The following is a 57671-nucleotide window of genomic DNA, read 5'->3' on the forward strand; positions in this document are numbered from 1 at the left end:
ACGCAAGCAAAGTCCAGATTAGCAGCCTATTCTAGAAGCTAGAAGCTAGAAGCTAGAAACTAGAACACTCGTAAACTCGTTGCGAGGACGCTTCGCGGCTAGAGCGGACTTCGTCCTGCTATACAGTCAAAAGATAGCATTGCGTTTTTAATGTAGGTTGGGCTTTAGCCCATCAGCCTTACGATTTAATGTGTCAGTGTTGACGGCATAGATTAAAAGAAGGCTCTAGGAAAAGCGGGTCCTAGGTTAAAGCAAAGAAGTGGACATTACACTGTTTTGCTCTTTGCTTTTCCTAGCAGGGCGTAGCCCGTCCTCGCAGCGAAGCGCCCTAGGATCTAGGCCCTTCTTTTAGAATCCCGATTCTTTTCCAAATCTGCTATCGCTTCTTGCTGCATAGGGATCAGCGACAACTGGGTGTCTGGGGTAAAAAAGCTCTTGCCTACGATGAGGTTAATCTCAGGTGCCTCTTTGTGTACCTGTTTACGTAGCCGTGCGATTAGGCTGTCGAGATTAGACTCATTATCGACGAAGGCGAGGATGATAAATTGCTGATCTTGGAGCCTGGCGGAGATATCCGCTTCCCGCATACTATCGGAAATGATCCTTGCAATAATGCGAATGCGTTGGGACTCAGTATATTTCTGATGGATGTGCGGGGAAGGGCTATCTTCTAATACAATCAGCCCTGCGTGGGAACCGAAGCGACGACTCAAGCTTAGCTGCCTTGGTGCCATCAAGTTAAACCCGTAAGGGTTGAGCATGCAGGTAAAGTCATCCTGAACAGACAATCGATGCAACTGCTCTGTCAGGTACATCTGTTTTAACTCACCTTGAAGCAGCGCCTTAACCGTTTCGCAGACCACTGCAGTGGTGGCATTAACTTTATCCTTGGCGGGATCGCAAATTATCATACAGCCAAAGAGCCGCCCATCGGGCCAAGTGAGCTTGATAGAAAGCAGTCTGTTAAAAGAGGCGAAGCTACCAGCAACTTTAGTGGGGTCGAGATGAACAAGGCCATAGCTTATGGTATCGCAGGTGGCATCGATTACCCCCTCTCTTTGGAGTTCATCGCCAGCAGTAAAAAGCTTATCGTTCGGCTTGTCGCTCTGCTTGCTGCAACATGTGATTTGAGCTTTATTACCGTTAGACTGAATAATTAGAGTGCTCTTAGCCTGATAAAGCTCACTGATTAAGTCGACCTGTTGTTGCCATCTTGCTAGGTTTATCGCGGGATGATCTTGCTCCCTTAGCCAAATATTGTGATTGATTTTTTGGGCTAACATGATTGCTCTCACTTGTCGGTTGGGGCCATCATCTGGCTTTTTCGAGCTAAAATCGTTTAAGAACTATACTTACTTTTTCTGGTTGGATAAATGTTAATTGTGTGAAAACTTGATCTCTATTTGTTTGAATCATCCCCATAGTTAATGCTATAGCCACGCCTATAGGAGCACTTAGGGGGCGCTATCGTCCTTATTCAAAAAATCACGAGTTTGAAGCTTATCTACCTGAAGTCGGTTCGGTTATACTCAAGCGGGAATTATGGGATTAACAGTAATAGAGTTAACAAAATAGCAATGAAGATTAGACGAGCTAAAGCGACCGATATCACGGCATTGGTCGCACTGGAACAAACTCATTTGCAAGATGAATTGGTTGCCGAACAACGTGATAATTCGCTGCAGGGACAGTCTTTCACTCAAGGGGACTTAACCACTCTCGTTAACCAGCATTGGGTTGTGGTGGCCGAAGTTGAAGATACTATCGTGGGTTATGTCATTGCTGGGCGCTGGCCTTTTTTCAAGCAGTGGCCCATTTATCGAAATCTGCTTAACCGTTTACCGAGACTCGATTATGAGCGTGCCAAATTAACCGAAAAAAATTGCTGCCAGTATGGTCCTATTTGGATAGATAGCCGCCATCGTGGCCAAGGTATATTTGAGGCCTTAGTCGCTTTTATTAAGAAGTTGGTTGGCAATGAGCTGCCCTATATGTTGACCTTTATCGCCGAAGATAACGTCGGCTCCTTTGCCGCCCACACGCGCAAAGGGGGGATGCAAGTTGTTGATTACATCAGTTTCGATGAGCGTGATTATTACCTATTAGTGTTACCAACTAGCGAAAGCTTTTTCTAAGGATCTTTATGTTGTCAGAATCAGTAGCCTCAATCTTTGCCCCATATCTAAGCTTAAACCTGTCGGCCTTCGATAACTTAAAATTGGTTGTGGCGGTTTTATCGGAAAAAGCTGAGGAGTGTCATGCCTTAGAAGCCGAGATCTGTATCGATAATCAGCTGCAAATTGCCTATCTGGTACGCTGGAAGAAGCACTTTATCTATTGTGGACGCACTAACTCTTACGGCAATGCCATTGATGAGGTTGCCGACTTAGAGTCGATTAACCCTGAGTCCATTCGGGTGTTACAAATTCCAGTCTTGTCTATGCAACAGCTGGAGTTTATGTGCATGGAAAATGCACACTTTGACCATTGTTAGGAATGTTTTCGGGCTGAAAACGGTGTCGCTTTTTGGTTATTAGGCTGCGCCTGAACTTAATGCAATCAAGCTACGCTCGATGAAGATTGCTGTTCAGACTCGGACAACAAGGGGGCGATCGCCCCCTTGTTAACAGTTCTAAAAGATTCCTTCTATCCCAAGTTAAGCTAGGGAGCCAGCATTATTACAAAGCTGGCATGATTGTTTTCTTAAACCAATTAGTGAGTAGCTCTCGCTCGTGGGGGAAAGGATCGTTGCTTATCGGCTGGATCTCCATGAGAAAAGCCATGTTATTGAGCTTTTCACTACCCGATTTTATGACTTTTCCATTTTGAGTTAAGACATAATCAAAACGTATTTTTGGTGGGTACAGATCGGTAACAATGCGAACATCATCAGGTGCAGCACCAAAAGTGGGCTGTACATCTCCGGCTAAGTCTACGTTTGTGACGGTCAGATCAAGTTGTTGATCTTTAGCTAAGTGTTTATTAGCCAGTTTTCCAAGCTCGTCGGTAAGCTCGGTAAAAAGGTATTCTTCGAATTTTGACTGTACTCCCGTTGTTGCTTCTACATCGCTATAGTCACTAGGGTTTTGCCAAAGAATGTTTACATTCCCATCATTGGTGAGTAGGTCTTGGGGGACTGTATCGTCTTGCTTTTGGGCACAACCACTTATTGTTAATGTAGCGGCAATGATTGCAGTCACTAGTAAGTGTTTCATATCGGCTCCGTTTGATTTTAGGCTTAACTATTTATAACTCAGTTCTGTGATATTGCGAATTTGAGCTTCAATTAGACTACGCCTAACGACTTAGGCAATCAAATTTCCTAGGATCTTAAAGTTAGCTTGCGGCTAATGGTTAACGGTTAACGGCTAATGCTTAATAGCTAGGGCTTAATAGCTAGGACTTAATAGATGGAACTTTATGGATAGAACTTAGTTGTTAAAGTCAGGCGCTTTGTTTGCACAGGGGCAAAAGAGGCTGCAGCTGCCGCCTCTTGACCACTTAGAGTTTGAGTGATTTTTAGGTTTTCTTGCACAGATTATTTATAAGCTTTTATCGAACTCACTGATTAAGGCTTGCTCTTTAGTGGTGACTCCATCAAACAAACTATAGTCGTAGAGCTTATATTCAATGAGTTTTTCATTCGGGTAGTTCTTGAGTTTAATCGTTAGGTTTTCTGCGTCTTTCGACAGTCGATTCAAACTGGCAGAGCGGTGCTCGGAGATATCGCCCCAGACCTCATCAGGATGGTATTTTTTCTCTAAACCTTTTTGAGTTTTAGCGTTCAGCTGAGTAACGTTTTGACGGATTGATAGATTGCCAAGTTTGCCATCATCAGTAAATCTTGCGATAAACCATATAATATTGTTGGCTTTCAAAAATGGCGTATCGCAGGCTTTATCTGAGCAGGAAATCTCTTTAATTTTGTTACTCAGGCGTAGCTGCTGAACTTGCTCAATAAGTTGCTTTCGTTGCTCTGCAGCAATGTGGGGGTATTTCTCTTGGTACTCTTTGGCTATTTTTGTTGCTTCTTCAGTAAAGTCGGTCGGTGTGGGGTTGTTGATGTTACCGACGGTAACCTTAGAATCAGGCTGAATATTTAAACGTTGAACCACCTCATCGGGCGTCATCTTCAGCTGTAAGCCTAAAATATCTGTTGGTTGTTGGGCCTGAGCAATCGGTGCTAAGGCTAGAGGTGTTGTGGCTAAAGGCGCAATGAGTAGCGCCTTAATACATGTCTTCCATTTCATGGTGTGCTTCCCGTTATACTAATTAGTATTAAACTTGTTCCCTGCTGAATACGGATGACACCATAACATAAGTATTAGTTATAAATTAAGTAGCGGTTGCTTATCAAACTGACTACATAGCCGCGAGCATGGTGAGGCGCATGTCGAGATCTTCGGCTGGGGCGAGCATGTCACCAAATTCGTTTGCGCGCTCAGTCATATTGAGCCAGTCCTGACAAATTTTTAATATCGATTGTTGTGCTAGCTCTTCAGAATCTTGTTGCGCCTTAGTAATAGGTTCAAGGTTAGCATTGTAGACCGCCTGAAAGTGCTCAGTAAGCGCCAGCCCATCTTTAAGTTCGCGCAGATACCAATGGTAGTTTTGTTGCAGGCTCTCAATGGTTTGCAGCATTTCTGTGATGTCATCATCTTCAAGCTGGTTAAGGTAACGCTCCGAGTAACCTTTTTGGGTTTGCGCCCAAGTGCTGAAAAACAGCGAGGCAAATTGGCTGGCGCTGCTGATTTGATCGCATTCAAAATACAGGCTGAACTTAGTTTCTGTTTCGCAGCAAACAAGGTACGGCGTATCAGCGCTTTGCTTGATATCAAGTTGCCATTGCATCGGCTCCGTATCCCAATCTGAATCGCTGTCAGCATCTACATTATCCGTAGTTAAGTATTCAGAATCGAGACTGACATCATCATATGTTGCTGGGACGATTTTTATGGATTCACTATCGGCATTTGTAGACAAGAATTCTGCGGCTTTGGCTGTGCAATTTAAAACAATCATTGTTATGTACCATTTATAAAATGGCTTTTAAAATAACTGGTTATGTTTTGGTTCGTCTAATGCTTTTCGCTTTAATGTAATATTGGTCGTAGGGTGTCCACATTAGATAGCCATGACTCCCAGAGCCTGAACCATCATCCACAATGTTCTACGGGACTATTTTAGATAAGACCTCATTTCTGAACTTTGGCAACTTCCAGTCTCAACAATGTTTGAACAAGGGTGACACTTGGGGGAGAACAAGGTATTTTTACGCCGCTATATACTATTCAGGCTCAATATTGGCATCATAGAAGCACTGGGCTAGCATTATAGAACTGGCCTCATAGAAACAATAGCACTGGTTTTTTATCTTTAAATTTTTCGAAGCTTGCATGCTTCGCCTGGAAATCAACACATGAGTAGTACATCGACACATAAACCTCGGCCTATGGTTGACCTGTTAGTGAGCATCGCCATACCCGCTTTTATTCTAATGAAGTTAAGTGGTGACGATCAGCTAGGGGCGAGTGGTGGATTAATGTTGGCGTTAAGCTTTCCGCTGGGGTGGGGCATATTTGAGCTAATAAAGTATAAAAAGTTTAATTTTATTGCCCTGCTTGGCTTAGCCAATGTGTTGTTAACCGGTGGCATTGGTCTGCTGGAGCTTGACCTTAAGTGGTTGGCAATCAAAGAAGCCGCAATTCCAGCGGTTATCGGTATTGCAGTGCTTATTTCGACCTTTACTTCTAAACCATTAATTAAAGCCCTTGTCTTTAATCCAGCGGTGATGGACGTTGATAAGATCATGCAGCGCTTACAACAGAACAATTGTATGGCGGCGTTTGAGCAGCGCTTAATGAAGGCTACTTATTTAGTAGCGGGCTCGTTTGCATTCTCAGCTACCATGAATTACATCTTGGCTAAATGGATTGTCACTAGCCCTACGGGAACGCCTGAGTTTAATGAACAGTTGGGGCAATTGACTTTATACAGTTACCCGATGATCGCCGTGCCATCGATGTTGATGATGATGGGAACATTTTATTATTTATGGCGCACGATTCGTGATTTAACCGGGCTTAAGTTGGAAGAGGTTTTAGCCAATCAATAGGTTTGTCAGGTTGCGTCTGACGTTACGCTTTACTGCGGTAAGCAATCAAACTTCGTTTGACCTTTAAGTTAGACTGCGTCTAACAGTTCACATAGTGGGATTTCATCCCACACCCTAGCGGGTAATCAAGCTGCGCTTGATAAAGGTCGTGGCCTTGACACATATCAGGCTGCGCCTGACTTCTATGTTAGACTGCGTCTAACAACTAACGTCGCGGCGCTTCGCCCGCACCCGAGCCAAGGGGGAAAGCGCTTGTCCCCCTTAGCGAACCCTCAGCGCCCCAGACGAAGTTACATGCATTAGATACGGGCCTCAGCTATCGCCTCATATTCGCCATCCATGGCTCACCTAAGGCTATCTCGGCATCCATGCCTCGCTCACGCGATTGACTTCAATACCTTCGGCAACTCCGATGGGGAACAGGTGTTTCCTGTGAGTCTTGTGGAAAGTTTACTCTGACCCCACTTATTCTTGGCCGAGCTTACAGGGATGTATTTATAGCGTGTCACGGCAGTGTCTGCACATGCGCTGACCGCAGGTCATTGGAACCCGTGTTGCTGAACGTTGCAACTGAGTATTACCGTGGCGGTATAGCAACAGGTTCACTGAGGAGAGGGGGTTAATCCCATTAACACCAACCTTTCACTATCCCCCTGATACTTGAGAAACAACTGCGCAATATCATTGGGCGCATCCGCAATGACACCAAACCCATGTTGAGAATAAAACCCTTCTAGATGCGCTAAGGCGAAAATATAGGTCTTACCGTTATTGATAACGGATGACAGTTCATCCATCAACTGATGCCCAACACCTTGGCCACGAAAATCTGGATGCACCAACATCCCAGTTAAAATGGCTAACTGACCAATAGGCCGAATACGTGCACTAGCGACTATGGTTGAGCAAGTGACGGCAGAGGAAGCAATTTCAACATCGTTAGCCGAAGTCGAGTCAGTTTGTGTTAACACGCAGACAGACTCTTTCTGCAACAATCGTGCATAGGGCATATATTGGCGGTAGAACTTCTTCACCTCGATACGCTCATCAGGCGCTAACCAAGTTAATTGCACTGTGCTGTTTATCCTTACCGACTAAAAGAAAATTATGATGCTAAGCCAAATCCATACTACTTGCGATAGCTCTTGTAGAGCAAACACCAGAGGTTAGGTCATATTGCTTTTCTAACCTAGTGTAGATGCGACTGAGGCCTTCGATGGCATGGTGAAAGATAACGAAGTTATCAGGCTCTTGAACGAGAGGTATGGATACCGAACTGGCCTTTTAACAAGGATGTTTTTTGTTTTCGCAGAGCTTACAGGACCAATTCTGTTCCATACAGAATTTGGCATTCCCTCCGTCCATGGAGGTCAGATGTACTTGCAGCGAGTCTCAGTAGTATCTGCACATACGCCGACCGCAGGTCATTGAAACCACTACAGTTGGAAGTTAACTGTAATACGCTATTTATGGCGTCTTGCGTAATTGTGTCACGTTGATGCAAAACCTAATACTGCAAATTGCAGACATAAAAAAACCGCCAAGTGGCGGTTTTTCATAGCGTTGAACCAGCAACGCCGAATTAATCGATAACGATTATAGACCGGCGTCAGCGCGTAGTGCGTCAACTTTGTCTGTAGCTTCCCACGGGAACTCGTTACGACCAAAGTGACCGTATGCTGCAGTCGCTTGGTAGATTGGGCGAGCTAGGTTCAACATTTCTGTTAGACCGTATGGACGTAGGTCGAAGTGACGACGTACTAGGTCGATCAATAGCTCTTCGCCAACTTTAGCTGTGCCAAATGTTTCGATGCTGATTGAAGTTGGCTCTGCAACACCAATCGCGTAAGAAACTTGAAGCTCACAACGGTCTGCAAGACCAGCTGCAACGATGTTCTTAGCAACGTAACGTGCTGCGTATGCTGCACTACGGTCAACTTTTGATGGGTCTTTACCAGAGAAAGCACCACCACCGTGACGAGCCATGCCGCCGTATGTGTCAACGATGATCTTACGACCCGTTAGACCACAATCACCTACTGGACCACCGATAACGAAACGGCCAGTTGGGTTGATGAAGTATTTAGTGTCTTTAGATAACCACTTAGCCGGTAATACTGGCTTGATGATGGTTTCCATTACACCTTCAATTAGGTCTGCTTGAGTCACATCTTCGCTGTGCTGCGTAGATAGAACAACTGCATCGATACCAGCAATGCTGCCATCACTGTTATAAGCAAAAGTTACCTGGCTCTTCGCATCTGGACGTAACCAAGGCAAAGTCTTGTCTTTACGAACTTCAGACTGACGCTTAACTAGCTTGTGCGAGTAAGTGATAGGCGCAGGCATTAGTACGTCAGTTTCGTTGTTAGCGTAACCAAACATTAGACCTTGGTCACCGGCACCCTGTTCTTTAGGGTCTGCACGATCAACACCTTGGTTGATGTCTGGTGACTGCTTACCAATCACGTTTAGGATGGCGCAAGAGTCAGCATCAAAACCCATGTCTGAGTGAGTGTAGCCAATGTCACGTACAGTCTTACGGGTGATCTCTTCGATATCAACCCAAGCAGAAGTAGTAACTTCGCCGCCAACCATAACCATGCCAGTTTTGACATAAGTTTCGCATGCTACACGAGCTTTTGGATCTTGCTCCAAAATTGCGTCTAATACCGCATCAGAAATCTGATCGGCGATTTTATCTGGATGACCTTCTGAGACCGACTCAGAGGTGAACAAGTGCTTTGCCATGATGGAAAATCTCGTCTTTAAACAATTTGAATGTGTAGAAGTATCTACATCTAGACGGCTATTCTAGTGGAAAACCGAGTTGATGACACCCCCTTCACCAAATTTTGTGCAGTTACTCGCGGTATTTATTTTGTCCATCTTGGTAAAGATGTATTTTATATTTTGTTTATCACACTGTTAATTAAGATTATTTGTGATTTTCACTGGGGAGTGTTCGCGATAAAAAATGATCAAAAAACAGCACTTAAAACTGACGGCGTGGACTTAAACAAACTTGATTGTCGATAAAAACGACTAGTTTGTTAGGCTTAGGTGGCCTAAGCGTTATTTATCTAACTTAAAAGTGCCAATTTTTTTCATTCTGGGTGAATTAAATTTGCGTCCTACAGCCTAGTAGGCGAAAATATGGCTCCAAAATTTGCTGTAGGGAAGGGAAAAGCAAATACAAATTTGCGGCCCTTTTCTTTATCTAAGCCTCAATACCTCAAACGAAGCAGGAGAGAGCATGTCATCTCGTAAAGAACTCGCAAACGCAATCCGCGCATTGACCATGGATGCTGTTCAAAAAGCCAATTCTGGTCACCCAGGTGCTCCAATGGGGATGGCTGATATTGCTGAAGTGCTATGGAACGATTTCCTAAAGCACAACCCAAACAACCCTGAATGGGTTGATCGTGACCGCTTTATCCTTTCTAACGGCCACGGCTCTATGCTCATCTACTCTTTGCTACACCTTACTGGTTACGCACTTCCTATCGAAGAGTTGAAAAACTTCCGACAGCTTCACTCTAAAACACCAGGTCACCCAGAATACGGTTACACACCAGGTGTTGAAACAACAACAGGCCCACTAGGCGCTGGTATTAGTAACGCTGTCGGTATGGCGATTGCTGAGAAGACATTGGCTGCACAGTTCAACCAGCCTGGTCACGACATCGTTGATCACTTCACATACTGCTTCCTTGGTGATGGCTGTTTGATGGAAGGTATCTCTCATGAAGCTTGTTCTCTAGCGGGCACCTTAGGTCTAGGTAAGCTAATCGCATTCTGGGATGACAACGGTATCTCTATCGACGGTCACGTAGAAGGTTGGTTCACTGACGATACACCTAAGCGTTTCGAGTCTTACGGCTGGCACGTCATTGCAAACGTAGATGGCCACGACAGCGACGCAATCCGCGCTGCTATCGAAGAAGCTAAGTCAGTGACTAACAAGCCAACAATGATTTGCTGCAAAACCACAATCGGTTTTGGTTCGCCAAACAAGTCTGGCAGCCACGATTGTCACGGCGCACCACTAGGTGATGCTGAAATCGCAGCAGCACGTGAATTCCTTGGTTGGAACCACGGCGCATTCGAAATTCCTGAAAACGTTTACGCGGGTTGGGATGCTAAAGAGTCTGGTGCTGCAAATGAAGCAAGCTGGAACGATAAGTTCGCTGCTTATGAAGCTGCATTCCCAGAACTGGCTGCAGAATACAAGCGCCGTGTAATCACAGGTGACTTACCAGCAGATTTTGAAGAAAAAGCACAAGCTTTCATTCAAGAGAGCCAAGATAAAGCTGAAGGTATTGCTAGCCGTAAGGCTTCACAAAATGCGATTGGTGCATTTGGTGCAATCCTACCAGAAATGCTAGGTGGTTCAGCAGATCTAGCCGGTTCTAACCTAACGCTTTGGTCGGGTTCTAAAGGCATTCAAGACGATGCTGCTGGTAACTACATCTACTACGGTGTACGTGAATTCGGCATGAGCGGTATCATGAACGGTGCTTCTCTACACGGTGGTTTCATCAACTACGGTGCGACATTCATGATGTTCATGGAATACGCACGTAACGCTGTACGTATGTCAGCACTGATGGGTATTCAGAACATCTTCGTTTACACCCATGACTCTATCGGTCAAGGTGAAGATGGTCCAACTCACCAGCCAGTTGAGCAGCTTGCTAACCTACGTATGACACCAAACATGACTGTATGGCGTCCATGTGATGCGGCTGAAACAGCGGTATCTTGGAAGAATGCAATCGAGCGCCGTAACGCGCCTACATCGCTAATCTTCAGCCGTCAAAACCTACCAGCTCAAGCACGCAGCGCTGAGCAGTTAGCAAACGTTGTTAAAGGTGGTTATGTACTAAGTGATTGCGCTGGCACGCCAGACCTAATCCTTATTGCTACTGGTTCTGAAGTACAACTAGCACTTGATTCTGCTGCAGCATTGACTGAGCAAGGTCAGAAGGTTCGTGTTGTTTCTATGCCATCGACAAATGAGTTCGATAAGCAAGATGCGGCTTATAAAGAGTCTGTGTTGCCACGTAGCGTAACTAAGCGTGTTGCAATTGAAGCGGCTCACGTTGATTTCTGGCACAAGTATGTTGGCTTTGATGGCGCGGTTGTGGGCATGACTACCTTCGGTGAGTCGGCTCCTGGCGGTGACTTGATGAAGCACTTCGGCTTTACTGTTGAGAACGTTGTAGCTACCGTTAACGGGCTATAATCAACAGCAGTGTTATGGCAAATGATGCAATGGGCGATTAACCTAAGGGAACACCCAAGGGTTAATATCTGCATTGCATCGATAAGTTGCTCTATGATACGCAATAACTGTTTAAGTATTTTTTACTCTAAGCATTTATGATACAACGGCTTACCTATTGGGGTAGGCCGTTGTTGTATCAACAAATGGGCTGTTAAAGGGAATAGAAAGCTTTCATGATCAGAGTCGCTATTAATGGCTACGGCCGTATTGGTCGTTCAATTCTTCGGGCACTGTATGAGTCTGCCAAACGCGATCGTATTCAGATTGTGGCAATTAACGAGTTAGCCAAGCCGGAAGCGATGCTTCATCTCACCCAATACGACACCACTCACGGACGTTTTCACACCCAAGTTAAACTCGACAATCAGCATATGATTATTGGCGATGATGCCATTAAGCTGCTGCATGAACCCGATCCTGCTAAATTGCCCTGGAAAGAGATGGATATCGACATCGTTTTCGAGGCCACGGGCGTACTTAACGACAGGCAGGAATGTGAGGCGCATATTCAAGCGGGTGCTAAACAAGTATTAATCAGCCATCCATCGTCAAGCGATGTCGATGCCACCATAGTGTATGGTGTGAATCACGAATTATTAAAAGCCGAACATACGGTTGTGTCTAATGCCTCTTGCACAACAAACTGTATCGTACCGGTTATCGATGTGCTCGACAGGCACTTCGAAGTCAAAAGTGGTGCCATTACCACAATCCACTCGGCGATGAACGATCAGCAAGTTATCGATGCCTATCATGACGATTTGCGAAGAACCCGCGCCGCTGGTCAATCAATTATTCCAGTAGATACTAAACTTGCTCGTGGTATTGAGCGCATCTTGCCGCACATGAAAGACAAGTTTGAAGCGATCTCTGTGCGCGTGCCTACCATCAATGTTACTGCAATCGACCTTTCCGTTACGCTCAATAAGCGCGTCGATATTGCAGAAGTGAACCGAGTGCTTAAGCAAGCTTCTGAAGGATCGTTTTCTGGGGTTGTGGGCTATACCAATGAGCCACTAGTGTCGTGCGACTTTAACCACGATCCGCGTTCAAGCATTGTTGACGGTACGCAGACTCGAGTCAGTGATGGCCACTTAGTTAAGTTATTGCTGTGGTGCGATAACGAGTGGGGCTTTGCTAACCGCATGCTCGATACCAGTTTAGAGATGATAAAGGCTAAAAAGGTTTAAAGAAGGTCTTAGGTTTTAAGAGCAGAGAAGGTCCTAGGGGCTAGGAAATGCAGGTTCTAGGAAAAGCAGGAGCTAGGAAAAGCTAAGACGGTAAAAGCCGGGAAAAGCCGGGAAAGGCCGGGACAAGCTGAGACGGTAAGAGCCGGAAAACTAAGAAACGGCAAAGGTGGGGCTTTTGTTCTTCCTAGTAGGGCGTAGCCCGTCCTCGCAGCGAACGCCCTAAAACCTAAGACCTTGTTCAAAAGTAGGTCGGCATTTATGCCGTCATTGATGATGGGCTAAAGCCTAACCTACATAAAAATACAGTGTTGCTTTTGCTGTTTCTAGCAGGACGTAGTCCGCTCTAGCAGCGAAGCGTCCTAGGCTCTAGAACCTAGAACCTGAGCGTCGGTGTTGTGTCCCGGCGGTCTTGTTGCACAGTTTGATTGAATTTTTAACTTTAATTTTTAACTTTAATTTTTAACTTTAACTTAAATAGTAAGGAAGCATGAAAATGACGATTCTTAATATGAAAGATTTAGACCTTCAAGGTAAGCGTGTGCTTATTCGCGAAGATCTTAACGTACCAGTAAGTGATGGTGTGGTAACAAGTGATGCACGTCTGCGCGCTTCGCTTCCAACGATTAAGCTTGCCCTTGAAAAAGGCGCTGCGGTAATGGTGATGTCGCACCTTGGACGTCCAACGGAAGGTGAATTCAACGCTGAGTTCTCTATGCAGCCTGTGGTTGATTACCTAACAAAGGCGCTAGATTGCCCTGTACGCCTTGCAGCCGAATACCTTGACGGTATCGAAGTTGCTGTCGGTGAAGTGGTTGTGTTCGAAAACGTTCGCTTTAACGTGGGTGAGAAGAAGAACGATGAAGCGCTATCTAAGAAGATGGCGGCACTTTGTGACGTATACGTGATGGATGCATTCGGCACGGCTCACCGCGCACAAGCATCGACTCATGGGGTTGGTTTACATGCACCTATCGCTTGTGCGGGTCCATTACTTGCTGGTGAGCTAGAAGCTTTAGGTAAGGCACTCGATAACCCTGCACGCCCAATGGTAGCAATTGTTGGTGGCTCTAAAGTATCGACAAAACTGACAGTGCTTGAAAGTCTTTCTACTAAAGTTGACCAACTGGTAGTGGGTGGTGGCATCGCCAACACTTTCGTTGCTGCTGCTGGTCACAAAGTGGGTAAGTCACTCTATGAAGCCGATTTGATTGAAGAAGCAAAGCGCTTAGTTGCTAACGCTCAAAGCCGTGGCGGCGACATTCCTGTACCAACGGACGTAGTTGTTGCGGGTGAGTTTAGCCCTACAGCTGCTGCGACGCTGAAAGATGTAAGCGATGTATCTGACACTGATATGATTTTTGATATCGGTCCTGATAGCGCTGAAGCACTTGCTGAAATCATCAAAAATGCCGGTACCGTTGTTTGGAACGGCCCTGTCGGTGTATTTGAATTCGATCAGTTCGGTGAAGGTACTAAGCGTATTGCTCAGGCGATTGCTGAGTCAAATGCCTTTTCTATCGCTGGCGGCGGTGACACATTAGCGGCTGTCGATAAGTACGATATCGCTGACAAAGTCTCTTATATCTCTACGGGTGGCGGCGCTTTTCTTGAGTTCCTAGAAGGTAAAGAGTTGCCTGCTGTTGCCATGCTTGAGAGCCGTGGCCAGTAATCGACACTGATTGGCGGTAACATACAAAATAATTACCAAACTGGTTGTTGGCAGACTTTAAATCGACATTTGTCAGGGTTACACTAGCCGCCAACAAACCAGTGAGCAGTTTTGTATATAAAACAGTCTTAAAAAGCGCTATAGCAATTGGTGATAAGACTGTTTTTTTGCAGCATAGATAACAATAAAAATTAAAAGTAACCGCTTTAGTGTTAACCAGTTTAAAACTGGCAACGTTAGAGCATAAAAATCCATCCAAACGATAGTGACCTTGGTGAGGCGACTCACCCTATTATTGGAGTAAAAAATGGCCTTAATTTCCCTACGTCAAATGTTAGATCACGCTGCAGAGCACGGATATGGCGTTCCAGCGTTTAACGTGAATAACCTTGAGCAGATGCGTGCAATTATGCAGGCTGCTGAAGCGACTGACAGCCCTGTAATCGTTCAGGCATCGGCTGGTGCTCGTAAGTATGCTCGCCCACAGTTTCTAAAGTATCTGATGGCAGCCGCTCTTGAGCAGTACCCAGACATTCCTGTATGTATCCACCAGGACCACGGTACAGATCCTGATATCTGTCAGCGTTCTATTCAGTTGGGTATGTCATCAGTAATGATGGACGGCTCTTTGATGGCTGACGGTAAGACACCAGCATCATACGAGTACAACGTAGACGTGACTCGCCGTACAGTCGCTTTTGCTCACGCTTGTGGTGTGTCTGTTGAAGGCGAAATCGGCTGTCTAGGTAGCCTAGAAACCGGTATGGCAGGTGAAGAAGATGGTGTTGGCGCAGAAGGTGTTCTAAGCCATGACCAACTACTAACGACGCCTGAAGAAGCGGCGCGTTTCGTTGCCGATACTCACGTCGATGCCCTAGCGATTGCTATCGGTACTAGCCACGGTGCTTACAAGTTTAGCCGTAAGCCTACCGGTGACGTGCTACGTATCGACCGTATCAAAGAGATCCACGCACGTATTCCTAACACTCACCTTGTAATGCACGGCTCGTCTTCAGTGCCGCAAGAGTGGCTAGAGATCATCAACCAGTACGGTGGTGCTATCCCTGAAACTTATGGCGTGCCATTAGAAGAGATCGTTGAAGGTATTAAGCATGGTGTGCGTAAGGTGAACATCGATACAGACTTACGTTTAGCATCAACTGGTGCGGTACGTAAGTTCCTTGCTGAAAACCCTGCAGAATTTGATCCACGTAAATTCTTGAAGGCGTCTATGGAAGCGATGGCAGATATCTGTACTACACGCTACGAAGCATTCGGTTGTGCGGGTATGGGGTCTAAGATCAAGCCTAAGTCACTGCAAGCTATGTATAAAGCTTATCAGTCTGGCGAACTAGATCCACAAATCAAGTAACTCAGATTTCAATAGCTGGTTAAATCCAGTTTAGAAAATACCTGCCTATGTGCAGGTATTTTTTTGTCTGTTGTTTGTAATACCAATTAGTATTACAACATTTGAATTTGCGATAACACCAATGGTGTACTACTCATTTTCAATTATTAGAACAAAATGTTAAGATTGCGCCGGTTTTTAGGGAGTTTGGTAAACGGAGTACTGATAATATGAAAAAAATGCTTACGGCTATGGCAGTGGTAATGGCGGCTCCTTTTGCTGCGCACGCAGGGGCAGACTTTGTAGAAGGCGATAAGACCTTTGCTGGTGAAGCAGAGCTCGGTGCGACATTAACCACAGGTAACACTGAAACCTCGTCGGTAAAAGGTCGTTTAAACATGCTACAAGAGCTAGGTAATTGGGAAAACCAATACCTTTTCGAAGGCTTGTATAAAGAAGACACCGGAGAGGTTACCGCTAAGCGTTACTACGGTGGTATTCAAGGTGATTACAAGTTCGATGAGAAGAACTATATGTATATCACTGGTAACTATGAGGTCGATCCCTTTACTGGTTATGATTACAAGGCAGTCGCTTCTGCCGGTTATGGTCACAAGTTTATCGATAGCGGTAACATGTTCCTAAGTGCTGAGGTAGGTCCTGGTTATATCTACAAGAAGCTAGATGATGAGCAGACCGCAATACTCGGTTATGATAACGAAGATAGCGTTGTCGCTCACGGTGCGGTTAACTTCACCTATGAGTTCAGTGAAACCTCTAAGTTTACCCAGCTATTTGTTGCTGACTATGGTGATAGCCTAGAGGGGCGTTCTGAGTCGGCTATTACAGCCAATATCGTGGGTGCACTAGCAATGAAATTTGCAGTTATTGTTCGTTACAACGATAGTCCACTAGATGACAAAGAAAGCACAGATACAGAGACAAACATGACTCTGTTATACGCCTTCTAAATAGATTGACAGCGAGGATATCGACCTAGTCCGATATTTGTCTGTTGCGCTAAGAAGTGTAAATTTTTGTCAGCAAAAGGCGCCGGGAAGGTGCCTTTTTGTTTTTGTTTGGTGTTCTTTTGAACGGTAAGTTTTTCGGTAATTTACAAATATCAACCCGTAATTCATTTGTGTATCTAGATGTATCGCCAGTTGGTTAAATAATAACAAAATTAGTGTGCTAGACCTCACGAAAGCTAAATCCACCCTCGATTTCATGTTAATTAATCACGGACTCTATACGTGATTGCCAGTAAACTATTTGGTAATTATTGAGTCAGAGTTGTAAACGTGTATATAGGCCCATACCGATTTGATGTAGAGCTTAGAGAGCTGATTTTTATTAGCCCAGAAAAAGCCTCTACGTTTAAATTATCTAACATTGAATTTTTAGTTATCGAGCAGTTACTGGCGTCGAGAGGCCAGGTCGTGTCTATAGAATCGATGTGCGATAAGCTTTTACCAGCGGTAGTGAGACATCATGAAATTGCCAACGCCGTAAACAACATTAGGCGTTTTCTTGGCGCTGAACACGCAGCATGGATCGAGGTGATTGCTAAACAGGGATACCTGCTACATGTCAGCGCTAAAGGTAAGTCAAAGCTTAACCGCGCCGTATTGCAGGGAATATCGATAAAAAACTATCTGTTGTGTCTTACTCTTGGGATCTTCTTGCTAACCTTTTTAGCAATGAACCTTACTACTACCTCAGATATTCGTCTTTCGATGCCTGACAAAATTACCATAGCGGGAACTCAATCAAAATTGGTGCCTATTTACGAAAGTGATGAAGATAAGCAAAATTATCAAAGCCGAGTAAAGGAGTTGGCGCAACAACTCGCAAGTTGTGACAAGCTTAAATGGCAGCGCGTTTATGTCGCTCCATCTGATGATGGCGATAGAGTGCAATTTGTGATGAATAATTTTGCCGACGACGGTAAAAATTGTAGAAACTTAAAAGTGCTGAATGTGGCTAACGACTGGCACTTTATAGATGCGACCTGGCTCAAAGAGGCTGGGATCTGTGAATAAACTTATGAAGAAGTGTGCGTTTTCTGGTTTTAAGCCTACGCCGATTTTAGCGACGTTAACCTTTATTTTTGGTTTATGTTTGTTGCTTGAACATACAGTCGACCCCGATGAAAATTCTGTTCTAACTTGTACATCAAGTGTTTATCGTGTGGGGGAAGGTTTTGTTGGACAGCGTGAGCTGTATTTAAAAAATACTAGGCATGGTATTGATGTGGCCTTTAGTTTATTTAAGCAGGGAGTTTTAATCCGTAAGGTGAAGGCTAACGGCACAGTAGAAAAAATTCAGGCTCCGATTTTGACTTATGAGGTTAACTTAGCAAATGGCCAATACCTTAGAGGGCTTTTTGAAAAAGACGAACAGAGATTATCAAAGAGTGCATCTCAGCTGGCTGAAGTGATGTTGGGTGATGCCCAGAAAGAACAGTTTTTGATTAAAGTACTAGAGATGAACAAAGTCGCAGGAGCGGTGACCGTCAAGATTGATCCGGGCAACCATCTGTGGGCCTGCAAACTCATTAAATAGTCATCGCCTTTACAGTGACTCTGCAAAAGTATTGGACATTTAGGCTAAACTGAGTCACTTAGTTCAAATAACTTGTGAAATATCGGTTAGACTAAAAGAGTCAATATGGCTTTTAGGGCATGATTTTTATCAGGACTATTTTCACAATAGCTGTTTCAATAGCGCGATTGTTACAGGGCCTTCTGTCAGTTGTGGCAATTTACTCTAGCAGCAGTAATTTGTCTCAATGATCCACAGTATCTTATAGCCGAGTTCATTGACTAAAATTGCGCTACAACGAGTCGTTCACTCATGATTGTTGGTCCCTCAATAACCTCAAAATTTTAACTAGCTTTACTCCACTTCAACGTGGTCACCTATTACATAAAGAAAGGTAGTCGTGTCTAAAGTCAGAATTAAACAAGAAGAGGCGCTGTCGATTAAGTTTCTTCATCAGATGGAATCCGGTGATAGCCGACGTCTCGATCTGTATTTTTTTCTTCCTAAAGAGATGGGGATCAACCCACAAAGCCTCAATGAGGAGGAGTATTACCACTCCTCGATTACTGGGCGTCGCTCATACTATTCTTCTGGGCTACACCTGCCCCTAGTACAGAGTCGCTTTGTGAGCCAGAAAAAGCGCACCGTCGACGAGTTCAGGCTCTACTTGAACTTGTTTGCCTACCAGTTTTCGGTAGCCATTGAGACCGATAGTAAAGAATTGTCCCAGATTGAAGATCTTGAAAAGTTTTATCACTCACTCGATGAGTTGAGTGAGCAGGTTATTCATCTACTCAAGCGTTTTAGGCGTAACGAGCCTAGCGATGAAAAGTGGAAATCCTATTTTGAAAACGCCGATAACTACCTTTCCTGGTTATGTGAGCAACGCTTACTCAAGTTGCTTGCGCACGCGCCAAGAAGCAGTGACTTTACTGAGATAACCGACAAGGTGGTTACGCTTTGCCGGGCCGAGGCGTTGTACCGACAAGAGCATAATTATAACTCGGCACAAACCGTCAAAGATCCCAATCGAATTGCCAATAAGATGCTGCTTCTGCGCCGCCTCATCCAGCAGGGGGTTGTACTTAAAGAGGAGTTAAAAACCTTAGGGGTAGGGCTTAAGAAGATGACTACAGGTATTGCTACTGGGATGGTGATGTTGGTGGTTTCAGCGTTGATTATCAAGGCTCAGGGCTTTTTTAGTGGCTTGACGATTGCCTTAGTGCTGACGCTGGCTGTGATCTACGGTTTTCGTGAAATCTTTAAAGACGATATTCGTAATGCGATGTGGCGTATTATTCAAAAAGGTAGGCCACGTTGGAGTCGAGTATTAAGCGATACCACCAGTAAAAATACCATAGCTCGCCAATTAGTTTGGCTTGAATTTATGCGTAAAAAAGAGCTACCAGAAGCCGTATCAAAGATCCTGACTAAGCGACATAGTCAGAATAAAATTGATTCAGAGATCTTCCATTACGGTATTCATACTCGGGTTTCTCAGAAGGACTTCTTAGCGGGATATTCGATGATCCAGGAGCAGGTTAACTTTAGTTTTGTGCCTTTTGCTCGTAACTTGGAGCGCGGTAAGGCTAAGATCTATAAGGAACAAGACGGCAAGATAAGTAATGAGTCCGTTGAACGACGCTATCAAGTGAATTTGATTGTTGCGCTGCGTGAAGGTAAGCAAGCTTCTCAATATGCGCGCTACAAAATCACCATGAATCGCTCAGCGATTATTGAGATCACCGAGAGTGACTTGCCTTCTGGAGTCGCTAGTATGGAAGATGCTCCTTTCGAAGAAGAGCTAAAAGGTGCAAGCCCTCTTGTAGAGTGAGGGCTTATCTAATGTTGCGAGACTTACTTTAACTAAGGTAAGTCTAACGAAGTTGAATATAACTAAACTCATTTCAACTAAAAGGAGGCAAGGCCAAGGCTTAGTTAATCGTTTAAGCCCGTCACCTAAGATAATAGTCGGGTGTAGGCTTGGCAGATATTCTGTTCCCCAGTCTGTTTTGCCCGCTTTAGGGCCACTTCGGCATTGGCAATAAACTGCTCAAGATCTTGCCCCGCTTGATAGGAGGCGATGCCGATGCAGATCCCTTCTCCTAGTCCATTGTCTGTGAGCTTATTGAGTGTCTCAATGGCGAAGTAATGTGCCTGATCTGAGTCAGTATCTGGCAATACTACGATAAGCTTACCAAGCTGCCAATGGGACATTTGGTAGCGGTGAGGTAGATCTCGCAGTAAATGGATCTCCACTTCTTTTTGACGGGATTCAAGCTGACCAATATCACTCATATGACTCAACATACCTTCGGCGCTGATATCTATCATCAATAAGCTGGAGAAGTCCTTACAATGCTGGCTTAAATTATTGAAGTATCGCTCTAGATCGCCCTTGTGATTGAAGACCGTGCTTCTGTGTGGTACTAAGCCACTGGCGGCTCCATTGGCCGGGTCGAGTCTTGCTGGCTCAAAAGTACAGAGGATGAACTCTAGTTCACCGCCACTGTCTAGATGGCCTTTCAAGGTTGTTTGTAGGCAAGTATCTTCTTTATGATCAATTAGGGCAAATACCTGTCCCTTCCAGGTACCTTGAATAATCAACTGTTGGGCTATTTGCGGCCAATTTTTGCTAAAATCTTCACTTAATAAGTGGGTAACGTTTAGTGCCTCATCATCTTCAATTTGAAGCAAGATATTGAAAGCGTTGTTTGACTTAACCACAAGACCTTTAGGATCGGTTAATACACAAGCCATGGGGCCGTCGTTAAGTAAGAAGTTTAACATCGCCTCTTTTTGACTCTGTTTTAGCTCGCTTATATCTTCAAAAGTGACCAGCATATAACGACGTTTCTCATCTTTACTGATTTCAAAGCGCACACGAACTTTCAGCCAAGACTCAGGCGTACTATCAATACTGAGCTCACTTTGCCAATGTTGCTCTGCCTCCATGATTTGGAGGAAATCACTATATTGATCGTCATTCAAATTAAGAATACGTTGTAAGCTACGATCTGAGAGTTCATCGAGAGGCAGAGCTAGCAGCTTAGATGAAGCTGGATTGGCCGTTAGCACGCGACCACTATCGTTAGCGATAACGCAACCGTCCTCACTATCGAATAAGCGGTTAGTCATGTCGATACTAAACTCACGAGAACGCTGCACTAATCGGTACGCGTGGGTCAAGAAGATGACAAAACTTGCCAGTAAGGTGAGCAGTATCGCTCCCCCAATAAGGATATTGCGCCATTGAGAGAATTTGGAAGCTATGTCTGCATTCTTGATATAAGAGACTAAGAAATATTCACGGCGAGTTTCATATTGAGTCGTCAGTTCCACCTTCAAATAAACGAAAGTCGCAATATCGCCATGGAACTGGCCAAAATTGCTCATCGCCATCTTGCGCCAAAGAGCTGGGTAGGACTGTTTCAAGCTGCCGCCCATGGTTTCAGGTAAACGGCTGATGTTGGGTTTTGACTGGGCTCCCGCATAGAGTAAGCCCTGAGTATCTAACATCATTAACGGTGCTTGTTTACTCGAGTAGGCGGGTTTTATGCTTTTGAGCATTTTTGACATCGAGTTATAGGTCACCAGGTAGCCACGTATACTCTGATCAGGATTCTCAAGCCAAGCGAACTGATACATAAATGGCTCAAGTTTGCCGTTAATCGGAGTAAATTCAAGTGGTGAGGTATAAATCTCATTGCCACCCATATTACGGGTAGCACCGAGTAATGCGGGAGGGAGGCTCTCCTTACCAAAGTCATTAGTGGTAGCAAATCTGTGCTGGCCTTGCGGATCGTATAGGGCAATGCCTAATAGTTCTGGGACGTTATCGACTAGAATGTCCCAGTTATCGAGTAGCTTAGCTTGGTTTTCAGGGCTGGGTAGCGCAAGGTAATGTTTAAGCAGTTCTGACTTGGCGAACATCTGGGTTCTAAACTGCTGGAAGGTCACTTTATCTGAGATTAACGCACCAACGGCTTGTAGCTCACTGTATCTCTGAGTTGCCCAGTCTTCCTGCAAACGCCTTTCACCTAAGGTGATAATGATATTAGTTAGAATGATCACCGACACTAGTAGCATACAGAACTGACTAGCGGCGGCTAAAATACGAGCTTGGGACCAATGGATCCCCTGGGCACTTATCAATAAAGGTTGTTTGCGGGTTAGCATGTATCGAATTTGATTACAGTTATTATGCTCAGTATCTTAACACGAATTGCCCCTCTAACCAGTGTTTGTTAACCGACGATATCGAGCTCTCGTTGTTTAAAGCTCGCACCTCTGGTTTCAACTATTTCACGGCAAATCTGGATATCAACTCCTTCTAAGCCATTGATTGCAGATACTTGCACATCCTTAATATATTGTGGTGCAAGCTTAATAAATTCGAGTAAGGCAGGGTAAGCGCCCGCTAGTTTTGGGCGACAATGCTGTAGATATAGCGCCTCGGTATCGGCATTGAGTGAAATCGACAGGCTATCAACGCAAGCGGCGAGTTCAGGCAAGATGTTACGTCGATGAAACAGATTACCTAACCCGTCGGTATTGATCCTGACCTGACCTCCACGCTGCTTAATCTCCTCCGCGACCTCAAGTAGAGTTGTTAAATTTAACGTTGGCTCACCATAACCACAGAACACATACTCATCGAATTTTGGCACATCGCCCAATTGCGCAATCAACTCCTCGCTCTTAGGCTGGCGATTAAGATCGAGTTGGTATTGGTGTACCTGTTTACTGCCATTATGTTTGGGGCAAAATTGGCATCTTAAGGTGCAACGGCCAGTGATATTGAGGTAGCGGCTATTACGGATATCGTAAACAAGTGTGGCTTGGTTGTCAGTCATGAGTGAGCTTATCGAGAGATGATGAACAAGAGCATAATGGTTCAGGTTGGTTAAATCTGTTTACTGGATCGGATTCTCTAATATAGAGCCTGTGAGCTGCATTAAAAAGGGAGACTCAATGTCTCCCTTTTGGCGGTTATGTTCATGAATCTGACTAGGCTTATGGTATAAGCGCTATGACTTATGACCTATCTATGTCGAAGCGTTTATACCGAAGCTTGATCGGACTTAGGTTGCCACCACCAGTGGAAGAAACGGCTAAAGCCACGCTTCACGTCATCCAATATGATGTAAAGGATTGGTACCAAGATTAAGGTGACCACAGTCGAGAACAAAATACCGAATGCTAGTGATGCTGCCATAGGGATCACAATCTGAGCCTGTAGACTTCGCTCAAGCAAGATAGGCACTAAGCCCACAAAAGTCGTCAGAGAGGTAAGGATAATCGCCCTAAAACGGTAGCAGCCCGAATCGACGGCGGCCTTGATGATGCTATGTCCTTCGGCGCGAGCACGGTTAACAAAGTCGACCAAGATAAGTGAGTCGTTCACTACAACCCCGGCTAGTGCCACGATGCCACAGAGGCTCAAGATACTCATATTCAGCCCAAGGATGAAGTGACCGAATAGGGCACCGATCATACCGAATGGGATCACCGACATGATGATAAGTGGCTGACTATAAGACTTAAGCGGAATAGCCATCAGGGCATAGATGGTGAACAGCGCGAAGAAGAAGCCTTGTAGCAGGCTAATCAGCGCGCTCTGCTCATCGGCACTGCCGCCATCGAGTGCGGTTGAAATGTTAGGGTATTTAGCCTGCAGCGCGGGTAGGAAATCCTTTTGGATCTCGCCTACCACTTTAGATGGCTCAACCTTATTGGTATCGGCATTGGCAATAATGGTAATCGCACGGCGACCATCGACACGGGTAATCGAGGAGTAGGAGTCACCCAATTGAAGCTCAGCTACTGTTGAGAAGGGAACCGCCGCGCCGCTAGGGGTGCGAATAAGCATATTCTCGAGATGACCTACGGTGCGGCGCTGCTCTAGCGGGTAGCGCACCATTACCTTAACTTCCTCTTTGTTACGCAAAATACGCTGAGCTTCATAACCGTAGAAGCCATAACGTACTTGGCGAGCAAGATCTGACAGTGTCAGCCCTAATGCTTCGGCTTCGGGGCGGATTTTTAGTTTGATCTCTTGGCTGCCAGAGGAGAAGTTATCGGAAATATCGTACACCCCTTCATAGCTGCGAAGCTTCTGCTTGAGCTCCTCAGAGGCTTTAGATAGTTGGTCAAGATTACTCGATGTCAGTCTAAAGGAGATATCACCGCCAGCATCGTTGGTGCTGGCATTGATATTTAACTTCTTCACCGCGACGAGTTCTGGCAATTGCTTGCGCCAAGCGGTGGCAATGGCTTCACCATCAACGTCGCGGTCTTCCCCTTTCGTTAGCTCGGCGAATAGGAAGGCTGAGGTGCGCGAGCTCATATTGATAAAGCTGTGCTTCACCACCGGATAGCCAAACTCTTCTTCCATCTGAGCGTTCATGGCGTACAGGGCCTCTTCGACCTCCTGCACAACTTTAAGAGTATTCTCTTCCGAGCTGCCTTCATCCATATCGATATGTACCTGGATAAAGTCAGATGGAATATCGGGGAAGAAGACCCAGCGAACCTGACCACTGATCACTAATGCGATAGAGAGTATGAGCACGCCAACAAAAACCGCTACCGTATTGTAGCGCTGCACGATACAGCGCTCCAAGAATGGACGGTATTGATTGTGAATAAAGTATTGTACCTTGTCATTCAAACGGGCTTTTAAGCGACCAAGCAATCCCAGCTGCTCTCTGGGTTTACGCGGTTTCATATGCGCAAGGTGAGCGGGTAAAATCAGTTTTGATTCCACCAAAGAAAACAGCAGGCATAAGATCACTATCATGCCGATGGATTTCCAGATAATGCCTTGTGGGCCGGAGACCATCAGCATAGGCATAAAGGCGGCAATGGTGGTCAGTACACCAAATGTTGCGGGCATGGCCACTTTCTTGGCCCCTCTGACCACGTTTTCTAACGAGTGCCCCTTTTCTTCTATCTCTGTGTAGGCACTCTCGCCGATGACAATGGCGTCATCAACCACTATCCCCAGCACCAGAATGAAGGCAAATAGGGTTAACATATTAATCGATAGCGAGAAGGGCTCGAGTGGCATAAACAGCATGGCGCCGAGGAAACATACTGGCAGTCCCATCATCACCCAGAAGGCCAACTTTATCTCTAAAAACAACGCCAAGATAATAAATACCAGAAGTGCACCGTAAAACATGTTCGACAGCATCATGTTTAAACGGCCCTTAAGATAGTGGGTGAGGTCGCCCCAGGTATCGAGTTTAGCGCCAGCAGGAAGTGCATCGCGTTTCTGCTCGATATAACTTTTAACCTGCTCGGAGATATCCAGTGCGTTTTGGTCATCGACACTCAGGACTTCAATAATCGCCGCAGGTTGACCATTAAAGCGGGTGTACTCTAAGCGCTCTTCGAAGCTGTCGTTAATGGTGGCAACTTGTGGCAGCATGACACGGCTACCGTCGGGGCGAGTGCTCACTACGATTTGCGAGAAGTCTTCACCTGTGTAAGCTTGACCTTTGGTGCGCAGTAAGATATCGCCATCTTTAGCGCGAATAGAGCCACCGGGGAGGTCGATAGAAGAGTTCTGTACTGCCTGCGCTACCTGAGAGAAAGTCAGGCCATACTCTCTGAGTTTATCCTCAGACAGTTCAATGCCTATCTCGTATTCACGTACACCAGTCACTTGGGCTCTAGTGACCGCGGGCAATAAGGCCACCTCGTCACGAACAGTTTTCGCCAGCTCTTTCATCTCTTGCAGCGACTGATCACCATAGACTGAAATCCAGATCACATTGTTTTCTGGCTTAATACGAAAAATATTAGGTTTCTCAATATTGACCGGAAACGTGGAGATGGCATCGATGCGCAGTTTAGCTTCATCGAGAATATCTTGCGGATCGTAGCTGTCCTCGACCTCGATAGTGACCGAGCCGACCCCTTCGCTGGCAACGGAAGAAATCTTCTTGATGCCATTAATATCTTGAATCGCTTCTTCAATCTTAATATTGATCCCTTCCTCAATTTCTTGAGGGGCAGCGCCTGGATAAGCGACAGAAATCTGTAGATAATTCAGTTCGAAGGTGGGAAAAATCTCTTTATTGATAATCAGAGTGCTAAATAGGCCGCCTATGATTAAGATCCACATCAGTAGATTGGCAGCGACATTATTCTTAGCAAACCAAGCGATAAGCCCTTTTTGGGTGTCGTTTTGGTTGCTCATTATTGGCCCCCGGCGTTAGCTAGTTGCTTTTCTGTGTTCTCATCTTGAGTGTCTTGATTAGAACTAGAGTCTTCACCGACGATCTTGACTATCTGACCATCCTCAACATTACTCAAGTTAGTCAGTGATACGCGCTCGCCATCGTCTAGGCTACCTTTGATATAGACATGTTCTAGATCGGTGCGCACCACATTGACTGTGCGAAGCTCTATGCTGTTATCACTGCGAACTATGGTTACTTGATTATCACGAACTAAGTGGCGAGGAAGTTTTACTATTCCCTCAACGGTACGGCCTTTAATTACTGCGGTAACAAAGGTGCCATATTTAAGCGGTAATTGGCCTTCAGCGCGATTGTTTCGCAAATAGGGATCTTTTACTTCGGCAACTAAGTAAACCATACGATTTTCGGCATCGATAACGCCTTCGCTACGTACAATTTTGCCATGCCAAGTGATCACTCGACCAGCAAGATCGGCACTTAAGCTTACGTGTGTATCTGGGTTATCAACCGATTCAAGGTAGGCGAGGTCGTTATTCGACAGTGGTAGTCTTACTTCGGCAATACGGGTGTCGTATAGCTCACCTAAATTTGTGCCCAGAGTGACATACTGGCCAAGATCAACGTTGCGTGCCTTGATGATGCCATCGAATGGTGCACGTATAACTGTGCGTTCAAGATTGCGTTGTGCACGCGCAAGGGCGGCCTGCTGGAACTTAACGTTTGCTTGTTCTTGCTTGAGTTGTGGTAGACGTAGCCCTAGCTCTGGTGGAATACCACCGTCGTAGCCTTTCCAGTCATTCTTCGCGACTTCACCCTTGGCCATCTCTTCTTCTAGCGCGGCTTGGGCTTGGGCAAGTGATGCTTGAGCCTGCATCAGGTCTGCCTCGTAATCTGATGGCTCGATAACGGCGAGTTCATCGCCTTTCTTTACCACGCCCCCGGCAACAAAGTTGGTCGAGATTGATAGCATACGACCTTGTACTTCGGTCACCAGCTGAGTCTTGTACTTAGGGGTGACGACGCCATAAGAGGGGAGGTTTAATGAGACGGTTTGTTGCTGCACTTGAGTGACATCAACAATAGGCACTGGGGCCGTATCGGCTTTCTGTTCAGGGGCTTCCTTGGTACTGATCAGCAATTGCGCCGCGATAATAAAGACTAGAAGAATAAAGAGTGGAGACATTCTCCTAAGTATTGTTTTAATTTTATTTATCATCTGATCCGCTTTTCCATGCATAGACTTTTCTAACGGTCTAAATTACCAGAGTCAGAGTCAAGGCGACAACTTTATTTGTAAATAAAATGTTTCAGTCTGTGATTTTTGCGTGAATAGATACGTTGTTTGCCTATTGGCCGAAAGGGTAGCAATTTCTGCTACAGGGGAGCAAAAAAGGGTCACGTGATGTGACCCTTTTAGGTTAAGAAAAGTGAATTTTACTTCTTCTTTTTCTTTTTGTTCTTCTTGCTGAAGTTTTTGCCTTCAGGACCGGCTTTTTTCTTTCCTGGCGGCTTAGCTTCTTTGTTCTTTGGACGCAGGTCTTTAATGAAACGACGCTTTAATGGTTGCTCGATATAACGCTCGATCTTACCAACAACACGGATGTCATGGGCTTCAACTAACGAAATCGCTGTCCCTTTTGCGCCAGCACGGCCAGTACGACCGATACGGTGTACATAAGTATCGGCAGAGCGTGGCATATCGAAGTTGATAACATGAGTAATATCGTCAATATCGATACCGCGTGCGGCAACGTCAGTGGCTAGCAAGATATTAACTTCGCCTTTGGTGAAACGACCTAGCGCTTGGAAGCGAGCTTTTTGCTCCATATCACCACGCATAAATGCACAAGTGATGCCTTCTTTTTGCAATAGACCTTCAAGGCTTGCAACCGCTTCACGTGTCTTAACGAAGACGATAGTGCGTTGCACATCTTCTTGCTTCAACAGTGCGCACAACAGCGCAAACTTATGCGCTTTATCATCGGCTAGATGGATCCACTGGTGGATTTTGGCTTTTTCGCTACGTGGCGCTTCAGCTTCTAGCTTAACTGGATTCGTTAGTAGGTTGTGTGAGAAACGGCCCACGTCGCTGCCTTCAAGAGTGGCTGAGAACAGCATGGTTTGTTTACGGCCAACCGACTCGATAGCAATGCTTTCAACCACTGCCGAGAAACCCATGTCTAGCATGCGGTCTGCTTCGTCGATAACTAATACTTCTACTTCTTCAGCGTTGAAGTGACCTTTGTCTAGGTACTCCATTAAACGGCCTGGAGTGGCAACTAAGATATCAACGTTCTTCTGTAGCGCTTCTTCTTGAGGACCATAAGGTACGCCACCAGTGATGATCACTGTGTCTAAACCTAGGCCTGTAGCAAGGTGGCTGGCATAACGGTGAATTTGGCTAGCAAGTTCACGAGTAGGAGTAAGAATCAATACTCGTGCACGGCCGCCATATCGACGTGGAAAGTCGATTAGGTGCTGCAACGCAGGTAGAAGAAAACTTGCCGTCTTACCCGTACCAGTAGGCGCACGAGCTAAGATATCTCTTTGCTCCATTGCGACTGGGATTGTTTGCTGTTGTATCGTAGTGGGCTTGTTATGGCCCATTGCTTTCAGTGACTCTAACAAACAAGGGTCAAGCTGGAGATCTTCAAATTGCATGCGTGGCATCTCAATAAATAATAGCCGAGTATTATAAAGCTTATAGAAGCGACTTTAAACGATTAGATCGCTAGATCTTTAAAGCTTTAAATAAAAATCTCTGCTCAATAGGCTAAAGGCTTGGCTGTAATGGCCATTTTTCTCACGAATATAAAGCTGTTGCGGGACAACATCATCAAGCTTAGGTGCCACAACCGGCTGGGTTTCTCTTTTGGAGTCATGGATTAAGGCCGAGGTATGGCATAAAACCAAGATCTGTCGATTGGCTTCTTTACCTTCAACGCTCGCCGCCAGCAACTTTTGGCTCAGCTTAAGCCTATATTTGCTGAGCTTTGTTTCGAATAAGCAGACCGACTCCGTCGGCAAGATAAGGCTGGCAGAGCCTTGAGGGCTTAAAAGCTGCTTTATCGCTGCTAGCAGACTATCGAAACTTAAGCTATCTGTATGGCGCGCCGTGGCTCTGGAGGCATTGCTCGACTGCGGGCCATTGGCAAAGTAGGGCGGATTACAGATGATATGTTCAAACTGCTTGGGGGGCTCGGCTTGATTGTTAGCTTGAGCGTCTGGCTGATTGTAAGCCTGGATATCACAACAGATAACCTCGAGGCGCTCTGACCAGGGGGAGGCTTTGAAATTTTGCTGACAGTCTAGGGCAGCGTCTGTGTCTAGCTCAATTGCGGTAATCTTGGCTTGGCTTCGTTGGGCTGCCATCAGGCTCAATAGGCCACTGCCGGCACCAATATCGAGTATGGTCTTGGCCTGTACTAACGGCGCCCAAGCACCCAAAAGTACACCGTCAGTACTGACGGGCATACCGCAACGGCTGTCATCGACGTGAAAGAGTTTGAAGGTAAAAGGCATGGCAACATAGAGGTGGTGTTAACTATGGAGCTAATTGTACGCTAATCAAACCTATAGCGTAATCTCCTAATCTAGGTTTAATTGTTAATGTTTTATGCAAGCTTTAGTTGTTTTGCATGTAAGTGGTTACTCACTTTGAACTGCTTGCTGGCTATTAAAGCGGATGTGTCTTGTTGTAGGTGCTCATGGGGTGAATGTAAGAGATGAAAAGCCGTTGTTAAACGCCTGTTGCGGCTTGTATCGAGAATGACCGTTTTTCCGTATGGGTGCTTGTTTGTTAATTGCGACTCTGTTAATAGTATGCGCTCTTTGTTGGGTAAAAGCCCAATTTTGGAGTCGGTAAACCAAGTTTAAAGCAATTTTAGCGTTCTTATTTCCGCTGCTGTTCATAAACTCGCCAAGAATGGGCCGTATTTACCACGGAACCGTGTAAAGTAAAGATTACACTTTTTTAGTTGTCATCCTAAGTGGTGCCTTAGGAACATGACGGCATGAAATATTTAACCAAATAAAATTATGATGGGGCATAAAGTGCAGAATAATCAAATGAGTATTGCAGACACGCTAGGGTTAGGTTTTATGACCTTCGCGTTCTTTTTGGGGGCCGGAAATTTAATCTTCCCTCCTTTAGCTGGCTTTTTGGCAGGCGAAAATATCACGCTAGCTATGTTTGGCTTCCTTATTACTGCGGTCGGCCTTCCCCTTATTACTCTGATTGCTGTCGCTAAAGCGAACGGTAAAATTATGCAGTTGCTTCCTCCCATCGCAGCGACCGCATTAGCCGTATCAATTTTTATCATCATAGGTCCAGCGTTCGCCGCACCAAGAACCGGGCTTGTGGCTTATGAAGTCGGATTTAAACCGTTTCTAGAAGATACATCCGCTACCTTTATGATAGCTGGCCTAACTTTTAACATTACCCAGCTTATTTATACATTGGGCTTCTTCGGACTTTCAATGGTATTAGCACTTTTCCCAGGTAAACTACTTGATAGTGTTGGTAAAGTATTAACGCCTATCCTTATACTATTGTTAGTTGGCCTAGCTATCTCAGTTATTGTGATCCCAGGTAGCGATATCGGTGCTGCAGTTGGTGATTACCAAGCTAACCCGCTAACGAAAGGGATCTTGGAAGGCTATAACACCATGGATACCTTGGCCTCATTGATCTTCGGTATGTTGATCATCGATATCCTACGTAAGAAAGGGATCACTGAGCCAAAAGCACAGACTAATTATCTGATTAAAGCTGCATTAATTGCTGCGGCAGGTTTGGCATTTGTTTATATATCACTATTTTATTTAGGTGCAACGGCGGGTGACTTAGCCGTTGGTGCAGAAAATGGCGGCGTTATCTTAACCAACTACGTTATCGCTAAATTTGGCGCAAGTGGCATGATCTTATTGTCATCTGTAGTAACGCTAGCTTGTTTGACAACATCTGTAGGTCTTATCAGTGCCTGTGGTGAGTACTTTAACGAGCTACTACCAAAGATCTCTTACCGCCGTTTTGTGGTAATGGTAAGCATTATTTGTGCGACCGTTGCTAACGTAGGCTTGGCGCAGTTAATCGATATTAGCGTTCCTGTACTAATGACTGTTTACCCGGTTGCGATTGCATTGGTTGCGGTAACTTTCTTAACTGAACGTTTTGCTCATCCAAAAACAGCGCATCGTTTGGTAGTTAGTGTGGCGCTATTCTTCGGTATTGTTGATGGCTTTAAAGCGGCTAAGGTTGATGTAAGCGTATTTAACTTTATGCCACTGCATAACGAAGGCATGGCATGGTTGCTACCAACGGCTATCGTCATCGTAGCTTGTATGCTAATTAAAAAGCCAAGCGAGCAGCTAGCGGTCAACTAAAGCTAGCGGTTAAAGCTAACCGCTAATGTGAATAGCTTAAGTGAATAGCTAAAGCCAATTTGATGGCATAATATTGAGGCGATGTTTCTTAGAAACATCGCTTTTTTTATGGAAAGAAGGGACTAGGAAAAGCAGGTTCTAGGTTCTAGAGCGTTCGCAAGCTCACTTTTAGAGCGGACTTCGTCCTGCTATACAATCAACAGCCTGATGCTTTTGGCTTTTGCTTTTTCTAGTAGGGCTTTAGCCCGCTCTAGCCGCGAAGCGCTGTAGATTCTAGTCTTAGGAAGAGCAGAAGCGGGCATGCTAAGACGGTACAAGCCGAGAAAGGCCGATAAGGCTAAGACGGATAAAGCCGGATAAAGACGGAAAACAAAAGATAACAGCTTGACGCTTTTGGCTTTTGCTTTTCCTCGCAGGGCTTTAGCCCGTCCTCGCAGCGAAGCGCTCTAGATTCTAGTCCTAGGATCTAGGCCCTTCTTTAAACTAAATAGGAATGAGAAGTGTCAGATAAGTACACGCCCAATAGTAATATTGATCTATTTTTAGATGATCTATGGTCAACCAAGGGCTTAAGTGATAACACCTTAAGCGCCTATCGCACCGACCTACGTCATCTTGACCGTTATCTGCAAAAGCAGGGTGATGACCTAGTGACTTGTTCTCAGTTCGACATTCGCAACTATTTGGCCGAGCGTTTCGATAAAGGCTTCGCTAAGACCAGTAGCGCACGCATGATGAGTAGCCTTAGACGCTTCTATGGCTATCTTATCCTAAAGAAAAAAATCGATAGCGACCCGATGGCACTTATTGAGTCGCCCAAACTTGCGCGAAAATTGCCTGATTCACTCAGCGAAGAGGATATCGACCGCTTGCTGGCCGAGCCTGAGCCAGACGATCCGCTAGAGTGTCGTGATAAAGCCATGCTTGAACTATTGTACGCAACAGGCCTGCGTGTATCAGAGCTGGTGGGATTGACCATGGAGCAGTTAAGTTTACGCCAAGGGCTAGTACGCATCACAGGTAAAGGTGGCAAGGAGCGTTTGGTACCACTTGGTGAACTGGCTGTTACCGAAATAGAGTCATACCTTAAGTTTGCCAGAGCTGAACTGCTTAAGGGCAAGCAAAGTGATGTGCTATTTCCATCTAAACGGGCGCAGCAGATGACGCGACAGACTTTCTGGCACCGTATCAAGCTTTATGCGCTTAGAGCGGGGATCAGCACAGAGCTGTCACCACACACCTTAAGGCATGCATTTGCCACTCACCTGCTAAACCATGGTGCCGATCTACGTGTGGTACAACTGCTGCTGGGTCACAGCGATCTGTCTACAACACAGATCTACACCCATGTAGCTACCGCAAGGTTATCTAGTCTGCACAGCGAGCACCATCCAAGAGGGTAAGCCATTTGATATGCATCAGCTGTTACAATTTGTTGGCTGGTTAATTCGCTTCTGCAAAACTAAAGTTAATTTAAATATTTGATGGATTTCACGTCTGTATGATTTAGTTACAGCAAATAATTTGCTTTAACTGAGTTGAGTCTGTAACTTTTCAGCCCCAGACAAGGTCTAATCTTTTATATCCATCAGTCTGCCCCTTACAGAGAGTAGGAAAACTAATGAAGTTCACTCGAACATTTTCTTTGATTGCTGCAATGATGATTGCACCAGCAGCCCTTGCAGCATCGAATAGTAGCGACGATACCGCCGCATTAAAGCAAAAGCTAAGTGAAACGCTAAGTGTAAAAGTGATTTCAATGAAGCCATCACCTATCCCTGAGCTATATGAAGCCTTTACCGATCGTGGTGTACTTTATATTTCTAAAGATGGTTCAAAGCTATTTCACGGTAACCTTTATGATCTAGATAAAGGTATGAAGAACCTGACCGAAGCTGCTATGGCAGGTCCTCGTATAGACATGATGAAGCCACTAGAAGAAAACATGCTGGTTTACAAGGCTAAGAATGAAAAGCACGTAGTGACTATCTTTACTGATGTCAGTTGTGGTTATTGCCGTAAGTTACACAACGAAATGGACGGCTATAACGATCTAGGCATTACTGTGCGTTACCTTGCTTTCCCACGTGCAGGTGTGCCATCGGCGAACGCCGACGAGATGGAGTCTGTATGGTGCGCGGCCGATCCACTAAAAGCCATGGGCGAAGCTAAAAACGGTAAGGCAGTTAAGCAAGCTAAGTGCGATGCTAAAATTGCCGAGCAATATAATTTAGGCCAAGCATTTGGTATTAACGGTACGCCAGCAATCATTCTTGAAGACGGTACTTTGATCCCTGGCTACCAGCCACCTCAGGCACTGCTACGTACACTAGAGTCTGTACAATAAGTATTGCGTCTACATAAGACTAAGCACTGTCTTATGCAGTAATAGCGAAAAAAGGTGAGCCGAGGCTCACCTTTTTTGTGCCCCTTTAGCGGCAGTCTTGTTATGCTGCTCCTGTTTTTAATTTTGAGGATTTAAGCCAACGTGATCCATAAGATAGTTCGCCGCCCAAGAGTCGATGATAGTCACCTTCCCGATACGTTTTCGCCAATATTAAAACAGATCTATGCCAGTCGTGGAGTCAGTGCCTCTGACTGCGAACTGAGCCTCGCTAAGTTGCTTAGACCCAATACCATGGCTGGGCTTGATCAGGCTGCCAAGATAGTTGCAGATGCCATTGAAGCGCAAAAAGCAATTTTGATCATGGGTGACTTCGATGCCGATGGCGCGACATCTACCAGTGTATGTGTTTTGGCGCTGCGGATGATGGGCGCACCGAAGGTGGATTATCTTATTCCGAACCGCTTCGATTACGGCTATGGCCTAAGCCCTGAGATTGTTGCCGTTGCTGCTAATAAAAATGCCGAGCTGTTGATCACCGTCGACAACGGCATTTCATCTATCGAAGGCGTGGCAGCGGCCAAAGCGCTAGGCATGACAGTGGTGATCACCGACCACCATCTTCCGGGTCATACCTTACCGGACGCCGATGCCATCGTTAACCCAAATCAAGACGGCTGCGGCTTTGCCAGTAAGTCGATTGCCGGAGTCGGCGTAGCCTTCTATCTGATGTCGGCGCTGAGAGCCGAGCTTAGAAACCGTAACTGGTATCAACAGCAGGGCATAGCTGAACCTAATCTAGCTCAACTACTGGATATTGTCGCCCTAGGTACCGTAGCCGATGTGGTGTCGCTCGACACCAATAACCGTATTCTAGTGGAAGCGGGTCTGCAGCGCGTTAAATCCGGGCGCTGCCGCGTGGGAATTACAGCACTGCTTGAAGTCGCTAAGCGTACCCCATCACGCATTGTCGCCTCAGACTTTGGTTTTGCCGTAGGTCCAAGGCTTAACGCGGCCGGTCGTCTCGATGAGATGGCGTTAGGGGTCGAAACCTTGTTGTGTGACGATATTATGCTAGCGCGGCGCATGGCCTCTGAGCTCGATGGCTTAAACGCCGAGCGACGTGATCTTGAAGCCGATATGCAGCAAGAAGCGCTCAAGAGTCTTGAAAGTGTCGAGCTAAACGAAGCTGAATTACCTTGGGGCATTGCTATTTACCAAGCCGATTGGCACCAAGGGGTTATCGGTATCTTAGCCTCGCGGATTAAAGATAAATACCACCGTCCCGTAATCGCCTTTGCCGAAGCCGGCGAGGGCGAAATTAAAGGCTCGGCGCGTTCGATTAAAGGTCTGCATATGCGCGACCTACTCGAGCTGATCAACAGTCGCCACCCAGGACTGATATTAAAGTTTGGTGGTCATGCTATGGCTGCTGGCCTCTCTATTCAAGCTGGGCAGTTTGCCTTGTTTGCCGATGCTTACGATAAAGCGGTGCGTGAAGTGTTAGCGCCAGAGTTATTAACTGGCGAGTTAGTATCTGATGGTGAGCTAGTGCCAGAGCAGTTCAAACTTGATCTTGCCACTGAGCTTAGAAATGCCGGCCCATGGGGGCAGTCATTCACCGAACCTTTATTTGATGGTTACTTTAGAGTGATCCAGCAGCGCATCGTTGGCGAGAAGCACTTAAAATTGATTTTAGAAACGGAATGCGGCCGAGTGATGCTCGATGCTATCGCCTTTAATGTGGACTTGAAGACTTGGCCCGATGCCACTATTCAGTACGCACAGGTGGTGTATAAACTCGATGTGAATGAGTTTAGAGGCAATCAGAGTTTGCAGCTGATGGTTGAGCAGATTGAGCCAAAGTAGGTTTAACCAAAGTAGGCTTTAGTCGGCATTGACTCAGAGTTTCGTCGAAATGAAAAGGATGCACAGCTTGCATCCTTTTTGTTTTCAGCTGATTTCGGAAACTCCCTTCAGTGGCTAATACACTTCAGCGATACTTTGCTTAAGGATAGCAGTCTCTCAATATTTGCATGGATACAAACTGTAGCGAGTGTTTCGTTGATGCGTTTTTTTTGCGTTGCTATTGTGAGCTTGCTTAATCAGACACTCTGCTTGATGTATGTAATTTAATTTAAGGATGAATTAAAAAATGAAGAGTTTGTTTTCCGCACTTATTATAGGAAGTGCATTATTTTTCGCCACATTCACCCATGCTACAGTTATCCAAGACGTTTGTGATACCTGCGTGACAGAAAGGCAATATGAACAACGTGTTATTGAGCTTATCGACTCAAATGGGATAAGAGCTATTCCTGAGCCTGTATACATTTTTAACTTTAAATCTGGTGCACTTAAAAAATATAACGCTAGCTCTGAAGTGGTAAGTGATGCTGGACGCGCAGCTTTAGAGGAAGATACAAGCTATTTTGTCATTCCAATAAATGTCACCTCCTTGCAACAGTTAAGATTTGACCGTTCAGTTGAGCTTTATTCTGCAGCTAAGTCATCTGTTCAAGACGAAAGGGTCCCAAGTTCGGTTGTTGATAGTGCATATTCACTCGTAGGCGCAGGTTATAAGGAGAACGACCTTGCTGATTATTATAATGCTAATAGAAGGCTTCAAGATCAATTCACTGCGCTTCTTGCTACTGCGGCTTCTGTAACGGGGGAATTACCTCGTGTGCAAATGGACGTTGAGGTTAAGTTTAGCGATGGCACCACAGCCATAGTTTTACTCACGAAAATTGATAAGAATGGCACGCTAAGGCTTAAGTTTGTTGAAGGAAAAGATGTAGATAACAACACAATTACTAATGACCCCAAAAATTACACTTCAGGCTCATATAACTTTACTAAGCAGGGGGAAGAGGGAGTTCGTAAGATAATGGAGGCTGCTGCGAGACTCGGGCTCCCTATCTATAATGGCGGAAGTTCGGGCTCTATTGGTGGGGGACAGTCTATGTCTTGTAGCTATGTTGGAGATGACTATATCTGCACAATCACTAAAGATCCTGTTTAAGTAAGCTTAGCGGTGCTCACTGACCTCTATTGTTAATAGCAGTATATAAATTCTATGATTGTAGAGGCAATCAGAGTTTGCAGCTGATGGTTGAGCAGATAGAGCCAAAGTAGTCCAAATTAGCGAAAGTCGTTAGTAACTGACTTTATAGAGAAAAGGATGCACAGGTTGCATCCTTTTTTGTTTGGGTTAAATACTCGCTAGCAATTGAGATAAGTTAAGCAGGTTTTAATGGTAAAACGGTGCTGAACTTCAATGACTCCATCGCAAAGGTTGAGGTGACATTGGTGAGGCCAGCCACTTGATTGACCAAGCGTTTATAAAAGTGATCAAATGCCGCCATGTCTTCAACTTGCACCCGCATCATATAATCATACTCTCCCGCCATGCGATAAAACTCCATCACTTCAGGCATAGCGTAGACAGCTTCAATAAATTTCTCATACCAAGCATGGGAGTGGTCACAGGTCTTAACCTGCACAAATGCGGTGAAGTCGACGCCGATTTTACTGGGGTCGAGCAGGGCGACGCGCTTGTTAATCACCCCTTCTTCTTCTAAACGCTTTAAGCGTTTCCAGCAAGGGGTAGTGGTTAAATTAACGGCTTTGGCCAACTCGTTAAGCGATAAGGTGACATCGTGCTGCAACATGGTGAGCAGCTGTCGGTCGACTTTATCTAGTTTTACTTTTTCAACCACAAGGTTCTTCCTTACAGATATTCTCTATTGGTTATCCAACGGTTTTCTAGTGATTATGTATTATTGCTTATTTAAGCATCTGCATAACTTATGGTTGCATTGTAATAGAAAATCTTTCTCTTTTATGTCTTGTTGGTAGAAAAAATGGAAAAATAATTCTTCAGTTAATCCATTACAATGAAACAAAGATTGCAATGACTATTTTCCAAATAGTGTCGATTACTAGAAGTGAGTAGAACGATGAAACAACACTTATGGCCTTTATTCCTTGAAGCAGTTACACGCGATGTCGTTCCAGCCCTTGGCTGTACAGAGCCAATTTCTGTTGCATTAGCTGCCGCCATTGCCATTGATGAGCTAGGGATAAAAGATCAAGCAACTAACGCTAATATGGACGTTAGTGTTTCAGCTAACTTAATGAAAAACGGCATGGGCGTGGGTATTCCGGGCACTGGAATGGTTGGCTTACCGATTGCTGCAGCAATCGGAGCTGTTGCAGGCGACCGTCATGCAGGTCTTGAAGTATTAAAAAACCTTACCGCAAGCGACGTTCAGGCCGCAAAATTAATGCTGGATAACGACCAAGTGACAGTAGGTGTTGCCGATGTGGCTAACGTGCTATACGCCAAAGTCACGGTTTATTATCTGCAGCAATCGGTGAGCGTGACCATTGCCGATAGCCATACTAAGGTTATCGCGATTGAAAAAAATGGTAAGCAGTGTTTGCCTGTTCCACAGGTCGAGGCTGTTAAAGATAGCAGTAAAGTAAACCCATTTACTGAGGCAAAACTGCAAGATATCTATGATTTTGCCATTCATGCACCATTGGATGACATACGTTTCATCATGCAGGCCAAAAGCCTTAATGATGCCTTATCTATCGAAGGTCTCAGTGGTAATTATGGTTTAAAGATTGGTGCGACATTTATCAAAAACCAACAGCGAGGCTTATTATCTGGCGGCTTACTCACCGAAGTACTCACTCGTACCGCTGGGGCTTCTGATGCGCGCATGGATGGCGCTATGATGCCAGCTATGAGTAATTCGGGCTCAGGCAACCAAGGAATTGCGGCAACTATGCCGGTTGTTGTCAGTGCCGATTTTCTTAAATCTAGCGAAGAGCAAACCATACGTGCATTAATGCTGTCGCACTTAACGGCTATCTATATTAAGAGCTATCAAAACAAGCTCTCAGCCTTATGTGGCGCAACTACGGCTGCGATGGGATCTGCTGCAGGTATCACCTACTTGCTTGATGGTGAGATTGAGCAAGTAAGCGCAGCTATTTGCAGCATGATTGGCGACGTCAGTGGTGTTATTTGTGATGGCGCAAAAACCGCTTGTGCAATGAAAGTGTCTTCATCGGCGGGGGCAGCGGTAAAATCTGCCTTAATGGCCATTGATGGCATTCGGGTAACAGGCACAGAAGGTATTGTTGCCAATGATGTTGATCAAACCATTCGTAACCTTGCAGCATTAGCCAATGGCGCGATGACACAAACCGATGTGCAGATCTTAGAAATTATGATGCACAAGTAAGCAGGCGTGTTTGGTAAAGCAATCATCCCAAGACAAAAGCTTAAGCTAAAACCTTGAGCTAAAACCTTAAGCTAAAAATTAAAGCCAAGTCGTTTCTCAATTAACCGTTAGTCCTTAATTGAGTGTCGATTTGGCTTTTTAGCTTCAGCCTGCGATGAAGCAACACTCGAAAGCGACTTTAAAAACGGTTATTTTCAAAATCGATTATTTCAAGAAAAAGCTAACCTCAATCATTACTAACAGCGCTAGCAAGATTTTCTCCTTTTTTGCCTCTGGTGTTTTCTCTGCCCATGTCATCCCTCGGGGTTAAATCACTCACCCAACAAGTATTCCGTCATCGACTCGCCTTTAACTGCCTGAGGCTTCAAGTGAACTTGCTAAAACCCTCTAGTAGGTTGATTTTTATGCGTAATTCTATAAATCGTAGACTAGTGATATTGCTCACGTGTTGATTTGGTTTAGCTGTGGTCATCACTTTAATTCACAAAATGTGCGCCATACCTCTCGAAGCTTAAATCTAAAATCTTGAAATAAATCACGTTTTCGGACTCTTGTGAGCTGAAGGTTAATGACTAATAAGGTGAAGGGCATCAAACTATTGAGCGGTTAAAAGTGATTAACTCTTGATCTGGATCAGTACGAAAAAACCATCTGAAAAAAACACTGAATTGAGAGTATTTTTTGCTAAATCTACGCCAATAGCGATGAATTTAAGTAAAAATTTCTCTGCATCCTTGAGTATGCTCAGGCCAAGCAAACGCTATAAAACCGTGTGTTTCCATAAGCATAATTATAATTTTTATCATGTCAGTGGCTATAGCCAAATTTAATGGAATTGACTAATGAGTGAAGTAATTCAAGGCGCACCAAGTGGTGATCCCCAAGCGCAACCCCTACACGAACGCGCTAATATGACCAAAGCAGAATGGCAACAAGCTACCAAGTTTGACAGTGTCGACCTTGGGTGGATAGTGATGAGTATTGGTATGGCTATCGGTGCGGGTATTGTATTTTTACCTGTTCAGGTTGGCGTGATGGGTCTATGGGTATTCTTGCTGTCATCCATCATAGGTTATCCAGCAATGTACTTGTTTCAAAAGTTATTCATTAACACCTTAGCCGAGTCAAAAAAGTGTACCGATTATCCAGGTGTGATTGAAAACTACCTCGGTAAAAACTGGGGCATAGCGCTCGGTGTGCTGTACTTCTTGATGTTGGTTATTTGGGTACTGGTTTATTCATTAGCGGTAACCAACGACAGTGCCTCTTACCTGCATTCATTCGGGGTCACTGAGGGCAAGCTAAGTGACAATGTATTCTACGGTTTAGGCTTAATCTGCCTATTGGCCTTTATCGGCTCAAAAGGCGAAAAGCTGCTATTTAAGCTGTCAGGTTTTATGGCGGTAACCGTACTGTCACTGGTGGCGGTAATGGGAGTATTGTTGATGGCACGTTGGGATATGGCGAATATTCCAAGCATGGGGGAATTTGGCCCAATGCTGAAAAATGCCATTATTACGTTGCCATTTACCTTAACCTCGATTCTGTTTATCCAATCGTTAAGCCCAATGGTTATCTCGTATCGTTCACACGAAAAGTCGATTGAAGTAGCGCGCTTTAAAGCTGAGCGAGCAATGAAAATTGCCTTTTCTATCTTATTCGTAGTGGTGTTTTTCTTTGCGATATCGTTTACCTTCGCTATTAGCCAAACCCAAGCGACAGAGGCGATGAACCAGAATATCTCTGCACTGGCGATTATTGCGCAATACTTCCCTGGCAGCTGGGCGACAATTACCGGTATCGTGATTAACATCTTTGCGGTAGTCACCTCATTCTTCGGTGTGTTCTTAGCCTTCCAAGAAGCGTGTCGTGGCATTGCAATGAACATACTGCTGCGTAGCCGTAAAGAGTCTGATATCAATAAAGAGCTAGTGAATAAACTCATCACAGTATTCATTATTTTACTGGCTTGGTCTGCGATTGCGTTGAACGCACCAATCCTATCGTTCACTTCTATTTGTAGCCCTATCTTCGGTTTGGTGGGCTGTTTAATCCCAGCTTACTTGGTGTACAAGGTGCCACACTTGAACAAATATAAAGGTTGGGCGACTAACCTAATTATTGTCACCGGTGTTTTGTTGTGTATTTCGCCTTTGTTAGCATTTATGTAGTTACTTTTTTCGCTGATTAGCGATTGGGTAATCAAGCTGGCGCTTGGCTTTGGGTTAGACTGCGTCTAACAAACGCTTTACAGCGATAGACAATCAAACTTCGTTTGATGAAAGTGATTAAGTTAGACTGCGTCTAACAACTAAAGTCGCAGCTTGATGCTCTACGTGAGGAGCATCAAGCTGCACTTGATACCATAACCGCAAATACTCGATATATGTTTAGGCTAAGAGTTGCATTCAACAAAAGTGGTTCCAATGGCGTGCGGCCGGCGTATGTGCAGATACTTCTGAGACACGCTGCCAGTACGTCCCTGTAAGCTCTGCGATGGCAGATAGCATCCCTATTTAAAAGCCAGTTCGGCATCCCGCCTCTCGTTCGAAAGCTTGGTAACTTCGTTACCTCTCACCATGCCATCGAAGGCCTCAGCTGTATCTACACTAGGTTAGAACAGCACAACCTTTAGTATTTAGGCTTGTAAAACCGTTTCTGCAAAGAGCATAAAAGTAGGTGGCAGTATTAGGAGGTATATGGGAGCAAGTAAAGTTTACTTTGGCCCAACATATCCAATATCCCTATAGGTCAGATGCAAAGGAACGGCCTGTCCCGCGAAAGCTATGCCCACATCCGTGTGGCATCACGCTACTCCTGTTTATAAAGAGTCTCCAGCGTACTTCGGCAACTTCGATGGGGAATGGTTTTTTTCTGCATATTTGGTTGTGAACCTCATCCCTTATGTTGCTAAAAAAGTAAAGCTACTACCAACGTTTTACTAAGCGGCAGTGTTTAGATAATCTTCTGTTGATTTTAGTACTGTCTATTAAAACAATAGGTTATATTAATGTTGGGTGTTTTATCGAGACGCACAGATAATATGTATCGGTGCTGCTGTTGAATAAGCTGTTATAACTCAGGGAGATTTTGGCTATGTCGTCATGGGAGCAAGACATAACTCAAGCACTTGAAAGTCTAGGTGGGGTTGCCAGTTATGATGACATCTATTCAGAAGTATCAAAACTAAGAAGTGAGCTTCCTAAAACTTGGAAAGCTGTAATCCGCCGAAGAATTCAAGACTTGTCATCTGATTCTGATGGCTTTAAAAATGGTCAAGATCTGTTTTATTCGGTTAATGGCTTAGGTGCTGGAATGTGGGGACTTAGAAACAAATTAGTTCACACTCCTAAAGCTGCGGATTTGCCTGCGGGTACTAAAGAGCCTGAGCGGGAATATACGACTACCTATCGTGTTTTACGTGATACAAACTTAGCTAGAAAACTAAAGTTGCTCCACAACAATTTATGTCAAATCTGCGGTCTTCAAATTCAGTTACCAAATGGTAAATTATACTCGGAAGCTCATCATATAATTCCATTAGGTACTCCACATAATGGTTCTGATACACCAGAAAACATTATTGTTTTATGCCCAAATCATCATGTGATGTGTGACTATGGTGCTATTGAATTATCTCTAAAAGAAATTAAGCTGGTATCAAACCATAGTATTTCTCTAAAAAGCATCGATTATCATAACAAGGTAATCCGTGAAACTGAGTTATAACAAAGCGATCAAGGGCGGACTCAAAAAGCTGGGCTTGTGCTCGTTCCTCGCTAATTTTAGCCAAACCTATGCGCTGTTGTTTGCGGCGTTACCCCATTGGCGCCATATTCTAGTTATAAAGTGAAGTTAGTTCTAAGGTAAATAATGATGAAAGTGATTGATAAGCTTGCTTGGGTGTTGATTCGGGATGGTAAGTTGTTGGCGGTGCGCTCTAAAGGTAAAGCGTTGTTTTATCTGCCCGGTGGTAAGCGTGAGGTGGGTGAGAGTGATGAACAAGCGCTGATGCGTGAGATTAAAGAGGAGCTGTCTGTCGATCTTGATCCGACCACTATTAAGTATATGAACACTTTTACTGCGCAGGCGGATGGTAAGGCTGAGGGCGTGTCGGTTAAATTGACTTGCTACTTTGCTGATTTTAGCGGTGAATTACAGCCTGATGCTGAAATTGAACAGCTTGAATTTCTTGATATGAATGATGCTGCGGTTTGCTCGGTTGCGGCCTTAGTTGCAATGCGCTGGCTAGAATCTCAGTCGCTTGTTACGGGGAAAAACGCCTGATAGTAGGCTTGCTGTCATGCCGTAATATGACTTAATCACAGCAACATATTTTTATAAGCGTGCGGCGTTGCATGAATAAAAAGAGCCTCAGTCTTTGACTGGGGCTCTGTTGTATTCGTTCTTTGTCCGCTCGACTGACTATGAACTGTGCAGAAATTAGTTCAGCTTATCCCAAGCCATTTGCCAGTGTGAACCTGTTGCTGGTTGGTACTGAGTGGCTGTGGCTGTCCACTGTATGCAGTAACCTGAGTATGGGAAAGGTTTACATTGGTAAACACTACCGTCACTCGCTAGTACCTTGGTACCTGCTGTGTAACTTGCTAATCCAGCTGGGAATACAAAATCATAATCGCCAGCTGGTGGTGTGGTAGCTTCATCTTCTAAGTGAAAATCTAAGGTTTGCTGATCGACTAGCTTGCCGTCTTCATCTTTGATGCGAGTCACTAGCATATGGTGGCCTGCTTCTGACTTATTTAGCGTTAGCGATACCGCTTCATTTTGACCATCTAACATCTCACCTGTCCAGCTTGCTAGTGGCTCACGATGGTGGTTGTAAACCGTTAGTTCAGTGGTGACATTACCTTGCGCTGTCAGTGTTAGCTCAAGTGTGGTTGGCTCGCTCGTGATGGTGTAAGTGTCTTCTAGACCATCAACCGTTAGCGAATACTCTGGCTCCGGGGTTTCGATGTTATAACCCACTTCTACGCGCTCGATGCCGCTGCCAGCTTTAATGTAAACTGGGTTAGTACCGTAAGCAGGGGTAAACTTACCATCGCTAAATTGGCCTGCTTGTAGCTGAGTTTGCTCTTGGTTAACTTTACTTGCTAGCGCATGAGTCCAGTTTTTAGCTTGGCCCATGTTTGAATCGGTAATGGTCAACTCGGTGCGGTATGTTGGGTTTTCACCTGATTGGTCGAATACGCGGGTATACACTGAATCACCAATATTCAGATCCATGGTTGGGTTGATTTGCCCTGCTTGTGTCCAGTCCGGTACAACTGGGCCTTGGCCATCAAACTTCACATCAATCACGTTATAGAATGATGCTGCAGTATCACCCACATCCCAAACCGCTAAAATCACTTGGTAGCCTTCACGTTCAGGCACAACACAGTTGTGGCTGACTTGCTTAGGCGGCTGCACCATGTTGCCTTCAATCACACAAAAAGGGGTTAGGTCGAATGAGTCACGTGACAGCGAGGCATTCGGGTTCCAATCAGGTTTAGTGATGTAGTATTTCCAGTCGTGGGTAACGTGGTTTGCGGTGAAGGTCCACTCGAAAGTTTGTGCGCCTGACTGAATTGGGTTTTGGATCCAGCGATCAGCGGTTTGTTCGTCTAGCGCTGTTGCTAGAGCTGACTGAGCACTGGCAATTTTGCCATCTCTTGGGCCAGCTTCTGGGAATCCGTCTGGGCCTTCTACACTTTGCGGTTCATATTGAATCGCACCACAGTCGGTATTTTTTTGGTTGGTATCTGTAGTTGGAAACTTACAAAGTGCTACGCGGCTTGCTGCAACACCGTCGCTATAGGTTGATACATAGCCGTGTGCTAAAGCACCTGAGCTAAGACTGGCTAATGCTAGCGCGATTAACGATTTTTTTGGGAATGATTTCATCACATGTCCTATATATGGTTGACAAATTAATGCCACACCTCGGCGCATGCTGAACACTAAAACAGACAGACTTTGCCCAGGCACAAGACCTCGGTGATAAGTCCGATTTATTTAGTGGCAACCCCGCTATCATAGGTACAGTTAATCATTAATAAATGACTACTCACTGCACCGACAGACCGGAAGCTTTGCGTCCCACCTTTTCAAGTGGTTTGCCGAAATGTGATTTAGCAAGTGGAATCTAACTTAAAAACCTGTCAGGAGGAAGCGAATTGTTGATTGGATAGCTGATTATTTGTTTGTAAAGTAAACACTTAAGTAAGTTTTGTTCAAAAAAACGCTGATAATCGAGCCTTGGATGGCGCGGGAGAATGTGACGGGGTTCTCTTAACTGTGCAAAAGGAGGCTCTAAAAAATCCTGATATGTGGGGTCAGTGTAAAGTTTATTTGGTTAGCATACCTCCCGCTATTTCCGAGCCAGCTTTAGCTCCTTTTCACTACCCCACTTCTGTCAGGTAACGAGCTAGGGCTATGCCATAACTCTAAACTACAAAGATTATGCTTTTCTAACCTAGTGTAGATACGGCCGTGACCGTCCATGACAAGGTGAGAGATAACGAAGTTATCAAGCTCTCGAACGAGAGGCTGGATGCCAAACTGGCTTTTTAGCAGGGATGCTATTTGTCATGGTCGAGCTTCCAGGGCCAATTCTGTTCCATACAGAATTTGGCATTTCCTCCATCCTTGGAGGTCAGACGTACTTGCAGCGTGTCTCAGAAGTGTCTGCACATACGGTCGTTCATTAACATCCTTGTTATCACGACATTTGCACATCCATATACTGCACCGGCCGCAGGCAATTGGAACCACTTTTGTTGAATGCCACTCTCAGCCTAAAAATATATCAAGTCTGTCTGGGCGTTGTTATCAAACAAAGTTTGATTGTTTAACTCTCGGGTGTGGGCGAAGCGCCACGACGTTAGTGGTTAGACGCAGTCTACCCCTCAGCCAAATCGACTTGGTGAAAAAGGCGTCAGATCCAAACTGGTTTTCTGTTTATTGATGATCTCACTTACCAGTTGGCCCGTTATTGGGCCTAAACTTAGTCCCATCATGGCGTGTCCTGTGGCTATGGTTAGATTCGCTAACTGAGGAACTTTGCCGATTATCGGCAGGCCGTCTGGGCTACAGGGGCGAAAGCCAGACCAAAACTCTTCAGATTTAACCTGAGCTGTATCTAAGTCTGGTAGATAGCGGGCTGTGGATTTGATAAGCCCTTTGATACGATTTGGACTGATGCCAACTGGCTCCTGACTCGATAATACGCCGAGCTCCATGGTGCCACCAAATCGAATGGTGTTATCTAGTGGACTAACCGCGACCTTGGCTTCGCTTAAGATAAAGGGGGTACGACACTTGAGCTTGGCGCTCTCTTTAACGGGAGGCTTGTCGAAGCTGATACAGATCCCTTTTCCCGATTGCACCGGCAGGTTAAGTCCTAATTTCTTGGCTAATTTTGGCGACCAGGCGCCGTTGGCGAGAACAAAGTCTTCGGCTTTGATATCGTCGCTTGCGGTTGTTGCTGAGGTGATTTTTGTTTTAGTTTTATCAATAGTAAAACCTGTTACCTCAACGCCTTCCCTAAACTCTACTCCTTGAGCGGTTAAGTAGTTTTTCATCGCCACGATAAACTCATAGGGGGCAATATGCGCATCTTCTGGGTAGAAACTTGCGCCTATCACGTCGAACTGAATATTGGGTTCGAGTTCTCTCAAGGCTTGGGGAGTGAGCATCTTGGCTTGCAGGCCCAGTTTGTTGGCTGCGGCCACGGTTTTGGCTTCATCGTTTAAGCCTTGCTCTGAGTTACACAGCATCAAAAGCCCGTTTTGATGGAACTCAAAATTAAGCTCCGCTTGTTGGTGCAGCAATTGATATAGCTCAAGGGATTTAAGGTTGATATCTAAAATGGCTTGCTGATTTTCTAGGGTGTGCTGCGGCGTACACTTTCTAGCAAAAGATAATAGCCACTTTAAGAAGTCGATATTAAGACTTGGGCGCACGTAGAAGGGGCTTTGTGGATTGAGCATCCATTTAAGGCCTTTTTGGATCATACCCGGGGCGGCCAGTGGAATGAAGTGACTCGGGGTAATATAACCCGCGTTGCCAAAGGAGCAGGCTTTGCCTATCTCATCCTTGTCGATAACCACCACAGACTTACCCGCCTTATGTAGATAATAGGCTGTGCAGACCCCAATTATGCCACCACCAATCACAGCAACATCCTTCACAGCAAGATCCTTGCGAGTCTTGTTCATCTGCTTATCCGTCATCTTCTTTCCTTAAGCGCTGATTTTAGAAGATAACCTACAGTGCTGAGTGGGATCCGGTTTGTTCTATATCAAGTGTTGTTAATAAACCTAATCAAGATGAATTATTTTAATGGTGGGTTGCGTGACGATAAACAAAAAAGCCACTCAATGGAGTGGCTTTAGCTTAGAGCTCTAGCGGACTTGTTCAAACTCTTACAAGTGCACTGAGTTATTTAATCTGATTAGAAGGTAACGGTTTTCACGCCGTCTGGAGTACCGACTAACAATACATCTGCGCCACGCTTAGCGAATAGACCGTTAGTCACGACACCAACAATACCGTCAATCTGCTCTTCTAGCTCTTTTGGCTTCATGATCTTCATGTTGTACACGTCTAAGATGATGTTGCCGTTATCGGTAACACAACCTTCGCGGTAAACAGGGTCGCCGCCAAGCTTTACAATTTGGCGCGCCACGTATGAGCGTGCCATTGGAATCACTTCGATTGGCAGTGGGAACTCACCTAGAATGTCTACTTGCTTGGTGTTATCTACGATGCAGACAAACTTTTCAGCAACAGCGGCAACAATTTTTTCGCGAGTCAGTGCTGCTCCGCCACCTTTAATCATGTCCATTTGGCTGTTGATTTCATCGGCACCATCAACATAAACAGATAGCTCATTTACGCTGTTTAGGTCAAAAACGGGAATACCTAGCGCTTTCATTTTCTCTGTTGATGCTTCAGAGCTTGATACCGCACCTTGGATATCGAACTTCATTGTCGCAAGCGCATCAATAAAGTGATTAACCGTTGAGCCGGTTCCTACACCAACAATGCTGTTCTCTTCTACGTACTGAAGTGCAGCCCAACCGGCAGCTTTTTTCATTTCATCTTGAGTCATTATGAAATCCTTTGTTTAAGATAGAAGTTAAAAATAAAAGTTATAGGCAAGGTTAAAAATATTGCCGACAGTATACGCGTTTAGCAAAGCAAAGTTGCTTGAATTTTGCTTTTAAAGTGACTCGTCAGGACTATCATGTGTATCTTGGGGCAAGCGATGGCAGATTTTTTGCTTTGGCTAACAGTTTATTGTCATTAGCTTATTCACAATAACCGCTATAGTGTGAGTATTATGAATACTCTAGTTAGAAAGCGATGAGATGGATTTTCGGCGTGAGCGCCATTAAGTGATAAAGGAGTCGATATGGCTGGGGCTAGCTTATTAACCTTGTTAGATGATATCGCGACGATTTTAGATGATGTCGCCGCAATGAGTAAAATCGCCGCCCGCAAAACGGCGGGTGTGTTGGGCGATGATTTAGCGTTAAACGCGCAGCAGGTGTCGGGTGTTAGCGCTGACAGAGAGCTGCCAGTGGTGTGGGCGGTTGCTGTAGGCTCATTTAAGAATAAGTGCATCTTAGTGCCTGCCGCTATGCTGATTAGCGCCTTTATCCCGTGGGCGGTGACGCCACTACTGATGTTCGGTGGTTTGTACCTCTGTTATGAAGGTTTTGAAAAAATCTACCATAGTTTCCATGCCAAGAAGCATCACCAAATCGATGAGAGCCAGGCGAGCGAAGAGGAGATCCTTGATCTTAAAGAGTACGAGGCCAATAAGGTCAAAGGGGCGATACGCACCGACTTTGTGTTATCGGCGGAGATCATCGCCATCACTTTAGGGATCGTGGCCGACAAGAGCTTGAGTACTCAATTTTTCACTCTAAGTGTTATCGCCATCATTATGACGATTGGTGTGTATGGCCTTGTCGCTGGCATAGTTAAAATCGATGATGCTGGGCTGTATTTAAGTCAGCGCCCAGGTGAAACCCTGTGGGCTCGATTTAAGCGCCGCTTTGGCATGATGCTATTAAATTCTGCACCTTATTTAATGAAGACACTGTCGATTGTGGGCACCATTGCCATGTTTATGGTCGGCGGAGGTATTTTAACTCATGGTTGGCATTGGGTTGGCGATAAAATCACTGCGGCCGCAGCTTGGATTGAGGCATTTGAGTTTGTCGGGCCCGTGGTTGCATTTATCACCCCAAGTATTTTGAACGCGATTTTTGGCGTGATAGCTGGTGCGGTCGCAGTATTGTTGATGCAGCTATTTATCAAGCTTAAAGGTGATAAAGGCGCTACCGAATAGCTTTAGTGTTAAAACTTAATTGTTAGCTTAGATATCCATATGGAAAAGGTAGTAATGGCGAATACAAGTAGCAAAACAAACAGGGTCAAACTAGCAAGCTTTAACCTGTTTAATTACATTGAACCGCCATTGGCGTATTACGACTTTGAAAATATCTATAGCGCAGAGCAATGGCAAAAAAAGCAGTCTTGGTTAGCGGAGTTTTTAGCGCAGCATCAGCCTGATATCATTGGCTTGCAAGAGGTGTTTTCTGCACCAGCATTAGCTGAGCAAATGCGCGCAGCGGGTTATGAGCATTTTGTCACTGTGGGTGAACCTACAGTTATTGACGATTATATTTGCCGCGATCCAGTTGTCGGTCTTGCCTCAAAATTTCCTTTCACTGAAGTGACGGCGATTGAAGCTGAGCCTGAATACATTCATGGGCTAGGCTTAAACCCTGATTTTGCATTTAGCCGTAAACCGCTGCGCGCTACTGTGCAGTTGCCGCAAATTGGTCTTTGCGATATTTACGTGGTGCACTTTAAATCTAAGCGCCCGCATCTGGATGAATTGCCACAGCCAAAGTTTACACAGCAGAAAGGGTTAAGTTCTGCCACACCTTTGGTGAATTTCGGTGAATTGTTAGGGCGTAATAGTCTTGGCCAGTGGGCGTCGAGTATTCAGCGCGGCAGTGAAGCGGCGCTGTTATTTCATGCCATGCTGCAAAGACGCATAGAGACCAATCAACCTATGATGCTAATGGGTGATTTTAATGAAGAGCTGACAAGCTCGGTGTTATCGCCACTAACTAACCGAGAGCTGCGTTTTGAAAAAGAGGGGCTGGGCGAGTTAGCGAGTTTTCCATTAACTGATGCTTATAAGCTGTTTCAGCAAGGGCTACAGGACTTGTTTGGGGATAAGACTAGCGATGCAAGCCCTGATGAAATTGCCGTGGAAGAAGAGCGAATGCTCGCTAAAGCGCGAGCATCACGAGCGGCGACGCATTACTATGGCGCTCAAGGTAATGTGCTGGATTACATATTACTTTCAGCAGACTTTGACCCAAGCTTTGATAATAGCGTTGCCGAAGTTTGTGACTATCACACCGAAGACCGGCACTTAGTGAATCCAAGCTTTGAGCGTGATAGCCAAAGTAGCGACCACGCGCCGGTTACTTGCACCTTACGCATTAGGCGCTAACGTTAAAGCAAGGTACTAGGTTTTAAAGAAGGTGCTAGGAAAAGCAGGAACTAGGAAAGCTACATTGCTGCTTGCTTTTGCTAGAATCTAGAGCTCTCGTAAACTTGCTGCTAGGACGCTTCGCGGATAGAGCGGACTTCGTCCTGCTATAAGAGCAAAAGAAAGCATGTATTTAGGCTTTGCTTTTCTTGCTTTATCCGTCTTTGCTTTCCCTGCCTTTCCCGGCTTCTACTGCCTTAGCCTTCCCTAGACCTCACCTCTTTGTGTTTAACAAGCGGTTTACATCTTTGTCTTTTTCGTGTCATGGTGGTGCTTTAGTATCCGGACTGATTAGACCTCGTACCACGCAAGTAAAACTAGAACGTAATATTAAAGGAATAATAACAATGAAACGACCTTTTACTCGAAGAGACTTTTTGGCAATGTCGGCCAAAGGAGTTGGCGCTGCAGTCGTATCCTACGGCCTGATGGGCTGTAGTAGTGACGATGACGACAACAATGACATCTATGCCGAGTTTCTCCATGGTCTCGCCAGTGGCGATCCTAGCCATGATGCCGTCATACTCTGGACCCGTGTTACCCCTAAAAGTGATGGTGACATTAAGGTGTCGTGGGAAGTGGCAACCGATGGCGCATTTACTCAGTTAGTGAGTACTGGTGAAACCATGACGAGCAGCGACAGAGACTATACGGTTAAGGTGGATGCCGTAGGCCTTGAGGCCGGTACCCAGTATTTTTATCGCTTCAAAACGGGTAATAAAACCTCGCAACCTGCAATGACTAAAACCTTGCCACAGGGCGCTATCAATAGCGCTAAGTTTGCTGTGGTGTCATGCGCTAACTTCCCAGCAGGGTATTTTAATGTCTATGAGATGGCGTCAAGAATGGACGATCTCGATGCGGTCATTCACTTAGGTGATTATATCTATGAGTATGCACGTGGTGAGTACGCCAGCGAGCGCGCCGCAGCACTAGGGCGTGAAGTCTTACCTGAAGGTGAGCTGATGACTCTTGCCGATTATCGTACCCGTTATGGCCAGTATCGCAGCGATATCAGTTTGCAGAAACTTCATGGTAAAACGCCGTTTATCACAGTATGGGATGATCATGAAGTCGCTAACGATAGCTGGCGCAATGGCGCTGAGAATCACAACGATGGCGAAGGGGATTTCGATGCTCGAAAAGAAGCGGCACTACAGGCGTATTTCGAGTGGCTGCCTATCCGTCCATGGCGTGAAGGCAACCATGAAGAGATCTATCGCTCATTCCAGTTTGGTGATTTAGTTGACCTACATATGCTTGATACTCGACTTCTTGGTCGAGATAAGCCATTGGATTACGCCGAGTATATGGATAGCGCTACGGGTGAGTTAGATAGCGCACGCTTTATGGCGGATATTACCGATACCAACAGAACCATGCTAGGGCAAGAGCAGCAAGCTTGGCTACAAACGGCGCTACTGACGTCGACGGCGACTTGGCAGGTATTGGGGCAACAAGTATTGATGGGGCAGATGATGCTACCGGCAGCGATTGCAACCCAACAGTTGTCGATCCCGGAGTTTGGTCAGTTGGCGGCGCTAGCACAATTTGCCGCACGCAAAGCGGCGGGCGATCCAACGCTGAGCGAAGATGAGCTTAAGTACTTATCTTTCTACGGACATAAGTTGACGCCTGAGGCGATGGCTTTGCTGCAGTTGCCTTCGATCCCTTATAACCTCGATGCCTGGGATGGCTACGCCTATGAGCGAGAGGTAATTCTGGCTACGGCAAAATCACAGGCAAAAAATCTAGTGGTGATTGCTGGTGACACCCATAACGCATGGGCTAATGAGTTAAAAGATGCGGCGGGGGACTGTGTGGGAGTTGAATTTGCCACTAGTTCGGTATCATCTCCTGGCCTTGAGTATTACTTAGGTATCGAAGAGAAAGATATAGCCGCAACCGAGGCTGCGATTATCGATTTAGTGGATAACCTTGCCTATGCCAACTTGATGAATCGAGGATTAATGACGCTCACTTTTTCCCATGAAGAGGTGCGCACAGATTGGCGCTATGTTGATACGATTTATACTCGTGACTTTACAGAAGCGAGTGAAAGAAACTTCTCTATGATCACTAAAGTTGGTACACCGTCTTTGAGTGAGAGCATCAAATAAAACCAAGGCGCTACTTTTAATTTGATGATGAAGGCAAGCTTACCAGCTTGCCTTTATTTTTAGTGATTATGGCGTAAGTTTTCCGATTTTTTGCAGCAATTATTAGCGTTTTAGTATAAAATTCGCCACCAAAATCCGGTGGGTGCCTAGACTTTGAACAGTGAATTCGATTTATCGATTTACTGGGCGCTATTTCCGATCTTGGGATAGACGTCATCACCTACTTTTTATCGTAATTGGCTTAACTGTTTTGGACTATTGTTTATTTTTATCACTCCTCGTCAGAGTGGTATTTTAGCAAGATCGATTTCAAGTTCAGTTAACTTCAATTAAAGCTGAGATTACGATTAGACTTAATTCAGATATTAATAACAAGATGGGGACGGTCAGATGTCAGAGAAACGCTTTATTACCGCACAGGAATTGCTAGAGGATTCATTTCGTTTAGCGGCGCAAGTTTATGAAAGTGGCTTCCGTCCACAGTTTATCGTGGGTATTTGGCGTGGCGGCGCTCCAATTGGCATCGCTGTTCAAGAGTTCTTTGACTTTAAGAAAGTTGAAACCGACCACATTGCAGTACGTACTTCGTCTTACTACGGCATCAATAAGCAGAGTAAGCAGATCAAGGTTCATGGCCTACATTACATCGTAGAAAATGCTAACGCTGGTGATGGTCTACTGATTGTCGATGACGTGTTTGATTCAGGTCGCAGTATCCATGCTCTGATGGAAAACTTAAGCGATCTAATGCGCCTGAATATGCCAAAGGATGTGCGTATTGCCTGCCCATATTACAAGCCACAAAATACGGCTGTCCCATTAAAGCCAGACTATTTCATTCATGAATCTGATGAGTGGTTAGTGTTCCCACACGAAGTCTCTGGTTTGTCTGCAGAAGAGCTTGCCGAAGGTAAAGGCGACTTGAAGAACATTAAAGACCTGTTCGTTTAAGGTTTATAGCGCTTGAATTAGCAGTAAAAAGCCACCGAGAGGTGGCTTTTTTGTTTGAAAAGAAGGGCCTAGGACCTAGGATCTAGGGCGCTTCGCTGCGAGGGCGGGCTTTGCCCTGCTAGGAACAGCGAAAGCCAAAAAACAAGGTCCGAGGAAAAGCAGGTCTAGGAAGAGCAAAGATGGTAACAGCGACCGCTCTGCGGCCTAGGGAACATGACTGCGTCACTTACGGAACGCTGCGCTTACGCAAAAGCTCGGAAAAGCAGGGAGCAGAGAAGTGGGCATTACGATGCTTTGCTTTTTCTAAGGCCTAGAACCTAGAACCTTATTCTCCTGCTTTTCTTAGCTCCTAAAGCTTATCGATCTCATCTTTGAGCTGATAAGACTTGTCTGTCACTATCTGCTCCAGCGTGCCAACTCGCTCTCTTAACTTTTCTAGTTCGTTGTTAATACTCACTAATTCATCGAGCTCGACTCGACCTTTATGTTTGTTGTATTCCTTAAAAGCGGCGATTACAAACACGCCTATGATAGCCAATGCGGCAACCGTGAAGGGTCCCATATGTCGCTCCTTGATGAGTAAACAGCTACTAAATTATAGCGGCAAAAGCAGACAAGCAGGTTCTAGGGAAAGAAGGTTCTAGGGAGAGCAAAGTTTTAGGACCTAGGACCTAAGCTCTTCACTTGTTGTTTTTCATAGGCTCTAGAGCACTGGTAAACTCGCTGCGAGGGCGCTTCGCGGCTAAAGCGGACTTGGTCCAGCTAGAAGGTCATGGGATTACATTCAGCTTTTATGTTTTTGGCTTTGTAATCCGGTGTAGGTTGGGCTTTAGCCCATCAAGCTTTACCTATTTACAATGGATGTTCCTGCTTTTTTGTAAAAGCGACGGCATAAATGCCGACCTACATTAAAACAAGGTCCTAGGAAAAGCAGTGGCGAGGTTAAAGCAAACAAGTGGACATCACGATGCTTTTGCTTTTGTTTTTCCTAGGACCTAGTACCTTCTCTTAAACCTTCGAACCCGTACTAATGCTTCATTTTCGACTTTATTAATAAACACTTCTGCTCGTGTTGCACAGCCTCTTTAAGGGCGCGTAGGCTGGCATCTGACAGTATGGTTTCTGGTAATGTCTCTGCTAATGATGCCCTAGTCTGGGCTGCTTCACTCGAATCAATCAGACGTTGTAATCGACTGGTATTAGCATAGCTGCACTCTGTTGGGATCAATGTCTTGTTATAGCTGCGCATAAAGACGGGATCATGTGTTTTTCCTATCTGTGCTAGCGTATCGAGTCGCTGTTCAGCCGTTGCGGCGCTCAGTAACTTCTGCTCGCTTGGATACAGGTTTTCCATCACGGTGCGCATCTTGGCAAAAGGTAGATTTGTGGGTTGCTGAATTCGATTTAACCACTGGCGTTTCTTAGCGGCTTGGGGGCGAACGACCTGTGCGGCTAATGCCGATTTTTGTCCGCTATCAGAGTTATCTGCCGCGCGCTCTTTATTGAGCCAGTAGCGACCATTGCGGTGATCAAAGCGGTTAAGGTGAATTACCATCTGCCAGCGTAGATCTTGGTCCAGCTCAATCCCTTTAATGCTAGCCGTTTGTTTGAGTAGGGCATCCATATGATCTAAGGCATCGCTGCTGCGGCCAAACTCAATATAAATCGCCAACCAGCGACGCTGAATATCACGGTTACCTTTGTTGACCATCACCTTTCTAAGGCTCATCTGTTCAATTGCTCTTATCGCTTGTTTGGCATAGCGTTGATTACTCGGATCCATTTTGTCTAAGTAAATCCGAGCGCTCGATAGACTGGTTAAAACCTGATCTAAGATGGTGAGATCTCGCTCTCCGGGTAAATTGATGAGCACTGTGCCTATGTAATCATTTAACGATAAATTGCCATTTTCAACGCCGTCCCACAGGCTTTGCCACAACATGGAACGCAGTAGCGGATCTTCAACCGAGGATAGATTAGCTCGGGCAGTCTTAAAAGAGGTCGAGTCTAAACTGACTTTAACAAAGCCCCAGTCTTGATAGTTAGGATAGACGAGTGCGGGGCAGTGAAGGCCGATAACTTGCTTAACTTCTGTCTTTTCGCCGCTATAGATAACGGGAACGCTGATATTATGGTGCAAACGGTTTCGACCTTGGGTAAATAGGCCTAAGAGTACTTTTTGCTCTCTAAGAGTTGGCAAGGCACTACTTGGAGCGGTTTGCTTGAGATTAAAGCTGCTGATCCTGCCATTGCTGCAACTAAATTCGGCCTGCAGGGTGTTGACACCGGCATGGTATAGCCAGTCTTGGCTCCATTGGCCTAAGTCCCGTTTCGCGGCCTGCTCTAGGCTGGTAATAAAGTCTTTTAGCTCAGCGTTTTGATAACTGTACTGAGTCAGGTAGTTGTGCACCCCTTGTTGAAATGTTTTCTCGCCAATAAGGTGGTTCAGCTGTTTCAGTGTTGATGCGCCCTTGGAGTAGGTGATGGCGTCGATATTATCAAAGGCGTTTTGACTGCTGGTGACGGGGACCTCGATAGGGTGAGTACTGGCTAAACTATCCTGTTGATAAGCAGCTTGTTTGTTCTTGGCGTAAAAACTGCGCCAAGCATGGCCAAACTCTTCTATCTGGCTGGTGGCCATAGTTCCCATAAATGAAGCGAAGCTCTCGTTTAGCCATAGGCCGTTCCACCACTTCATGGTAATGAGATTGCCAAACCATTGGTGCGCCATCTCATGCATGATGACACTGGCTAGACGTTGCTTCTCAGTAGTCGTCATCTTGCTATTTGATAAAAAACGACTCTCGCTAAAGGTGACTGCAGCGGCGTTCTCCATCGCACCATAGAGAAAGTCAGGCACTAAGACTTGATCGTACTTGTTAAATGGATAAGGGATCCCAAAGTAGCTGTCGAAGAAGGTTAAACCCTGTTGAGTGTAGTTAAACCAGTCTTGCTCATTGACCTGCTTTGCAACGGACTGCCTCGCAAATAAACGTAATGGATACTTACCTGAGCTATCTTGCCACTCATAGTAAGGGCCAGCGTGCATCGAGAAATTATAGGGGCTGAGCTTAGGTGACTGAGGAAATATCCAACGGCGCTGCTCGCCTTGAGCGCTAACCGAGGTCTCCCTCATGGCGCTGATCACTGTCCACTCTTTTGGTGCCGTTACCGATAGTGTGTAAGTCGCCTTAAGATCGGGCTGATCGAACACGGCAAACATCTGCTGCGCAGCCGCGGGCTCAAAATGAGAGTACAGGTAGACCTTGTCATCGACGGGATCGACAAAGCGATGTAGCCCCTCACCATTGTTGCTGTAGTCACGAGTAAATGCGACTTCAATCGTATTACTGCCACTGTTGAGTAAACGAGGGTTAAGCGTAATGTAGCTATTGTTGTAGTTTGGGTAGAGTTTTTTGCCGTTGATGATGAAGCTGTTTATGGTCGCTTGGTTGAGGTCTAAAGTGAGTGGATATTCGGTATCACTGAGCTCAAAGCTGACCTTATTTATGGCATTAAAGCGTTGCTGCTCGGTTAAGGTAAAGTCGAGATCATAATGCAGATTTGAAATTCGCTCCGAACGTGCAGCGGCCACTTGCTGGCTAATATAGGGAGTGGCATCACGCTCTATATTAACTGGGTTACCGCTAGCAT

43 protein-coding genes and 1 riboswitch (2 of these 44 running past the window's edge) are annotated in these 57671 nt (G+C 45.3%); of the genes, 25 read left to right on the forward strand and 18 right to left on the reverse strand.

Translation table 11 applies throughout. The features are described from left to right. A protein-coding gene (locus Q1A86_RS00465; protein WP_299801690.1) for a hypothetical protein crosses the window boundary here: on the forward strand, positions 1–22 show its end. Its footprint begins 194 nt before the window's first position; only the last 22 of its 216 coding nucleotides appear in the window; its start codon lies off the left edge, out of view; its stop codon occupies positions 20–22. A gap of 313 nt (positions 23–335) precedes the next feature. Here the strand turns inward: Q1A86_RS00465 and Q1A86_RS00470 are convergent, their stop codons facing one another. Then, complete coding sequence (locus Q1A86_RS00470) at positions 336–1283, reverse strand: GGDEF domain-containing protein (RefSeq protein ID WP_299801692.1); 948 nt, start codon at positions 1281–1283, stop codon at positions 336–338. 294 nt (positions 1284–1577) lie between these two features. Here Q1A86_RS00470 and Q1A86_RS00475 point away from each other — a divergent pair, with 294 nt between their 5' ends. Both Q1A86_RS00475 and Q1A86_RS00480 read left to right on the forward strand, forming a co-directional pair. Next, entirely contained in the window at positions 1578–2135 is a 558-nt protein-coding gene (locus Q1A86_RS00475; protein ID WP_299801694.1) for a GNAT family N-acetyltransferase, read from the forward strand. An 8-nt stretch (positions 2136–2143) separates the two neighbouring features. Beyond that, on the forward strand, positions 2144–2494 hold the full coding sequence (locus Q1A86_RS00480) for a hypothetical protein (protein ID WP_299801695.1): 351 nt from the start codon (positions 2144–2146) through the stop codon (positions 2492–2494). Between the two features lie 184 nt (positions 2495–2678). Here the strand turns inward: Q1A86_RS00480 and Q1A86_RS00485 are convergent, their stop codons facing one another. From Q1A86_RS00485 to Q1A86_RS00495, 3 genes are all read right to left on the reverse strand, one after another. Beyond that, positions 2679–3215, reverse strand: a complete 537-nt coding sequence (locus tag Q1A86_RS00485; RefSeq protein ID WP_299801697.1) for a DUF3016 domain-containing protein — start codon at positions 3213–3215, stop codon at positions 2679–2681. A gap of 327 nt (positions 3216–3542) precedes the next feature. Beyond that, complete coding sequence (locus tag Q1A86_RS00490; RefSeq protein WP_299801698.1) at positions 3543–4250, reverse strand: hypothetical protein; 708 nt, start codon at positions 4248–4250, stop codon at positions 3543–3545. A gap of 112 nt (positions 4251–4362) precedes the next feature. After that, the gene (locus Q1A86_RS00495; RefSeq protein ID WP_299801699.1) at positions 4363–5022 is read right to left on the reverse strand and encodes a hypothetical protein; all 660 of its coding nucleotides are present in this window, start codon (positions 5020–5022) and stop codon (positions 4363–4365) included. Positions 5023–5419: 397 nt separating this feature from the next. On the opposite strand from Q1A86_RS00495, the gene Q1A86_RS00500 reads away from it, so the two are divergent. Next, on the forward strand, positions 5420–6115 hold the full coding sequence (locus Q1A86_RS00500; protein WP_299801700.1) for a VC0807 family protein: 696 nt from the start codon (positions 5420–5422) through the stop codon (positions 6113–6115). 602 nt (positions 6116–6717) lie between these two features. Here the strand turns inward: Q1A86_RS00500 and Q1A86_RS00505 are convergent. Both Q1A86_RS00505 and metK read right to left on the reverse strand, forming a co-directional pair. Further along, on the reverse strand, positions 6718–7188 hold the full coding sequence (locus tag Q1A86_RS00505; RefSeq protein WP_299801701.1) for a GNAT family N-acetyltransferase: 471 nt from the start codon (positions 7186–7188) through the stop codon (positions 6718–6720). Positions 7189–7711: 523 nt separating this feature from the next. Continuing rightward, positions 7712–8866, reverse strand: coding sequence for a methionine adenosyltransferase (gene metK, locus Q1A86_RS00510; protein WP_299801703.1), 1155 nt, complete (start codon positions 8864–8866; stop codon positions 7712–7714). Between the two features lie 505 nt (positions 8867–9371). Here metK and tkt point away from each other — a divergent pair. The 8 genes from tkt (at position 9372) to Q1A86_RS00550 (ending at position 19993) form a co-directional block, all read left to right on the forward strand. Continuing rightward, the gene (gene tkt, locus Q1A86_RS00515) at positions 9372–11363 is read left to right on the forward strand and encodes a transketolase (RefSeq protein WP_299801705.1); all 1992 of its coding nucleotides are present in this window, start codon (positions 9372–9374) and stop codon (positions 11361–11363) included. 215 nt (positions 11364–11578) lie between these two features. Continuing rightward, positions 11579–12595 carry an erythrose-4-phosphate dehydrogenase gene (gene epd / locus Q1A86_RS00520; protein ID WP_299801707.1) on the forward strand — a complete coding sequence of 339 codons (1017 nt, stop codon included), beginning with the start codon at positions 11579–11581 and terminating at the stop codon, positions 12593–12595. Positions 12596–13088: 493 nt separating this feature from the next. Then, on the forward strand, positions 13089–14264 hold the full coding sequence (locus Q1A86_RS00525) for a phosphoglycerate kinase (RefSeq protein ID WP_299801708.1): 1176 nt from the start codon (positions 13089–13091) through the stop codon (positions 14262–14264). A gap of 307 nt (positions 14265–14571) precedes the next feature. Further along, on the forward strand, positions 14572–15636 hold the full coding sequence (gene fba / locus Q1A86_RS00530) for a class II fructose-bisphosphate aldolase (protein ID WP_028765784.1): 1065 nt from the start codon (positions 14572–14574) through the stop codon (positions 15634–15636). 209 nt (positions 15637–15845) lie between these two features. Continuing rightward, positions 15846–16586, forward strand: a complete 741-nt coding sequence (locus Q1A86_RS00535) for a YdiY family protein (RefSeq protein WP_299801711.1) — start codon at positions 15846–15848, stop codon at positions 16584–16586. A 330-nt stretch (positions 16587–16916) separates the two neighbouring features. Then, positions 16917–17657 carry a helix-turn-helix domain-containing protein gene (locus Q1A86_RS00540; RefSeq protein ID WP_299801712.1) on the forward strand — a complete coding sequence of 247 codons (741 nt, stop codon included), beginning with the start codon at positions 16917–16919 and terminating at the stop codon, positions 17655–17657. Then, entirely contained in the window at positions 17650–18180 is a 531-nt protein-coding gene (locus Q1A86_RS00545) for a hypothetical protein (protein WP_299801713.1), read from the forward strand. The genes Q1A86_RS00540 and Q1A86_RS00545 overlap by 8 nt, the downstream gene beginning before the upstream one ends. Before the next feature lie 379 nt (positions 18181–18559). After that, positions 18560–19993 carry a hypothetical protein gene (locus Q1A86_RS00550; RefSeq protein WP_299801714.1) on the forward strand — a complete coding sequence of 478 codons (1434 nt, stop codon included), beginning with the start codon at positions 18560–18562 and terminating at the stop codon, positions 19991–19993. Between the two features lie 125 nt (positions 19994–20118). Here the strand turns inward: Q1A86_RS00550 and Q1A86_RS00555 are convergent, their stop codons facing one another. The 6 genes from Q1A86_RS00555 to Q1A86_RS00580 all read right to left on the reverse strand — a co-directional run bounded on the left by Q1A86_RS00555 (position 20119) and on the right by Q1A86_RS00580 (position 29894). Next, positions 20119–22338: a PAS domain-containing protein gene (locus tag Q1A86_RS00555; RefSeq protein WP_299801716.1), complete on the reverse strand. Its 2220-nt coding sequence runs from the start codon at positions 22336–22338 to the stop codon at positions 20119–20121. Positions 22339–22406: 68 nt separating this feature from the next. Next, positions 22407–23015, reverse strand: a complete 609-nt coding sequence (locus tag Q1A86_RS00560) for a TatD family nuclease-associated radical SAM protein (RefSeq protein ID WP_299801718.1) — start codon at positions 23013–23015, stop codon at positions 22407–22409. 206 nt (positions 23016–23221) lie between these two features. Further along, on the reverse strand, positions 23222–26368 hold the full coding sequence (locus Q1A86_RS00565) for an efflux RND transporter permease subunit (protein WP_299801720.1): 3147 nt from the start codon (positions 26366–26368) through the stop codon (positions 23222–23224). After that, a complete protein-coding gene (locus Q1A86_RS00570; RefSeq protein WP_299801722.1) occupies positions 26368–27588 on the reverse strand; it encodes an efflux RND transporter periplasmic adaptor subunit in 1221 nt (406 codons plus the stop codon). The genes Q1A86_RS00565 and Q1A86_RS00570 overlap by 1 nt, the downstream gene beginning before the upstream one ends. A 218-nt stretch (positions 27589–27806) precedes the next feature. Further along, positions 27807–29033, reverse strand: coding sequence for an ATP-dependent RNA helicase SrmB (gene srmB / locus Q1A86_RS00575; RefSeq protein ID WP_299801724.1), 1227 nt, complete (start codon positions 29031–29033; stop codon positions 27807–27809). A 78-nt stretch (positions 29034–29111) separates the two neighbouring features. Beyond that, positions 29112–29894 (reverse strand): methyltransferase, encoded by a 783-nt coding sequence (locus Q1A86_RS00580; protein WP_299801726.1) that lies wholly within the window; start codon positions 29892–29894, stop codon positions 29112–29114. Positions 29895–30413: 519 nt separating this feature from the next. Between Q1A86_RS00580 and brnQ the strand changes: the two genes are divergently transcribed. From brnQ to Q1A86_RS00605, 5 genes are all read left to right on the forward strand, one after another. Further along, complete coding sequence (gene brnQ / locus Q1A86_RS00585) at positions 30414–31757, forward strand: branched-chain amino acid transport system II carrier protein (RefSeq protein ID WP_299802240.1); 1344 nt, start codon at positions 30414–30416, stop codon at positions 31755–31757. A gap of 500 nt (positions 31758–32257) precedes the next feature. Continuing rightward, complete coding sequence (xerD, locus tag Q1A86_RS00590) at positions 32258–33160, forward strand: site-specific tyrosine recombinase XerD (protein WP_299801728.1); 903 nt, start codon at positions 32258–32260, stop codon at positions 33158–33160. 218 nt (positions 33161–33378) lie between these two features. After that, on the forward strand, positions 33379–34104 hold the full coding sequence (dsbC, locus tag Q1A86_RS00595) for a bifunctional protein-disulfide isomerase/oxidoreductase DsbC (protein ID WP_299801730.1): 726 nt from the start codon (positions 33379–33381) through the stop codon (positions 34102–34104). Positions 34105–34245: 141 nt separating this feature from the next. Then, on the forward strand, positions 34246–35970 hold the full coding sequence (recJ, locus tag Q1A86_RS00600) for a single-stranded-DNA-specific exonuclease RecJ (protein WP_299801732.1): 1725 nt from the start codon (positions 34246–34248) through the stop codon (positions 35968–35970). Between the two features lie 286 nt (positions 35971–36256). Beyond that, complete coding sequence (locus Q1A86_RS00605) at positions 36257–37126, forward strand: hypothetical protein (protein ID WP_299801734.1); 870 nt, start codon at positions 36257–36259, stop codon at positions 37124–37126. Between the two features lie 217 nt (positions 37127–37343). Here the strand turns inward: Q1A86_RS00605 and Q1A86_RS00610 are convergent, their stop codons facing one another. After that, on the reverse strand, positions 37344–37823 hold the full coding sequence (locus Q1A86_RS00610) for an Lrp/AsnC family transcriptional regulator (RefSeq protein ID WP_299801736.1): 480 nt from the start codon (positions 37821–37823) through the stop codon (positions 37344–37346). A gap of 240 nt (positions 37824–38063) precedes the next feature. Between Q1A86_RS00610 and Q1A86_RS00615 the strand changes: the two genes are divergently transcribed. The 4 genes from Q1A86_RS00615 to Q1A86_RS00630 all read left to right on the forward strand — a co-directional run bounded on the left by Q1A86_RS00615 (position 38064) and on the right by Q1A86_RS00630 (position 43649). Then, positions 38064–39362 carry a serine dehydratase subunit alpha family protein gene (locus Q1A86_RS00615; RefSeq protein WP_299801738.1) on the forward strand — a complete coding sequence of 433 codons (1299 nt, stop codon included), beginning with the start codon at positions 38064–38066 and terminating at the stop codon, positions 39360–39362. Between the two features lie 911 nt (positions 39363–40273). Continuing rightward, on the forward strand, positions 40274–41533 hold the full coding sequence (locus Q1A86_RS00620) for a hypothetical protein (protein ID WP_299802241.1): 1260 nt from the start codon (positions 40274–40276) through the stop codon (positions 41531–41533). 925 nt (positions 41534–42458) lie between these two features. After that, positions 42459–43091, forward strand: coding sequence for an HNH endonuclease (locus Q1A86_RS00625; RefSeq protein WP_299801740.1), 633 nt, complete (start codon positions 42459–42461; stop codon positions 43089–43091). 144 nt (positions 43092–43235) lie between these two features. Beyond that, entirely contained in the window at positions 43236–43649 is a 414-nt protein-coding gene (locus tag Q1A86_RS00630; RefSeq protein WP_299801742.1) for an NUDIX domain-containing protein, read from the forward strand. Positions 43650–43805: 156 nt separating this feature from the next. Here Q1A86_RS00630 and gbpA read toward each other — a convergent pair whose 3' ends face one another. From gbpA to rpiA, 3 genes are all read right to left on the reverse strand, one after another. Beyond that, a complete protein-coding gene (gene gbpA / locus Q1A86_RS00635) occupies positions 43806–45266 on the reverse strand; it encodes an N-acetylglucosamine-binding protein GbpA (RefSeq protein ID WP_299801744.1) in 1461 nt (486 codons plus the stop codon). Positions 45267–45379: 113 nt separating this feature from the next. After that, positions 45380–45493, reverse strand: a riboswitch (cyclic di-GMP riboswitch). Between the two features lie 777 nt (positions 45494–46270). Then, positions 46271–47596, reverse strand: a complete 1326-nt coding sequence (locus Q1A86_RS00640) for an FAD-binding oxidoreductase (protein WP_299801745.1) — start codon at positions 47594–47596, stop codon at positions 46271–46273. A 221-nt stretch (positions 47597–47817) separates the two neighbouring features. Then, positions 47818–48477 (reverse strand): ribose-5-phosphate isomerase RpiA, encoded by a 660-nt coding sequence (gene rpiA / locus Q1A86_RS00645; RefSeq protein ID WP_248469945.1) that lies wholly within the window; start codon positions 48475–48477, stop codon positions 47818–47820. Positions 48478–48780: 303 nt separating this feature from the next. Between rpiA and Q1A86_RS00650 the strand changes: the two genes are divergently transcribed. The 4 genes from Q1A86_RS00650 (at position 48781) to Q1A86_RS00665 (ending at position 54017) form a co-directional block, all read left to right on the forward strand. Next, positions 48781–49725, forward strand: a complete 945-nt coding sequence (locus tag Q1A86_RS00650; protein ID WP_299801749.1) for a DUF808 domain-containing protein — start codon at positions 48781–48783, stop codon at positions 49723–49725. Between the two features lie 39 nt (positions 49726–49764). Beyond that, on the forward strand, positions 49765–50907 hold the full coding sequence (locus Q1A86_RS00655) for an endonuclease/exonuclease/phosphatase family protein (RefSeq protein ID WP_299801751.1): 1143 nt from the start codon (positions 49765–49767) through the stop codon (positions 50905–50907). A gap of 386 nt (positions 50908–51293) precedes the next feature. Continuing rightward, positions 51294–53066, forward strand: coding sequence for an alkaline phosphatase (locus tag Q1A86_RS00660; protein WP_299801752.1), 1773 nt, complete (start codon positions 51294–51296; stop codon positions 53064–53066). A 390-nt stretch (positions 53067–53456) separates the two neighbouring features. Then, positions 53457–54017 (forward strand): phosphoribosyltransferase, encoded by a 561-nt coding sequence (locus Q1A86_RS00665; RefSeq protein WP_012154082.1) that lies wholly within the window; start codon positions 53457–53459, stop codon positions 54015–54017. Positions 54018–54366: 349 nt separating this feature from the next. Here Q1A86_RS00665 and Q1A86_RS00670 read toward each other — a convergent pair whose 3' ends face one another. Together Q1A86_RS00670 and pepN are read right to left on the reverse strand one after the other, a co-directional pair. Continuing rightward, positions 54367–54579: a hypothetical protein gene (locus Q1A86_RS00670; protein ID WP_299801755.1), complete on the reverse strand. Its 213-nt coding sequence runs from the start codon at positions 54577–54579 to the stop codon at positions 54367–54369. Positions 54580–55044: 465 nt separating this feature from the next. Further along, a protein-coding gene (gene pepN, locus Q1A86_RS00675; RefSeq protein WP_299801756.1) for an aminopeptidase N crosses the window boundary here: on the reverse strand, positions 55045–57671 show its 3' portion. It continues 58 nt past the right edge of the window; 2627 of the gene's 2685 nt are visible here — the last part of the coding sequence; the start codon falls outside the window, past its right edge — the gene reads right to left on this strand; its stop codon occupies positions 55045–55047.

Origin of the sequence: uncultured Shewanella sp. (assembly GCF_947497935.1) — a bacterium.
Taxonomy (GTDB): Bacteria; Pseudomonadota; Gammaproteobacteria; order Enterobacterales; family Shewanellaceae; genus Shewanella.

Excerpts from the sequence above, each read along its gene's own strand:
- Q1A86_RS00485 (WP_299801697.1), bottom strand. The coding sequence starts at position 3,215 with ATGAAACACTTACTAGTGACTGCAATCATTGCCGCTACATTAACAATA.
- Q1A86_RS00480 (WP_299801695.1), top strand. The coding sequence starts at position 2,144 with ATGTTGTCAGAATCAGTAGCCTCAATCTTTGCCCCATATCTAAGCTTA.
- Q1A86_RS00665 (WP_012154082.1), top strand. The coding sequence starts at position 53,457 with ATGTCAGAGAAACGCTTTATTACCGCACAGGAATTGCTAGAGGATTCA.
- Q1A86_RS00625 (WP_299801740.1), top strand. The coding sequence starts at position 42,459 with ATGTCGTCATGGGAGCAAGACATAACTCAAGCACTTGAAAGTCTAGGT.
- Q1A86_RS00655 (WP_299801751.1), top strand. The coding sequence starts at position 49,765 with ATGGAAAAGGTAGTAATGGCGAATACAAGTAGCAAAACAAACAGGGTC.
- Q1A86_RS00605 (WP_299801734.1), top strand. The coding sequence starts at position 36,257 with ATGAAGAGTTTGTTTTCCGCACTTATTATAGGAAGTGCATTATTTTTC.
- rpiA (WP_248469945.1), bottom strand. The coding sequence starts at position 48,477 with ATGACTCAAGATGAAATGAAAAAAGCTGCCGGTTGGGCTGCACTTCAG.
- Q1A86_RS00565 (WP_299801720.1), bottom strand. The coding sequence starts at position 26,368 with ATGAGCAACCAAAACGACACCCAAAAAGGGCTTATCGCTTGGTTTGCT.
- tkt (WP_299801705.1), top strand. The coding sequence starts at position 9,372 with ATGTCATCTCGTAAAGAACTCGCAAACGCAATCCGCGCATTGACCATG.
- Q1A86_RS00490 (WP_299801698.1), bottom strand. The coding sequence starts at position 4,250 with ATGAAATGGAAGACATGTATTAAGGCGCTACTCATTGCGCCTTTAGCC.
- Q1A86_RS00560 (WP_299801718.1), bottom strand. The coding sequence starts at position 23,015 with ATGACTGACAACCAAGCCACACTTGTTTACGATATCCGTAATAGCCGC.
- brnQ (WP_299802240.1), top strand. The coding sequence starts at position 30,414 with ATGGGGCATAAAGTGCAGAATAATCAAATGAGTATTGCAGACACGCTA.
- Q1A86_RS00470 (WP_299801692.1), bottom strand. The coding sequence starts at position 1,283 with ATGTTAGCCCAAAAAATCAATCACAATATTTGGCTAAGGGAGCAAGAT.
- Q1A86_RS00555 (WP_299801716.1), bottom strand. The coding sequence starts at position 22,338 with ATGCTAACCCGCAAACAACCTTTATTGATAAGTGCCCAGGGGATCCAT.
- metK (WP_299801703.1), bottom strand. The coding sequence starts at position 8,866 with ATGGCAAAGCACTTGTTCACCTCTGAGTCGGTCTCAGAAGGTCATCCA.
- Q1A86_RS00580 (WP_299801726.1), bottom strand. The coding sequence starts at position 29,894 with ATGCCTTTTACCTTCAAACTCTTTCACGTCGATGACAGCCGTTGCGGT.
- Q1A86_RS00535 (WP_299801711.1), top strand. The coding sequence starts at position 15,846 with ATGAAAAAAATGCTTACGGCTATGGCAGTGGTAATGGCGGCTCCTTTT.
- Q1A86_RS00630 (WP_299801742.1), top strand. The coding sequence starts at position 43,236 with ATGATGAAAGTGATTGATAAGCTTGCTTGGGTGTTGATTCGGGATGGT.
- srmB (WP_299801724.1), bottom strand. The coding sequence starts at position 29,033 with ATGCAATTTGAAGATCTCCAGCTTGACCCTTGTTTGTTAGAGTCACTG.
- Q1A86_RS00620 (WP_299802241.1), top strand. The coding sequence starts at position 40,274 with ATGACCAAAGCAGAATGGCAACAAGCTACCAAGTTTGACAGTGTCGAC.
- Q1A86_RS00650 (WP_299801749.1), top strand. The coding sequence starts at position 48,781 with ATGGCTGGGGCTAGCTTATTAACCTTGTTAGATGATATCGCGACGATT.
- epd (WP_299801707.1), top strand. The coding sequence starts at position 11,579 with ATGATCAGAGTCGCTATTAATGGCTACGGCCGTATTGGTCGTTCAATT.
- Q1A86_RS00495 (WP_299801699.1), bottom strand. The coding sequence starts at position 5,022 with ATGATTGTTTTAAATTGCACAGCCAAAGCCGCAGAATTCTTGTCTACA.
- Q1A86_RS00660 (WP_299801752.1), top strand. The coding sequence starts at position 51,294 with ATGAAACGACCTTTTACTCGAAGAGACTTTTTGGCAATGTCGGCCAAA.
- Q1A86_RS00525 (WP_299801708.1), top strand. The coding sequence starts at position 13,089 with ATGACGATTCTTAATATGAAAGATTTAGACCTTCAAGGTAAGCGTGTG.
- Q1A86_RS00670 (WP_299801755.1), bottom strand. The coding sequence starts at position 54,579 with ATGGGACCCTTCACGGTTGCCGCATTGGCTATCATAGGCGTGTTTGTA.
- dsbC (WP_299801730.1), top strand. The coding sequence starts at position 33,379 with ATGAAGTTCACTCGAACATTTTCTTTGATTGCTGCAATGATGATTGCA.
- Q1A86_RS00615 (WP_299801738.1), top strand. The coding sequence starts at position 38,064 with ATGAAACAACACTTATGGCCTTTATTCCTTGAAGCAGTTACACGCGAT.
- Q1A86_RS00475 (WP_299801694.1), top strand. The coding sequence starts at position 1,578 with ATGAAGATTAGACGAGCTAAAGCGACCGATATCACGGCATTGGTCGCA.
- gbpA (WP_299801744.1), bottom strand. The coding sequence starts at position 45,266 with ATGAAATCATTCCCAAAAAAATCGTTAATCGCGCTAGCATTAGCCAGT.
- Q1A86_RS00500 (WP_299801700.1), top strand. The coding sequence starts at position 5,420 with ATGAGTAGTACATCGACACATAAACCTCGGCCTATGGTTGACCTGTTA.
- Q1A86_RS00640 (WP_299801745.1), bottom strand. The coding sequence starts at position 47,596 with ATGACGGATAAGCAGATGAACAAGACTCGCAAGGATCTTGCTGTGAAG.
- Q1A86_RS00570 (WP_299801722.1), bottom strand. The coding sequence starts at position 27,588 with ATGATAAATAAAATTAAAACAATACTTAGGAGAATGTCTCCACTCTTT.
- fba (WP_028765784.1), top strand. The coding sequence starts at position 14,572 with ATGGCCTTAATTTCCCTACGTCAAATGTTAGATCACGCTGCAGAGCAC.